This is a genomic window from Burkholderia sp. USMB20, from assembly GCF_000949135.2.
Lineage (GTDB): Bacteria > Pseudomonadota > Gammaproteobacteria > Burkholderiales > Burkholderiaceae > Burkholderia.
The window spans coordinates 115054-172017 of sequence record NZ_JTAN02000013.1 but is presented as its reverse complement, the minus strand read 5'-3'; the positions used below and the strand labels follow the sequence as shown (position 1 = coordinate 172017).

53 protein-coding genes and 2 pseudogenes (2 of these 55 cut by a window edge) are annotated in these 56964 nt (G+C 67.2%); 18 read left to right on the top strand and 37 right to left on the bottom strand.

Annotated elements, in window-relative coordinates:
* The 6 genes from PL79_RS18115 to PL79_RS18090 form a co-directional block, all read left to right on the top strand.
* A protein-coding gene (locus PL79_RS18115; RefSeq protein ID WP_044847982.1) for a helix-turn-helix transcriptional regulator crosses the window boundary here: on the top strand, positions 1-18 show its 3' end. 888 nt of this gene lie to the left of the window's left edge; 18 of the gene's 906 nt are visible here — the last part of the coding sequence; the start codon falls outside the window, past its left edge; it ends in the stop codon at positions 16-18.
* Between the two features lie 346 nt (positions 19-364).
* A complete protein-coding gene (locus PL79_RS18110; protein ID WP_193759855.1) occupies positions 365-751 on the top strand; it encodes a DUF2946 domain-containing protein in 387 nt (128 codons plus the stop codon).
* Between the two features lie 111 nt (positions 752-862).
* Positions 863-1795: a hypothetical protein gene (locus PL79_RS18105; protein ID WP_044847983.1), complete on the top strand. Its 933-nt coding sequence runs from the start codon at positions 863-865 to the stop codon at positions 1793-1795.
* Positions 1795-2172, top strand: a complete 378-nt coding sequence (locus tag PL79_RS18100) for a copper resistance CopC family protein (protein WP_044847984.1) — start codon at positions 1795-1797, stop codon at positions 2170-2172. Before PL79_RS18105 ends, PL79_RS18100 begins: the two co-directional genes overlap by 1 nt.
* 169 nt (positions 2173-2341) lie before the next feature.
* On the top strand, positions 2342-4999 hold the full coding sequence (gene mutS / locus PL79_RS18095) for a DNA mismatch repair protein MutS (RefSeq protein WP_044847985.1): 2658 nt from the start codon (positions 2342-2344) through the stop codon (positions 4997-4999).
* Positions 4980-6254, top strand: a complete 1275-nt coding sequence (locus PL79_RS18090) for a hypothetical protein (protein ID WP_044847986.1) — start codon at positions 4980-4982, stop codon at positions 6252-6254. Before mutS ends, PL79_RS18090 begins: the two co-directional genes overlap by 20 nt.
* On the opposite strand, the gene PL79_RS18085 is transcribed toward PL79_RS18090, so the two are convergent.
* On the bottom strand, positions 6234-6776 hold the full coding sequence (locus PL79_RS18085) for an FKBP-type peptidyl-prolyl cis-trans isomerase (RefSeq protein WP_044847987.1): 543 nt from the start codon (positions 6774-6776) through the stop codon (positions 6234-6236). The genes PL79_RS18090 and PL79_RS18085 overlap by 21 nt on opposite strands.
* A 32-nt stretch (positions 6777-6808) precedes the next feature.
* On the opposite strand from PL79_RS18085, the gene PL79_RS18080 reads away from it, so the two are divergent.
* Both PL79_RS18080 and PL79_RS37195 read left to right on the top strand, forming a co-directional pair.
* The gene (locus tag PL79_RS18080) at positions 6809-8029 is read left to right on the top strand and encodes a cupin domain-containing protein (protein WP_044847988.1); all 1221 of its coding nucleotides are present in this window, start codon (positions 6809-6811) and stop codon (positions 8027-8029) included.
* Positions 8030-8083: 54 nt separating this feature from the next.
* On the top strand, positions 8084-8329 hold the full coding sequence (locus tag PL79_RS37195) for a hypothetical protein (RefSeq protein WP_011657350.1): 246 nt from the start codon (positions 8084-8086) through the stop codon (positions 8327-8329).
* Between the two features lie 20 nt (positions 8330-8349).
* Here the strand turns inward: PL79_RS37195 and PL79_RS36165 are convergent, their stop codons facing one another.
* The 11 genes and pseudogenes from PL79_RS36165 to PL79_RS18020 form a co-directional block, all read right to left on the bottom strand.
* Positions 8350-8532: a hypothetical protein gene (locus tag PL79_RS36165; RefSeq protein ID WP_185500420.1), complete on the bottom strand. Its 183-nt coding sequence runs from the start codon at positions 8530-8532 to the stop codon at positions 8350-8352.
* 122 nt (positions 8533-8654) lie between these two features.
* On the bottom strand, positions 8655-9431 hold the full coding sequence (locus PL79_RS18065; RefSeq protein WP_044847989.1) for an MBL fold metallo-hydrolase: 777 nt from the start codon (positions 9429-9431) through the stop codon (positions 8655-8657).
* A gap of 4 nt (positions 9432-9435) precedes the next feature.
* Positions 9436-10581, bottom strand: coding sequence for an outer membrane protein assembly factor BamC (gene bamC / locus PL79_RS18060; protein ID WP_044847990.1), 1146 nt, complete (start codon positions 10579-10581; stop codon positions 9436-9438).
* A gap of 111 nt (positions 10582-10692) precedes the next feature.
* A complete protein-coding gene (dapA, locus tag PL79_RS18055; RefSeq protein ID WP_044847991.1) occupies positions 10693-11598 on the bottom strand; it encodes a 4-hydroxy-tetrahydrodipicolinate synthase in 906 nt (301 codons plus the stop codon).
* Between the two features lie 47 nt (positions 11599-11645).
* The gene (locus tag PL79_RS18050) at positions 11646-12248 is read right to left on the bottom strand and encodes a class I SAM-dependent methyltransferase (protein WP_044847992.1); all 603 of its coding nucleotides are present in this window, start codon (positions 12246-12248) and stop codon (positions 11646-11648) included.
* A gap of 9 nt (positions 12249-12257) precedes the next feature.
* Positions 12258-13460 carry a tryptophan--tRNA ligase gene (locus tag PL79_RS18045; protein WP_044847993.1) on the bottom strand — a complete coding sequence of 401 codons (1203 nt, stop codon included), beginning with the start codon at positions 13458-13460 and terminating at the stop codon, positions 12258-12260.
* Between the two features lie 8 nt (positions 13461-13468).
* Positions 13469-14131, bottom strand: a complete 663-nt coding sequence (locus tag PL79_RS18040; RefSeq protein WP_044847994.1) for a site-2 protease family protein — start codon at positions 14129-14131, stop codon at positions 13469-13471.
* A 45-nt stretch (positions 14132-14176) separates the two neighbouring features.
* Positions 14177-14809, bottom strand: coding sequence for an L-threonylcarbamoyladenylate synthase (locus PL79_RS18035; protein WP_044847995.1), 633 nt, complete (start codon positions 14807-14809; stop codon positions 14177-14179).
* Between the two features lie 79 nt (positions 14810-14888).
* The gene (locus PL79_RS18030) at positions 14889-15719 is read right to left on the bottom strand and encodes a 3',5'-nucleoside bisphosphate phosphatase (protein WP_044847996.1); all 831 of its coding nucleotides are present in this window, start codon (positions 15717-15719) and stop codon (positions 14889-14891) included.
* An 82-nt stretch (positions 15720-15801) separates the two neighbouring features.
* The gene (locus PL79_RS18025; RefSeq protein ID WP_044847997.1) at positions 15802-16692 is read right to left on the bottom strand and encodes an alpha/beta fold hydrolase; all 891 of its coding nucleotides are present in this window, start codon (positions 16690-16692) and stop codon (positions 15802-15804) included.
* Between the two features lie 208 nt (positions 16693-16900).
* Positions 16901-17751, bottom strand: a pseudogene (locus PL79_RS18020) (ferritin-like domain-containing protein).
* A gap of 152 nt (positions 17752-17903) precedes the next feature.
* Between PL79_RS18020 and PL79_RS18015 the strand changes: the two are divergent.
* The 3 genes from PL79_RS18015 (at position 17904) to PL79_RS18005 (ending at position 19901) form a co-directional block, all read left to right on the top strand.
* Complete coding sequence (locus PL79_RS18015; RefSeq protein ID WP_044848174.1) at positions 17904-18428, top strand: gamma carbonic anhydrase family protein; 525 nt, start codon at positions 17904-17906, stop codon at positions 18426-18428.
* A gap of 25 nt (positions 18429-18453) precedes the next feature.
* Positions 18454-19404: an Hsp33 family molecular chaperone HslO gene (gene hslO, locus PL79_RS18010; RefSeq protein ID WP_044848175.1), complete on the top strand. Its 951-nt coding sequence runs from the start codon at positions 18454-18456 to the stop codon at positions 19402-19404.
* A gap of 137 nt (positions 19405-19541) precedes the next feature.
* Positions 19542-19901 carry a hypothetical protein gene (locus tag PL79_RS18005; protein ID WP_044848200.1) on the top strand — a complete coding sequence of 120 codons (360 nt, stop codon included), beginning with the start codon at positions 19542-19544 and terminating at the stop codon, positions 19899-19901.
* 94 nt (positions 19902-19995) lie between these two features.
* Here the strand turns inward: PL79_RS18005 and ftsB are convergent, their stop codons facing one another.
* The 9 genes from ftsB to PL79_RS17960 form a co-directional block, all read right to left on the bottom strand.
* Positions 19996-20421, bottom strand: coding sequence for a cell division protein FtsB (gene ftsB / locus PL79_RS18000; RefSeq protein WP_044848176.1), 426 nt, complete (start codon positions 20419-20421; stop codon positions 19996-19998).
* Positions 20422-20503: 82 nt separating this feature from the next.
* Positions 20504-21787 carry a phosphopyruvate hydratase gene (gene eno, locus PL79_RS17995; protein WP_011885396.1) on the bottom strand — a complete coding sequence of 428 codons (1284 nt, stop codon included), beginning with the start codon at positions 21785-21787 and terminating at the stop codon, positions 20504-20506.
* A gap of 106 nt (positions 21788-21893) precedes the next feature.
* A complete protein-coding gene (kdsA, locus tag PL79_RS17990; protein WP_044848177.1) occupies positions 21894-22748 on the bottom strand; it encodes a 3-deoxy-8-phosphooctulonate synthase in 855 nt (284 codons plus the stop codon).
* 3 nt (positions 22749-22751) lie between these two features.
* Entirely contained in the window at positions 22752-24404 is a 1653-nt protein-coding gene (locus tag PL79_RS17985; protein WP_044848178.1) for a CTP synthase, read from the bottom strand.
* A gap of 175 nt (positions 24405-24579) precedes the next feature.
* Positions 24580-25425 (bottom strand): alpha/beta fold hydrolase, encoded by an 846-nt coding sequence (locus tag PL79_RS17980; protein WP_044848179.1) that lies wholly within the window; start codon positions 25423-25425, stop codon positions 24580-24582.
* 183 nt (positions 25426-25608) lie between these two features.
* On the bottom strand, positions 25609-28116 hold the full coding sequence (locus tag PL79_RS17975; protein WP_044848180.1) for a DNA internalization-related competence protein ComEC/Rec2: 2508 nt from the start codon (positions 28114-28116) through the stop codon (positions 25609-25611).
* Positions 28117-28173: 57 nt separating this feature from the next.
* The gene (locus tag PL79_RS17970; protein ID WP_044848181.1) at positions 28174-28962 is read right to left on the bottom strand and encodes a TatD family hydrolase; all 789 of its coding nucleotides are present in this window, start codon (positions 28960-28962) and stop codon (positions 28174-28176) included.
* 64 nt (positions 28963-29026) lie between these two features.
* Positions 29027-29785, bottom strand: coding sequence for a lipoprotein-releasing ABC transporter ATP-binding protein LolD (gene lolD, locus PL79_RS17965; RefSeq protein WP_082088722.1), 759 nt, complete (start codon positions 29783-29785; stop codon positions 29027-29029).
* Positions 29778-31031: a lipoprotein-releasing ABC transporter permease subunit gene (locus PL79_RS17960; protein ID WP_044848183.1), complete on the bottom strand. Its 1254-nt coding sequence runs from the start codon at positions 31029-31031 to the stop codon at positions 29778-29780. Before PL79_RS17960 ends, lolD begins: the two co-directional genes overlap by 8 nt.
* Before the next feature lie 146 nt (positions 31032-31177).
* Here PL79_RS17960 and PL79_RS17955 point away from each other — a divergent pair, with 146 nt between their 5' ends.
* The 5 genes from PL79_RS17955 (at position 31178) to PL79_RS17935 (ending at position 37952) form a co-directional block, all read left to right on the top strand.
* Positions 31178-32254: a hypothetical protein gene (locus PL79_RS17955; RefSeq protein ID WP_044848184.1), complete on the top strand. Its 1077-nt coding sequence runs from the start codon at positions 31178-31180 to the stop codon at positions 32252-32254.
* Between the two features lie 10 nt (positions 32255-32264).
* Positions 32265-33962, top strand: coding sequence for a single-stranded-DNA-specific exonuclease RecJ (recJ, locus tag PL79_RS17950; protein ID WP_044848185.1), 1698 nt, complete (start codon positions 32265-32267; stop codon positions 33960-33962).
* 181 nt (positions 33963-34143) lie between these two features.
* Positions 34144-35248, top strand: a protein-coding gene (gene prfB / locus PL79_RS17945) for a peptide chain release factor 2 (protein ID WP_124488306.1) whose coding sequence is annotated in 2 segments (ribosomal slippage) — positions 34144-34224 and positions 34226-35248 — 1104 coding nt in all. Because the reading frame shifts where the segments join, the coding sequence is not laid out codon by codon here.
* A 75-nt stretch (positions 35249-35323) separates the two neighbouring features.
* Positions 35324-36850 (top strand): lysine--tRNA ligase, encoded by a 1527-nt coding sequence (gene lysS, locus PL79_RS17940; RefSeq protein WP_044848186.1) that lies wholly within the window; start codon positions 35324-35326, stop codon positions 36848-36850.
* Between the two features lie 346 nt (positions 36851-37196).
* Positions 37197-37952, top strand: coding sequence for a glycine zipper 2TM domain-containing protein (locus PL79_RS17935; RefSeq protein ID WP_044848187.1), 756 nt, complete (start codon positions 37197-37199; stop codon positions 37950-37952).
* A 136-nt stretch (positions 37953-38088) separates the two neighbouring features.
* Here the strand turns inward: PL79_RS17935 and iscX are convergent, their stop codons facing one another.
* From iscX to PL79_RS17875, 12 genes are all read right to left on the bottom strand, one after another.
* Complete coding sequence (iscX, locus tag PL79_RS17930; RefSeq protein WP_044848188.1) at positions 38089-38298, bottom strand: Fe-S cluster assembly protein IscX; 210 nt, start codon at positions 38296-38298, stop codon at positions 38089-38091.
* Positions 38299-38342: 44 nt separating this feature from the next.
* Complete coding sequence (gene fdx / locus PL79_RS17925) at positions 38343-38684, bottom strand: ISC system 2Fe-2S type ferredoxin (RefSeq protein ID WP_044848189.1); 342 nt, start codon at positions 38682-38684, stop codon at positions 38343-38345.
* An 88-nt stretch (positions 38685-38772) separates the two neighbouring features.
* Positions 38773-40641: a Fe-S protein assembly chaperone HscA gene (gene hscA, locus PL79_RS17920; protein WP_044848190.1), complete on the bottom strand. Its 1869-nt coding sequence runs from the start codon at positions 40639-40641 to the stop codon at positions 38773-38775.
* A gap of 54 nt (positions 40642-40695) precedes the next feature.
* On the bottom strand, positions 40696-41223 hold the full coding sequence (hscB, locus tag PL79_RS17915) for a Fe-S protein assembly co-chaperone HscB (protein ID WP_044848201.1): 528 nt from the start codon (positions 41221-41223) through the stop codon (positions 40696-40698).
* A gap of 94 nt (positions 41224-41317) precedes the next feature.
* Entirely contained in the window at positions 41318-41641 is a 324-nt protein-coding gene (iscA, locus tag PL79_RS17910; protein ID WP_011885413.1) for an iron-sulfur cluster assembly protein IscA, read from the bottom strand.
* Positions 41642-41705: 64 nt separating this feature from the next.
* Positions 41706-42113 carry a Fe-S cluster assembly scaffold IscU gene (gene iscU, locus PL79_RS17905; protein ID WP_009691729.1) on the bottom strand — a complete coding sequence of 136 codons (408 nt, stop codon included), beginning with the start codon at positions 42111-42113 and terminating at the stop codon, positions 41706-41708.
* 68 nt (positions 42114-42181) lie between these two features.
* On the bottom strand, positions 42182-43405 hold the full coding sequence (locus tag PL79_RS17900) for an IscS subfamily cysteine desulfurase (RefSeq protein ID WP_044848191.1): 1224 nt from the start codon (positions 43403-43405) through the stop codon (positions 42182-42184).
* Between the two features lie 63 nt (positions 43406-43468).
* Entirely contained in the window at positions 43469-44008 is a 540-nt protein-coding gene (iscR, locus tag PL79_RS17895) for a Fe-S cluster assembly transcriptional regulator IscR (protein WP_006760276.1), read from the bottom strand.
* 117 nt (positions 44009-44125) lie between these two features.
* Entirely contained in the window at positions 44126-44608 is a 483-nt protein-coding gene (locus PL79_RS17890; RefSeq protein WP_044848192.1) for a low molecular weight protein-tyrosine-phosphatase, read from the bottom strand.
* Positions 44609-44709: 101 nt separating this feature from the next.
* Positions 44710-44937, bottom strand: coding sequence for a hypothetical protein (locus PL79_RS17885; RefSeq protein WP_044848193.1), 228 nt, complete (start codon positions 44935-44937; stop codon positions 44710-44712).
* Positions 44938-45064: 127 nt separating this feature from the next.
* Positions 45065-46477 (bottom strand): lactate utilization protein B, encoded by a 1413-nt coding sequence (locus tag PL79_RS17880; RefSeq protein ID WP_044848194.1) that lies wholly within the window; start codon positions 46475-46477, stop codon positions 45065-45067.
* Between the two features lie 35 nt (positions 46478-46512).
* Positions 46513-47235 (bottom strand): (Fe-S)-binding protein, encoded by a 723-nt coding sequence (locus tag PL79_RS17875; protein ID WP_044848195.1) that lies wholly within the window; start codon positions 47233-47235, stop codon positions 46513-46515.
* Positions 47236-47417: 182 nt separating this feature from the next.
* Here PL79_RS17875 and PL79_RS17870 point away from each other — a divergent pair, with 182 nt between their 5' ends.
* Positions 47418-48227 (top strand): IclR family transcriptional regulator, encoded by an 810-nt coding sequence (locus tag PL79_RS17870; RefSeq protein ID WP_014896621.1) that lies wholly within the window; start codon positions 47418-47420, stop codon positions 48225-48227.
* A gap of 100 nt (positions 48228-48327) precedes the next feature.
* Here the strand turns inward: PL79_RS17870 and pbpG are convergent, their stop codons facing one another.
* Positions 48328-49479 carry a D-alanyl-D-alanine endopeptidase gene (gene pbpG / locus PL79_RS17865; RefSeq protein ID WP_044848196.1) on the bottom strand — a complete coding sequence of 384 codons (1152 nt, stop codon included), beginning with the start codon at positions 49477-49479 and terminating at the stop codon, positions 48328-48330.
* Positions 49480-50134: 655 nt separating this feature from the next.
* Here pbpG and PL79_RS17860 point away from each other — a divergent pair.
* Entirely contained in the window at positions 50135-50701 is a 567-nt protein-coding gene (locus tag PL79_RS17860; protein WP_044848197.1) for a phasin family protein, read from the top strand.
* Between the two features lie 216 nt (positions 50702-50917).
* On the opposite strand, the gene lpdA is transcribed toward PL79_RS17860, so the two are convergent.
* The 3 genes and pseudogenes from lpdA to aceE all read right to left on the bottom strand — a co-directional run.
* Entirely contained in the window at positions 50918-52675 is a 1758-nt protein-coding gene (gene lpdA / locus PL79_RS17855) for a dihydrolipoyl dehydrogenase (protein WP_044848198.1), read from the bottom strand.
* A 274-nt stretch (positions 52676-52949) separates the two neighbouring features.
* Positions 52950-54603, bottom strand: a pseudogene (gene aceF, locus PL79_RS17845) (dihydrolipoyllysine-residue acetyltransferase).
* A 70-nt stretch (positions 54604-54673) separates the two neighbouring features.
* Positions 54674-56964 carry the 3' portion of a pyruvate dehydrogenase (acetyl-transferring), homodimeric type gene (gene aceE / locus PL79_RS17840; RefSeq protein WP_044849249.1) on the bottom strand. It continues 406 nt past the right edge of the window, so 2291 of the gene's 2697 nt are visible here — the last part of the coding sequence; its start codon lies beyond the right edge, outside the window; it ends in the stop codon at positions 54674-54676.

The window sequence follows — 56964 nt, the reverse complement described above, 5'->3', positions numbered from 1 at the left end:
CGCATGGACAACGTTTGAGGAGCGTGGCCGACGCGAGCTTTGCGCGTCGCATGAACGCCCGACCCGCCACCGCACCTGCCGACGTCACGCCGATGAAGCCAGCGGTACCTGCGCGTCATCCGACCAAGCATCGACCAGGCGATGTGGCCCGAGCCTACGCCATGAAACGCCTGCACCGGCCGCTCCCGCCGCCCGAAGCGGCCGGTCGCGTCTGGCGCAAACGAACGCCCGACATGCGTCAGAACAGGCACGAAATTCCTCCCGTTGCGTATGCACGAGGCGGGAGATTACCCATCGGGGGCGGTCCGGCACGCATGCCATAATTTCGGCAACGCGCCTGCTGGTGCATGATTCCGCCAAGGTCATGTCAGCTCTGCTTCGCAGGAAGATCGGCAGCATTCTGGGATTGCTTGCGATCCTGCTGACGACGCTTGCGCCGACGGTGTCGCAGAGCCTGTCGTCCGAGCGAGCATTCGAGGCGGTATCCGGGTCGTTCTGTACAGTACGGAGCGAGGACGGTCCGGATGTCACCGCCCCCGACCATTCATCGTTGCCCGGGAAGGCAGTTCACTGGCAGGCGTGCGCATATTGCGGGCTGCTTGCCGACATGCCGGTGCTACTGGGCGGAACCTCGGGATTCGTGCCGACGGACCGGGCCGCTCATCCGGCGTTGGCGCCCCTGTTGCAGGCACCCCGCAGCGCTTTCCGATTTACCGCGGCACAGCCGCGCGCCCCTCCGCTTTCATCCTGAACGAGTCAGCCAGCGGCGATGCTTGTGACATTGCATCGCCGGTGCTCGCGCGTCCTTTGTCTTTTGACGGACCCGCGAGCGCATCGACGCGATCTTCAGAACGGGGGGACCATGTACACCCAACCTGCACGCAATACCATGCCGGCGCTTGTAGCGTCCGTCATTCCAGCCGCATTTGCCGTCCTGCTGCTTTTACCGTCCGTTGCAACGGCTCACGCGATTGCCGGCAACCGCGTGTTTCCGGCGACCATGGCGGTCGACGATCCCGGCGTCGGGGACGAACTCAACCTCGAGTTCGGCCACCTCCAGTCCGACACGGATGACGGCGACAAGCAGAACAGCAACACGACGACACTCGAATGGGACAAGCTGATCACGTCCCGTTTCCAGCTATCCGTGACCGGCACGTACGTCAATCTCAATGCGCCCAATGACGGCTCGGCGCGCGGTTTCGACAACTGGCAGGTCGGTGCCAAATACCGCTTCTACGTCAATGAAAGGCATGAGCTCATGGCCTCCGTCGGCGCGACCGCGGAGCTGGGCGGAACGGGGGCGAGGTCGATCGCCGATCCGCACTCGGCGATCACGCCGACGCTGTACTTCGGCAAGGGCTTCGGCGACCTGCCAGACAGCCTGAAGTACCTGAAGCCGCTGGCGATCACGGGCACCGTCGGCCCCCGCTTGGCATTGAACCGTGCCGATCCGAATTCGTTGAACTGGGGCGTCACCGTGCAATACAGCCTGCCCTATCTGCAGCACTTCGTGCGCGACGTGGGCCTCAAGGCGCCGTTCGACAGCCTGATCCCGGTCGTCGAGTTGCCGATGAGCACGTGCACCGCCAGTCCGTGTTCGGGCCATACGACCGGAACGATCAACCCCGGCGCGTTGTGGCTGAATCGCTGGGGCCAGCTCGGCATCGAGGCGCAGATTCCGGTCAATCACGCGAGCGGAACGGGCGTGGGCATCCTGTTGCAAGTACACCTTTATCTCGATGACATCCTGCCCCGCTCGATCGGCAAGCCGCTGTTCGGCAACGGAGAATAATGATGCGCAGATTCGACCGATTTCATTCCGGGGCATGCGCAGCGGCCTTCGCGACGGGCATCCTGACCGCGTCGACGGCATTCGCCCATGTGTTTCCGCAGAAACAATCGCCGTCCGCGGGCGCGGAAGTAGCGGCGCCGGCAGGCGTGACGATCATCTTCGACGGACCGCTCGAACCCGCATTCAGCTCGCTCAGCATCAGCAATTCGGCGGGCAAACAGGTGAACACGGAAAAGGCGGAAGTCGACCCGAATGACACGAAGTCGATCCACGTGGCACTGCCGCCATCGCCGCCCGGCACGTACACGGTGCACTGGGTGGCGGTCGCGTCGGACGGGCATCGCACGCACGGCGATTATTCGTTCAAGATCAGGTAGCGGATCCGGCGACGTCCAGCCGATTTCGGGTGCTTCGGACCTCCGACCGTCCAAGCCGGCAGCGGCTTGTCGCGGCCGCCGGCAACTGGCCGAACGGCGAACTTCGCGCGTGCACATGGAAGCGACTGGTAAACTCGGGCAACCAAAGCAACAACTTCCTGCCTGACCTATGACCACGCTGTCGCCCGAAGCCTTCGCCGGCCACACTCCGATGATGCAGCAGTACCTGCGCATCAAGGCCGATCACCCCGACACGCTCGTCTTCTACCGGATGGGCGACTTCTACGAGCTGTTCTTCGAGGATGCGGAGAAAGCCGCACGCCTGCTCGACCTGACCCTCACGCAACGCGGCGCCTCGGCCGGCACGCCGATCAAGATGGCCGGCGTCCCGCATCATGCGGTCGAACAGTATCTGGCGAAGCTCGTGAAGATGGGCGAATCGGTCGCGATCTGCGAGCAGATCGGCGACCCCGCCACGTCGAAGGGGCCGGTCGAGCGCAAGGTCGTGCGCGTCGTCACGCCCGGCACGCTGACCGACGCGGCACTGCTGTCCGACAAGAACGACGTCTACCTGCTCGCGATGTGCACGGGCCACAACAAGCGCGGCGTCGCGGTCAACATCGGCCTCGCGTGGCTGAACCTCGCGAGCGGCGCGCTGCGGCTCGCCGAGATCGAACCCGACCAGCTCGGCGCCGCGCTCGAACGCATCCGGCCGGCCGAAATCCTGACGGCGGACGGCGCGACCGACGCCGTGCCCGCGGGCGCCGGCGCGATCAAACGCGTGCCGGCATGGCACTTCGATATCGCATCGGGCACGCAGCGCCTGTGCGACCAGCTCGACGTCGCGGGCCTCGACGGCTTCGGCGCGCATTCGCTGACGAGCGCATGCGGAGCCGCCGGCGCACTGCTGCTGTACGCGGCCGCCACACAGGGTCAGCAATTGCGTCACGTGCGCAGCCTGAAGGTCGAGAACGAAACCGAATACATCGGACTCGATCCGGCGACGCGCCGCAACCTCGAGCTGACCGAAACGCTGCGCGGCACCGAATCGCCGACGCTGTACTCGCTGCTCGACACCTGCTGCACGACGATGGGCAGCCGCCTGCTGCGTCACTGGCTGCATCATCCGCCGCGCGCGTCGGTCGCCGCGCAGTCGCGCCAGCAAGCGATCGGCGCACTGCTCGACGCGCCCGCGAACGCGAGCCTCGACGCACTGCGCAGCGCGCTGCGCCAGATCGCCGACGTCGAACGGATCACCGGGCGGCTCGCGCTGCTGTCCGCGCGGCCGCGCGACCTGTCAAGCCTGCGCGACACGTTCGCCGCGCTGCCCGCGCTGCGCGAGCGCATCAGCGCGATCGTCGCGAACGCGGATGCGCTCGCCCGCGTCGACACGGCGCTCGCGCCGCCCGCCGAATGCCTCGACCTGCTGACGAGCGCGATCGCCCCCGAGCCGGCCGCGATGGTGCGCGACGGCGGCGTGATCGCGCGCGGCTACGACGCGGAGCTCGACGAACTGCGCGACATCTCCGAGAACTGCGGGCAGTTCCTGATCGATCTCGAGGCGCGCGAGCGCACCCGCACGGGCATCGCGAACCTTCGCGTCGAATACAACAAGGTGCACGGCTTCTACATCGAGGTCACGCGCGGCCAGACCGACAAGGTGCCCGACGACTATCGCCGCCGCCAGACGCTGAAGAACGCCGAGCGCTACATCACCCCCGAACTGAAGACCTTCGAGGACAAGGCGCTGTCCGCGCAGGAACGCGCGCTGGCCCGCGAGCGCGCGCTGTACGACGGCGTGCTGCAAGCGCTGCTGCCGTTCATTCCGGAGTGCCAGCGCGTCGCGTCGGCGCTCGCGGAGCTCGACGTGCTCGCCGCGTTCGCCGAGCGCGCCCGCACGCTCGACTGGGTCGCGCCCGCCTTCACCGACGAAATCGGCATCGAGATCGAACAGGGTCGCCACCCGGTCGTGGAAGCGCAGGTCGAGCAGTTCATCGCGAACGACTGCCGGTTCGGCGCCGAGCGCAAGCTGCTGCTGATCACCGGCCCGAACATGGGCGGTAAGTCGACCTTCATGCGGCAGACGGCGCTGATCGCGCTGATGGCGTACGTCGGCAGCTACGTGCCCGCGAAATCGGCCTGCTTCGGCCCGATCGACCGGATCTTCACGCGGATCGGCGCGGCCGACGATCTCGCCGGCGGGCGCTCCACCTTCATGGTCGAGATGACCGAAGCCGCGGCGATCCTGAACGACGCGACGCCGCAGAGCCTCGTGCTGATGGACGAAATCGGCCGCGGCACGTCGACGTTCGACGGCCTCGCGCTCGCATGGGCCATCGCACGTCACCTGCTCGCGCAAAACGGCTGCTACACGCTGTTCGCGACGCACTACTTCGAGCTGACGCAGCTGCCGGCCGAATTCCCGCAGGCGGCCAACGTTCATCTGTCGGCCGTCGAGCACGGCCACGGCATCGTGTTCCTGCACGCGGTCAACGAAGGCCCGGCGAACCAGAGCTACGGGCTGCAGGTCGCGCAACTCGCGGGCGTGCCGGCGCCGGTGATCCGCGCCGCGCGCAAGCATCTCGCGTATCTCGAACAGCAGTCGGCCGCCCAGCACACGCCGCAGCTCGACCTGTTCAGCGCGCCACCCGCCGCGGCCGACGAACTCGCGTGCGCGGATGCGCCGGCGCCGGCCGACGTCCCGCATCCGGCACTCGAAAAGCTGCGCGACATCGATCCCGACGACCTCAAGCCGCGCGAGGCGCTCGACCTGCTGTACGAACTGCGCACGCTCGTCCGCTCGCACGATGTCGACGGGCACGCGTAAAAGCCTCCTGTCGGGCCGGCCGGCCCGCGCCGCCGCAACCGCACTGGTCGCGGCGACGCTCGCGCTCGTGCAGGCGAGCGCGCTCGCGGCGCCGCCCAAGCGTGCCGCCGCTCCCTACTCGTTCGCGATCGTGTCGGGCGTCATCAACGCGCCGGCCGACGAGCCGGCCGCGCAGCGGCTGTTCGAATCGATCGCGCGCGAGCGCAATCTGGCCTTCGTCGTCTATGCGGGCGACCTCAAGGGTGCGAAGGAAGCGTGCCGCGACCCGCTGTACACGCAGCGCGGCGCGATCCTGGGCGCATCGCGCGTGCCGCTCGTGTTCATTCCCGGCCACGACGACTGGGTCACGTGCAACACGGCGGCCGGCGGCAGCTACGATCCGGTCGAACGCCTGGACTTCCTGCGCCAGACGCTGCTGGCGGACGCCGCGCTGCCCGACGCCGGCACGCTGCAGATCACCCGCGAAAGTGAAGTCGCGCGGTTCCGGCCGTATCGCGAAAATGCGCGCTGGATGCATGACGACGTCGTCTACGTCGCGCTGAACGCACCGGCGCCGAACAACCACTATCTGACGGCCGGCGGCCGCAACGGCGAATTCGAGGACCGCATCGTCGCGAACGGCTTCTGGATCGACCACGCGGCCGAATACGCGAAGCGGCGCGAAGCGCGCGCCATGGTGGTGATGTTCGAAGGCGATCCGCAGTTCGATCGCTACGAGCGGACCGAACGCTTTGCGTGGTTGCGTTTCAACCGGCCGCGCGTGCGCGACGGCTTCCGTGAACTGAAACGAACGCTGGTGAAGGCGGCGGCGACATTCCGCGGCCCGATTCTGGTGATGCACGCGAGCAGCGAGCCGCTTGCGAATGGTTTCCTGATCGATCGCCCGCTGCATGCGGACGACGGTGTGCTGGTGGGAAATGTGACGCGTGTCGCGATCGGACCGCGTCAGCCGGCGAATCAGTGGGTGAAGGTCAACGTGTCGCCAGCCCGGCAGACGATCTTCAACGTGAGCCTGCAGGACGTGCCGAAGAATCTGCCGACCCCGCCCGCGCTGCCGGTCGTGCCGCGCGACGAGGTCCCGCTGCCGCAGATGCCGGAGATCCCGGCCTTGCCGGCCCTGCCCGACTCGTCGTCGGTCGCGCCGCCGCTGCAGGGCGACGGCACGACGCCGGGCGGCGCCTCGTGGCCCGCGCCGCCCCCTGCGTCGGGGCCGGCGCCCGGCCTGCCCGCCAGTTCAGTGCAGGGTGCGCCCTGACGGTGCGTCGCCGTCCTCGTCTTCGTCCTCGTCGACGATTTCGAGGCCTTCCGCGCCGTGCGCGTGCTCATGCTCGATCTCGTCCTCGGTCGCTTCGCGAACGTCCTTGACCGTGAGCGCGAAACGCAGCGCCATGCCCGCGAGCGGGTGGTTGCCGTCGAGCACGACCTTGTCTTCGGCGATGTCGGTGACCGTGTAGATCAGCGAATCCACTTCCTCGTCGCCGTCTTCCGGCGTGCCTTCGAACTGCATGCCCACTTCGATCGGCTCGGGAAAACGATCGCGCGGCTCGATCTTCACGAGTTCGGGATCGTAGTCGCCGAACGCATCCTGCGGCTCGAGCTGAACCTGCGCCTGGTAACCGGGCTCCTGGCCGTCGAGCTGTTCCTCGATCTTGGGGAACGTGCCATCATAGCCGCCGTGCAGATAAACCATCGGCTCGTCGCTTTCCTCGATCAGATTGCCTTGCGCATCCGACAGCTTGTAAGCGACCGACACGACGGTGTTTTTTGCGATTTTCATCCAATTCTCCCAAATACAAGTCTCATTATACGATGCGCAACCGGTCTCAAGCCGAACCGCGGGATGCCGCTGACGCCCCGCTCGGCGCGCCGCCTTCCGATCTTCCCACGCCGCTGCTCGGCGGCCTCACGCCGGCGCAATTCATGCGCCGCTACTGGCAGAAAAAGCCGCTGCTGATCCGCCAGGCGATCCCCGGCGTGAAGCCGCCTGTCACGCGCGACGCATTGTTCGAGCTGGCAGCCGACTATGACGCCGAATCGCGACTGATCACCCATTTTCGTAACAAGTGGCAACTTGCGCACGGCCCGTTCGAGCCGGGCGCGCTGCCGGCCATCTCGCGCAAATCCTGGTCCCTGCTCGTGCAGGGGCTCGACCTGCACGTCGACGCGGCGCGCGCGCTGCTCGACCGCTTTCGCTTCATCCCGGACGCGCGTCTCGACGACCTGATGATTTCGTACGCGACGGACGGCGGCGGCGTCGGCCCGCACTTCGACTCGTACGACGTATTCCTGCTGCAGGTCGAAGGCCGGCGCCGCTGGCGCATCGGTGCGCAGAAGGACCTGTCGCTGCAGCCGGACGTGCCGCTGAAGATCCTCGAGCATTTCGAGCCGAGCGACGAATGGGTGCTGGAGCCGGGCGACATGCTGTACCTGCCGCCGCACATCGCGCACGACGGCGTGGCCGAAGGCGAATGCATGACCTGCTCGATCGGCTTCCGAGCGCCCTCCGCCGGGGAGCTGGGCGCGCAATTCCTGTACTACCTCGCGGAACGCGGCGGCCTGCGCGACGAGCGCGGCGACGCACTCTACCGCGACCCCAAGCAGCCGGCGGTCGACACCCCCGCGCAACTGCCGCCGGCGATGGTCGAGCGCGTCGCCGAGATCGTCGAGGCGATCCGCTGGCGCAAGCGCGACGTCGCCGAATTCCTCGGCTGCTACCTGAGCGAGCCCAAATCGAACGTCGTATTCGAGCCGCCGGCGCGGCCGCTGTCCGAGGCCGCGTTCGTCGCGCAGGCATCGCGCCGGGGCGTGCATCTCGACAGACGCGCCGCATTGATGTATAACGCGCGATCGTACTTCATTAATGGCGAGGAACAACCGCTCGAGCAAGCCGGCGAATGGCTGCCCGAACTGGCCAATCTCCGCCACATGGAGGCGAAACGGTTTGTAACACTATCCCGGGCTCCCTCGATGACAGCCTTGCTGCACGAATGGTATTGTGCGGGCTGGCTGCGGGTCGGATACCGGATTTAGTGGGCCGCCCCGTATGCCCGTGCAGATCAAATTCTGTATGGGAAAGACAACGTATTGACCCCGCATTTGTCGACGGTCGATAGGAAAGTGCATATAATTTCCGCCCAAGCCGTAGGGAAGATTCACGCTCTAGAAGTGCGTCTCCACCAGCGGCCCAGGTCGGTGTTGGAGCACATTACCGGTATTGTTTCGCGCTGTTGCTTACCTTTAACCATAAAAGGACGTGATCATGAAGAAATCCCTCCTCGTAGCTTCCCTGTTGGCTGCTGTTGCACTGGCTGCTTGCAACAAGAGCGCTGATCAAGCTGCTTCGTCGGCTGCTAGCGACGCATCGGCTGCTGCTTCGTCGGCTGCTTCGGCAGTTGCTGGTGCTGCGAGCGACGCTTCGGCTGCTGCTTCGTCGGCAACGGCTGCTGCGAGCGACGCAGCTGCTGCTGTGGCGTCGGCTGCTTCGGCAGCGACGGCTGCTCCGGCTTCGGGCGCAAGCCAGTAAGCCTCAGCATCAGCTGAAAAAAAACCGGCCCTTCGGGCCGGTTTTTTTACGTCTGTCGGTTCCGCGCATCGCACCCGGCAGGCAAGCAGGCCAAGCCGCCGCCCACCCCTTCCCGCGCCGCTCTGCGCCCGCTCAACCGAGCGTCAGCCAGTCGAAGCCCGCGTCCTGCGTGGCCACGACCACCTCCTCCCCGTCCGTTCCCAGCACACCGGCAAACGCCTGGCGGGCCAGCTCGGGCCGGTTGTTCTGCTGGCTCAGGTGCGCCGCGACCAGATGCTGGAGGCGACTGCGTTCGAGCGATGCGAGGATGCCGGCGGCGGCATCGTTGCTCAGGTGGCCATGATTGCCGCCGATCCGCGCCTTCAGCGACTGCGGATAGCGGCTCCCGGCGAGCATCGCGGTATCGTGGTTGGATTCGAGCACCAGCGCGTCACAGCCGCTCAGGACGGTCGTGATGTGCGGCGTGGCCATGCCGACGTCGGTCAGCACGCCGAGCCGGCGACAGCCGTCCATGAAGACGAACTGGAGCGGTTCCCGCGCGTCGTGGGGCACCGTATAGGGCATCACGGCCAGATCGCGTATCGCGGCCGTCTCGTCGCCCCACAACACGTGGAGATCGACATCGGCCTCGTCCGCGCCCACTGCGCGCGCCGTGCCCCAGCTCATGTAGAGCGGCAGCGACCCGCGCCGCGCGAGCGTCAGCGCGCTGCCGACGTGGTCGCTGTGTTCGTGGGTGATGAGGATCGCATCGAGATCGTCGATGCCGAGATTCAGGCGGCCGAGGCGGCGCTCGATCTCCTTCGCAGAAAAACCGCAGTCGAGCAGCACGCGGGTGGTCGTCGTGCCGCTCGACACCTCGACGACCAGCGCGTTGCCTTCGCTGCCGCTACCAAGGCTGGCGAAGCGCACGCGGTCAGTTCAGCTGGGCCTGCAGCAGCGAAATGAGCCGCTGCGCGTCCGACGAGTTGTCGACCTGGCCGTTCGCGTCGACCACCGCGACCTGCGTACCGCCATTGCCCTGCGCGCGCACGTTGACCAGGTATTCCTTGCCCGGCTTGGCCGCCGACGGGCCGCCGTAGAACAGCTTGCCGAACAGCCCGTCGCGCTTCAGCTCTTCCATCGTGTTCGCGTAGCGGACGGTGTACAGGCCCTTCTCGCGGTCGCGATTGTCGACCGCGAAGTTGGTACGGTCGAGCGCGAGACCGACGCGCAGCCACGCACGGTCGAACGATTCCGCCAGCTGCAGCGTCGCGGCGCCGCCGCTCGTGTCTGCGACCTTCGCCGGCGCCGTCGCGGGACGCGCATCGGTCAGCAGCTGCTTCGCCTGCGCATCGCTCAGGCCGAACTTCTGCATCAGCTTCGACAGGAACACGGCTTCGAGCACCGGGTTGCGCGGACGCTCTTCCCAGCGCGACGACGTGCCGCCCTGCGGACCGACCATCATTTCCTCCATCGCGCTGTGCGTGATCGAGATGTCGGTGTTGCCGTCCGGCGTGCGGTTCACGAGCGTGCGGAAACGGTCGCGCGTGCCCGACGAGTATGCGAAGTCGATGACCTTGCCGATCGTGCGGCGGAACCAGTCGTCAGGAATGTTCGCGCGGTTCTCGGCCCAGTCGGTGGCCATGATGCCGGTCGACGGTGCGTCGGTCTTCAGCGAGAAGCCGTTTTCCTGCCAGAACTCCTTCAGGATCGGCCACAGCTGCTCGGGCGTGCGCCCGTCCACGACGAGCCAGCGGCGATCGCCGTCGCGCTCGATATGCATGCCGAGCGGATCCTGCGCGCTCGGGACGCCGTCGGTCGCGTTGCCGGAGGCCGTGGTCGCCCGCGGCGGCAGCGTGCCGAGACCGGCGTTGCTCGGCGGCGCGACGAACTGCTGGGTCGTCGGCACCGGCTTCAGGTCGCTCGGCACCGCGAGCGGCGGCGCCGAACCCGTGTTCTTGTAGTTGACCCGGTCAGGAGCCAGATAGTCGTTCAGCGTATCGCAGCCGGCGAGCGCGCCCAGCGCCAGCGCCACCACCGAAACCTGGATGGCGCGAGAGGAAAAGGCGAAACGTTTCATGAAATCCTTCGTCTTGCTAGAACGCTCGTCAGGAGCGGCGCCGGACGGAGCCGGCCGGTGCGGGTTGATGAGGGGTCGAGCCGGCGGCCGCAGGACGCGGCCGCCTGAGCCTCAGGCGAGGACGCCGGCCTCGACGAGGGCCGAACGTACGACATCGTGGCAGCGCTCGTCGAGCGGCGTAAGCGGCAGGCGGATGCCGCCCTGCATCTTGCCCATCGCCTGCAGCGCCCACTTCACCGGAATCGGGTTTGCCTCGATGAACAGGTTCTTGTGCAGCGACAGCAGCTTCATGTGCAGCTCGCGCGCCGTTGCGACGTCGCCGGCCAGCGCTGCACGGCACAGGTCGCTCATCGCGCGCGGCGCGACGTTCGCCGTCACCGAGATGTTGCCGTGGCCGCCGAGCAGCATCAGCGCGATCGCGGTCGGATCGTCGCCGCTGTAGATCGCGAAATGCTTCGGCGCGGCCTTGATCAGGTGCGCGGCGCGATCGATGTTGCCGGTCGCTTCCTTCACGCCGATGATGCCCGGCACCTGCGCGAGGCGCAGCGTCGTCTCGTGCGCCATGTCCGCGACGGTGCGGCCCGGCACGTTGTACAGGATCACCGGCAGGTCGACCGCTTCGGCGATCGCCTTGAAGTGCCGGTACATCCCTTCCTGCGTGGGCTTGTTGTAGTACGGCACGACCTGCAGCGTCGCGTCGGCGCCGACGGCCTTCGCGTGCTTCGTCAGTTCGATCGCCTCGGCGGTCGAATTGCCGCCTGCGCCCGCGATGATCGGGATGCGCTTCGCCGCATGCTCGACCGCCGTGCGGATCATCAGGATGTGCTCTTCGACGTTGAGCGTTGCCGACTCGCCGCTCGTGCCGACCACGACGAGTGCGTCGGTGCCTTCCGCGATGTGCCAGTCGATCAGTTTGCGAAACGCCGGCAGGTCGAGACTGCCGTCTTCGAGCATCGGGGTGACGATCGCGGGGATGCTGCCGCGGATTTGAATGCCGTCTTGGGTGCCGTTAGCCATGAAACGCGATTGATTGATGTACCGGTAAACGTTGAGATTGTAGCGGATTAGCCGGGCAGTTCGTAACGTGGAATTCCCGCCCCCGCCGTCGGGGTCGCGCCCTCGCGTACCGCGCAGATGCGCTGCACGAACGCCTCGCGCGGCGCGGCGACGAATCCGTCCTCGTACGCGACCACCCGCAGGCGGCCGCGCACCGCGTCCAGCAGCTCGCCCGGGGCGAGCAGGAACGCGGGGTTGGACGGTTTGCCGACCGTTTCGTTTCCTTGCGCGAAGGTTTCGTAGATCAGCACGCCGCCCGGCGCCACCGCATCGAGCAGATGGGGCCAGAGCGGACGGTGCAAATAATGGGTGACGATCACCGCCGCGAACGACGCGCCGGCCGGCAGCGGCCAGGGCGCGCCCTCGAGATCGGCGTCGTGCGCGTCGACGCCGGGAATCGCGCGCAATGCGGCCAGCGCGGCCGGATCGCGGTCGAGCGCGACGACCGGATGCCCGTGCGACGCAAACCAGCGCGCATGGCGGCCGCCGCCCGCGGCGACGTCGAGCACCGCGCCGCCCGCCGGGACGAGCCGCGACCACCGGCTGACCCAGCGCGACGGCTCGGTCTGGGCGACGTGGCCGCCCGCGGCGGCAATGACGGGTTCGCGCATGCCGTCAGGTCAGGTGTACGACAGGCCCATCGCCTCGCGCACGTCGCGCATCGTCTCGACCGCGTGCTTGCGCGCCTTGTCGCAGCCGTCCGCGACGATCGCGCGCAGCAGCGACGGATCGTCCATGTACTTCTGTGCGCGCTCGAGCATCGGCTGCTGTTCGCGCAGGATCCCTTCGACGACCGGCTGCTTGCAGTCGAGGCAGCCGATGCCCGCCGAGCGGCAGCCGCTCTGCACCCACTGGTGCGTCGCTTCGTCCGTATAGACCTGATGCAGCTGCCACACCGGGCACTTGTCGGGATCGCCCGGATCGGTGCGGCGCACGCGCGCCGGATCGGTCGGCATCGTGCGGACCTTCTTCGTGATCGTCTCCGCGTCCTCGCGCAGGCCGATCGTGTTGCCGTACGACTTCGACATCTTCTGGCCGTCGAGGCCCGGCATCCGCGACGCTTCGGTCAAAAGCGCCTGCGGCTCGACCAGGATGATCTTGCGCGCGCCTTCGAGATAGCCGAACAGGCGCTCGCGGTCGCTCATCGACAGGCTTTGCGATTCCTGCAGCATCGCGCGCGCCTGTTCGAGCGCCTCGTCGTCGCCCTCCTGCTGGTACGCATTGCGCAGTTCGTGATAGAGCTTCGCGCGCTTGCCGCCGAGCTTCTTCGCGGCCTCGAGCGCCTTCTCCTCGAAGCCCGGCTCGCGGCCGTACAGGTAGTTGAAGCGGCGCGCGATCTCGCGCGTCATCTCGACGTGCGGCACCTGGTCTTCACCGACCGGCACGAGCGAGCCGCGATACAGCAGGATGTCGGCCGCCATCAGCACCGGGTAGCCGAGGAAGCCGTAGGTCGACAGGTCCTTGTCCTTCAGCTTCTCCATCTGCTCCTTGTAGGTCGGCACGCGTTCGAGCCAGCCGAGCGGCGTGCTCATGCCGAGCAGCAGCGCGAGCTCCGCATGCTCGGGCACCTTGCTCTGGATGAACAGCGTCGCCTGCGCCGGATCGATGCCGGACGCGAGCCAGTCGATCAGCACGTCCCACACGTTCTTCTCGATGACCTCGGGCGTTTCGTAGTGCGTCGTCAGCGCATGCCAGTCGACCACGCAGAAGAAGCACGGGTACTCGGACTGCAGCTTCACCCAGTTTTTCAGCACGCCGTGGTAGTGGCCGAGGTGCAGCGACCCGGTGGGTCGCATGCCGGAGAAAATACGATCTGGGAACATGATTGTCGTTAGAAAAGCGAGGCGAAGGGAGACAGGATGGCGCTCAGCACGCCGGCCGCGGCGTTCACGAGCGGGCGCAGCCAGAAATTCGTCAGCACGCCCGTCGTGACCAGCACGAGGACGATGATGAAACCGTACGGCTCGATGCGTGACAGCGCGATCGATTGCTTCGGCGGCAGCAGTGCCGCGAGGATGCGGCCGCCGTCGAGCGGCGGCAGCGGAAACAGGTTCAGCACGCCGAGCACCAGGTTCGCGCTGACGCCCGCATAGGCCATCCGCGTGAAGAACGGCTCGTCGATGCCGGCCGCGGGCAGCACGATGGTCAGCACGCCCCAGACCAGCGCCTGCACGAAGTTGCAGGCCGGACCCGCGAGCGCCACCCACAGGCTGCCCCAGCGCGGATCGCGCAGGTTGCCGAACGATACCGGCACCGGCTTCGCATAGCCGAACAGGAAAGCGCCGCCGGTCAGGAAATACATCACGAGCGGAATCGCGATCGTGCCGAGCGGATCGATGTGGCGCATCGGGTTGAACGACACGCGCCCCATCATGTAGGCGGTGTTGTCGCCGAGCAGGCGCGCGGCATAGCCGTGCGCAGCCTCGTGCAGCGTGATCGCGAAGATCACGGGCAGCGCGTAGACGGCGATGGTCTGAATCAGGGAAGCGTCCATATCGCGTTATTGTAACAAGCGCACTCGCGCAAAAATGAATGGCGCTTACGCGGCCGCCAGCCCGAACGGTTCGAGCGCGCCGCGCCCCGCGCGCACGAGCTGCGGCGCGTCGCCCGTCAGGTCGATCACCGTCGACGGCTCGCGCGGACACGCGCCGCCGTCGATCACGAGATCGACCTGCTTCTCGAGCCGCGCGCGGATGTCGTCGGGATCGTTCAGCGGCTCGTCGTCCGGCGGCAGGATCAGCGTCGTGCCGAGCAGCGGCTGGCCCAGCGACTCGAGCAGCGCGAGCGTGATCGCGTGATCGGGCACGCGCAGCCCGATCGTCTTGCGCGACGGATGCGACAGCCGGCGCGGCACTTCCTTGGTTGCCTGCAGGATGAACACGTACGGGCCCGGCGTCACCGACTTGATCTGCCGGTACTGACGGTTGTCCACCATCGCGAAGTTGGCCAGTTCCGACAGGTCGCGCACGAGCAGCGACAGGTGCTGCTTCTCGTCGAGACCGCGGATGCGGCGCACGCGCTCGACCGCGTCCTTGTCGTCGAGGTGGCACGCGAGCGCGTAGCTCGAATCGGTCGGCATTGCGATCACGCCGCCCTTGCTGACGATGTCCGCGGCCTGCTTGATCAGGCGCGGCTGCGGATTATCCGGATGAATCCTGAAGAACTGGGACATGGGGACACGTAAAGAGGGAGAAGTCGGATGCGCGCCTCGACGGCAGCGCGAACGGCGAACGGCAAGCGGCCGCGACGCGTCAGAGCCAGCGCTCCCAGACCGGTTTCAGGTCGGGCGGCAACGGCGGCAGGCTGCCGAGTTCGACGCGGCCCTCGCCCGGCGCATGGAAATCCGAACCGCGCGACACCTCGAAGCCGAAGCGGCGCGCGACGTCCGCGTATTCGCGGTACTGGTCGGGCGTGTGGCTGCCCGTGATGACCTCGATCGCCCGGCCGCCGAGATCGATGAATTCGCCGAAGAATGCGTCGAATTCGACCGGCGTATAGCGGTAGCGGCCCGGGTGTGCGACCACGGCCTCGCCGCCCGCCGCGCGAATCCATGCGACGGCGTCGGACAGCGTCGCCCAGCGGTGCGGAACGAACCCCGGCTTGCCGTCGCCGAGCAGGCGGTCGAACACGTCGGACGTCGATGCGGCATGGCCGTTCTCGACCAGGAAACGCGCGAAGTGGGTGCGCGAGATCAGGTCGGGATTCGACACGTACTTCAGCGCGCCTTCGTACGCGCCGGGGATGCCGAGCGTCTCGAGCTGCGCGGCGATCGCCTTCGCGCGGGCCGCACGGCCGTGGCGCGTACGGTACAGGCCGTCGACGAGCGTCGGGTTCGACGGATCGATGTGCAGCCCGACGATGTGCACGGTGCGCGACGCCCACGTGACCGAAATCTCGACGCCGCTCAGATAGCGCATGCCGAGCGCTTCCGCCTCGCTGCGCGCCGCCGCCTGGCCGCCGATCTCGTCGTGGTCGGTCAGCGCCCACAGGGTCACGCCGCCGGCATGGGCGCGGCGCGCGACGTCGGCAGGCGACAGCAACCCGTCGGAAACATTCGAATGGCAGTGGAGATCAGCGTTCATTGGCGGTATGGCAGGTGAAGCTTCATTCTACTGCAATGCGGCAAATGCGCCGCCCGCCTGCCCCGCCGCTGCCGCCGCCGGCCTATGCGCAGAACGCCTCGATCAGCGCCGCGACCTGCTCCGGCTGGTCGTGATGGACCATGTGGCCGGCATCCTCGACGAGCTTTTCGCGCCAGTCGGGGAACGCGCCGAAGCGCGCCTTGAACTCGGCCAGCGGGATGTCGCCCGCGATGTAGGCGAGCGTCGGCGAATTGACGGCCTCGACGTGCAGCACCTTCGCGCGCACCTGCTTCCAGACGGCCATCACCTCGTCGAGCCGGTACAGCTGCGGGCCCGCCATCTTGTGCGCGGGATCCGCCAGCAGGTGATACAGGCCGTCGTCGCCGCGCTTCGACCAGTGCGCGGCGAGGAACGCCGCGCGGCGCGGATCGAGCCGCGGATTGGTCTTGGTCAGCCGGGCCGCCACGTCGTCGTGCGACGCGTACGGGCGCAGCACCGGCGGCGCGCGCAGCTCGTCGAGCCAGCCGCGCAGCCGGCGCGGCGCCTGCTCGGCCCGCGCGGGGGCGAGCCCGAACCCTTCGAGGTCGACCACGCGCCGCACGCGCTCCGGCCGCGCGCCCGCGTACAGGCACACGACGTTCGCCCCCATGCTGTGCCCGACCAGGTTGACTTCGCCGGTCGGCGCATAGTGATCAACCAGCGCGTCGAGATCGCCCAGGTACTCGTGGAACCAGTAATGACCGCCGCCCTGCCGCGCGACCGGCCAGTCGGACAGGCCGAAGCCGCGCGCATCCGGCGCGATCACCTGCCAGTCGCCCGCGAGCGCGTCGACGACGAACTGGAACGATGCCGCGACGTCCATCCAGCCGTGCAGCATGAACAGCGTCGGCGCATCGGGCCGGCCCCAGCGCCGCACATGCAGCTTGACACCGCGGACGGTGACGAAATCCGAAACAGAACTCGAGGCATTCATTGCAGCCGCCAAAAAAAGAATGGTCGTTCGATTATAGCGATGACACTTCCGTTCCGGCGCCCGGCAGTCGAGGCTGCGCTCTAGCGACGGTGAGCCGACGGTACGTGTCCGGCGCATCGGCTGCCACGGAAATGCCGCCGAGCGGCCCGTGTGGCCAGCCGGCGGCAGCGTTCGCCCGCCCGTCCGGAGCCGGCGGCGCCCGCTCGCCCTAACCCGCCGCCGGGCCGTCCGGCATGTCCTGCGCGGCGAGTTCGTCCAGCTCCGCCTGCTCGAATCCCGCGGTGCGGCGCGCGTCGAAATTGAACGGGCCGCGCAGCCGCGGCGCATGGTACCGCTCGGCAAGCTCGCGGTAGGTGGGAACCGGATCGCGGCCGGCGGCGTCGCACAAGTGCCGGAACCAGCGGTTCCCGATCGCGACATGGCCGATCTCGTCGCGCAGGATCACGTCGAGGATCGCCGCGGACGCGTCGTCGCCCGCCTGCATGAGCCGCGCACGGATCGGCGGCGACGCGTCGAGCCCGCGCGCCTCGAGGGTGCGCGGCACGAGCGCCATCCGCGCGAGCACATCGGCCTTGGTCCGCTCGCACATCTCCCACAGCCCGTTGTGCGCGGGGAAATCGCCGTACGCATGCCCGAACCCGGCCAGCCGGTCGGACAGCAGCGTGAAGTGATAGGCCTCCTCGGCCGCGACCTTCAGCCAGTCCGCGTAGAACGCGTCGGGCATGCCGGCGAAGCGCCACACGGCGTCGAGCGCGAGGTTGATCGCGTTGAATTCGATATGCGCGAGCGCGTGCAGCAACACCGCGCGCCCCGCGGGCGAGCGCATGCTGCGGCGCTCGAGCTGGCGCGGCTCGACGAGCGGCGGGCGCGCCGGACGGCCGGGCAGGTCGCCGGCTCGTCAGGCCGAGCGCCGGCGCGATCGCGGCCTGTCCGGCGAGCAGCGCGTCATACAGCGCACGGACCTGCGCGCCTTCGCGGCCGGCTCGGCGATCCGCAGCGCGTCGAGTGGCGGCGCGGCGCACGCAACGGCGGCGCCGCGGTAAGGGAAAAAGGCTGCATGCGTCATCAAAACGGGGGCACCATTCGCGCGCATCGCGGGAGCGCACGCACGCGACGGTTTACAATAAGCGTTTGTGCCGTCACGCAACGCGCCCGGCACGCCAGACGCGCCATTCTACCGGCGCCCATCATCGAAGAGACCAGGAGACTCCGTGACGATCTACAAACTGGGCGAGACGGCCCCGACGATCCACGAAAGCGTATTCGTCGCCGATACGGCGGCCATCATCGGCAAGGTCGTGCTGGAGGAAAACGCGAGCGTCTGGTTCGGCGCGACGATTCGCGGCGACAACGAGACGATCACGGTCGGCACCGGCAGCAATGTCCAGGAAGGCGCGGTCCTGCATACGGACCCGGGCTTTCCGCTGACGATTGCCGAAAACGTGACGATCGGGCACCAGGCGATGCTGCACGGGTGCACGATCGGCGAGGGTTCGCTGGTCGGGATTCAGGCGGTGGTCTTGAATGGAGCGGTGATCGGCCGCAACTGTCTGGTCGGTGCCGGCGCGGTCGTGACGGAAGGCAAGACGTTCCCGGACAATTCGCTGATTCTCGGCGCCCCGGCGAAAGTCGTGCGCGAGCTGTCGGCAGACGACATCGCGCGGCTGCGCGCCAATGCGAAGACGTACGTCGAGCGGCGTGCGCATTTCAAGGAGCAACTCGTGCGGATCGGCTGATTCGCGCGGATTTCAAGGAAGAAGAGTGAGCGACCAGTTACAGAAATTCATGTTCAATTCGGCACCCGTGCGCGGCGAGATCGTGTCGCTGCGCAACACGTGGCAAGAGGTGCTTTCCCGCCGTGACTACCCTGCCCCGGTGCGCACGGTGCTCGGCGAGATGATGGCCGCGTGTGCGCTGCTGTCGGCGAACCTGAAATTTCACGGCACCCTGATCATGCAGATCTTCGGCGACGGACCGGTCCAGATGCTGGTCGTCCAGTGCGGCTCGGACCTGTCGATGCGCGCCACGGCCAAGTTCGCCGGCGACGCGGCGCAGACGATCGGCGACGACATGCAGTTCGCGTCGCTCGTCAACGCGAGCGGTCACGGCCGCTGCGTGATCACGCTCGACCCGGCCGAGAAGCTGCCGGGCCAGCAGCCGTACCAGGGCATCGTGCCGCTGAACGGCGTCGACGGCCCGCTCGAATCGGTGTCGCAGGTGCTCGAGCACTACATGCACCACTCGGAGCAGCTCGACACGCGGCTGTGGCTCGCGGCCGATCGCGACCGCGCGGTCGGCATGCTGCTGCAGAAGCTGCCGGGCGACGGCGGCATCGTGCCGCGCAACGCCGAGACCGACGCCGACACGTGGGAGCGCGTCTGCACGCTCGGCGGCACGCTGTCCGCCAAGGAGTTGCTCGAGGTCGAACCGGAAGTCGTGTTCCGCCGGCTGTTCTGGCAGGAAAACGTGCAGCACTTCGACCCGGCCGGGACGCGTTTCCAGTGCTCGTGCTCCCGCGAGAAGGTCGGCGCGATGCTGCGCATGCTCGGCCGCGACGAAGTCGACAGCGTGATCGTCGAGCGCGGTCACGTCGAGATCCACTGCGAGTTCTGCAACCAGCGCTACGAATTCGATCCCGTCGACGTCGCGCAGTTGTTCGCCGCGCCGGAACTCGCGACCGGCATCACGCCCGCGACCGAGCAGCGTCACTGAACGCGCCGCGCGTCCGTGCCCGCGATGCGGGCGCGGGCGCATAATGACGCACGAGCGTCGCCCGTACGGCTCACGCGCCGCAGGTCCCGCCTTCGGCGCAAGCCGCTTTGCACTGCGGCGCGCTGCTGGAGAAACTCATGAATCGCCCGTTCCGCACCCTCGTCCTGACCAGCGTCGCAGCCGGCACGCTGGCCCTCGCCGGCTGCGCGGTGCAGCCGCCTTCGTCGACGATCCTGAGCCGCCTGCCCGAGCCGGGCGCGTCGGGCGGCCGGCCGCCCGCCCTGTCGAGCGCGGAGCGCAAACGCTACGACGAGATCGACCGGCAGGTGCTGCGCGAGCAGAACGACGCGATGGCAGCCGAGGCCGCCGCGCGCGCGTGGTCGTATTACTCGCCGCCGCCCGTGACCGTCTACGGCGGCTATTACGGCGGCGGCTGGGGCAACCGGTGGGGCACCGGCATCGGCTATGGCTACGGTTACCCGGGCTGGTGGTGGTGACGCGACATCGCGTCGACCGACCCGATTGACGACTGGCAGGAAATAAAAAAGCGCGGCATTTCCCGCGCTTTTTCAATGGTTCGGACTCCCGCGCTCAGTGATGCGCGGCCTTGCCCTTCTCGCCGCCGTGATGCCGCGACGGTTTCGCGATCGACTGCGGGTTCGGCACGACACGCACGGGTGCCGCGGACACGGTACCGCGCGTCGACGTGCTCGACGGCGTGTTGTTCAGCGGGCTGGCCGGCGCGTTCGGCGATACGAACTGCACGAACACTTCGCCGTCCTTCACCATGCCCATCTCGTAGCGCGCGCGCTCCTCGATGGCCGCGGTACCGCCCTGCAGATCCTGCACTTCGCCCGCGATCCGTTCATTGCGCAGCTTCTCGTCCGCATTCTTCTGCAACTGATCGCCGAGCTGCTGGCGCAATTCGTGCACCCGCAACCAGCCGCCGTGTCCCCACCATAGGGGGTACTGAATGAGCGCCAGCAAGGCAATCAGGACGACAGTGACAAGCCGCATGTAAGAGACGCAGATATAAGAAGCGCCGCTCCGCGCGACATGCACAGAGCGGCGTCGAGATGACGAACCCGATAGTAGCGCGTTAGCGCAGGTTATAGAAAGCCGATTTGCCCGGGTAGCTCGCGATGTCGCCGAGATCTTCCTCGATGCGCAGCAGCTGGTTGTACTTCGAGATGCGGTCGCTGCGCGACAGCGAACCCGTCTTGATCTGACCGGCGTTCAGGCCGACCGCGATGTCCGCGATCGTCGAATCTTCCGTTTCGCCCGAGCGGTGCGAGATCACGGCCGTGTAGCCCGCGCGCTTCGCCATTTCGATTGCCGCGAACGTTTCGGTCAGCGTACCGATCTGGTTGATCTTGATGAGGATCGAGTTCGCGATGCCCTTCTCGATGCCTTCCTTCAGGATGCGCGTGTTCGTGACGAACAGGTCGTCGCCGACGAGCTGCACCTTCTTGCCGAGGCGCTCGGTCAGCAGCTTCCAGCCGTCCCAGTCGCCTTCGTGCATGCCGTCCTCGATCGACACGATCGGGAACTTGTCGGCGAGCGTCGCGAGGTAGTCGGTGAATTCGGCCGACGACAGTTGCAGGCCTTCGCCCGCGAGCTGGTACTTGCCGTCGTGGTAGAACTCGGATGCCGCGCAGTCGAGCGCGAGCAGCACGTCTTCGCCCGCACGGTAGCCTGCCTTCTCGATCGCCTGCAGGATCGTCGACAGGCACTCGTCGTTGCTGCCGAAGTTCGGCGCGAAGCCGCCTTCGTCGCCGACTGCCGTGCTCATGCCGCGGTCGCTCAGGATCTTCTTCAGTGCGTGGAACACTTCCGCGCCGCAACGCAGGGCTTCACGGAACGTCGGCTGGCTCACCGGGACGATCATGAATTCCTGGATGTCGAGGCTGTTGTTCGCGTGCGCGCCGCCGTTGACGATGTTCATCATCGGGACCGGCAGCTGCATCGCGCCCGAGCCGCCGAAGTAGCGGTACAGCGGCAGGCCGGCTTCTTCAGCCGCTGCCTTCGCGACGGCCATCGACACGGCCAGCATCGCGTTCGCGCCGAGGCGCGACTTGTTGTCGGTGCCGTCCAGCTCGAGCAGCGTCTTGTCGAGGAACGCCTGTTCCGACGCGTCGAGGCCCATGATGGCTTCGGAGATTTCGGTGTTGATGTGCTCGACCGCTTTCAGCACGCCCTTGCCGTTGTAGCGGCCGGCTTCGCCGTCGCGCAGTTCGATCGCTTCACGCGAGCCGGTGGACGCGCCCGACGGCACCGCCGCGCGGCCCATCGTGCCCGATTCGAGCAGCACGTCGCATTCGACGGTGGGGTTGCCGCGCGAATCCAGAATCTCGCGGCCGATGATATCTACGATTGCACTCATGGGTTTCCTCTGAGAATGACGATGGATTCTTCAAACTGCGACGGCATGCGCGCCGACATTGCTTACGCTACTGACGCGCGAGGCCGTCGCATGGTTCATTCGATCTTTAGTTGAAATCGTTTTCCAGGAACGGATTGCGCTTCACCGCCTGGTCGAGCGTGACGAGGGTCTCCAGCAGCGCGCCCATCCGGTTCAGCGGCACCGCGTTCGGGCCGTCCGACTTCGCTTCGGCCGGATTCGGGTGCGTTTCCATGAACAGGCCCGCAACACCCGTCGCGACGGCAGCACGCGCGAGCACCGGCACGAATTCGCGCTGGCCGCCCGAGCTCGTGCCCTGCCCGCCCGGCAGCTGCACCGAGTGGGTCGCATCGAACACGACCGGCGCGTTCGTCTCGCGCATGATCGCGAGCGAGCGCATGTCCGACACAAGGTTGTTGTAGCCGAACGAGACGCCGCGCTCGCACGCCATGAAGCGGTCTTCCGACAGCCCGGCTTCACGCGCCGCGTCGCGCGCCTTGTCGATCACGTTCTTCATGTCGTGCGGCGCGAGGAACTGGCCCTTCTTGATATTGACGGGCTTGCCCGAGCGTGCGCACGCGTGGATGAAGTCGGTCTGGCGGCACAGGAACGCGGGCGTCTGCAGCACGTCGACGACCGACGCGACCTGCTCGATCTCCTCGATCGAATGCACGTCGGTCAGCACCGGCAGGCCGAGCTGGCGCTTCACCTCGCCGAGGATCCGCAGGCCCTCGTCCATTCCGAGGCCGCGAAACGACTTGCCCGAGCTGCGATTCGCCTTGTCGTAGGACGACTTGTAGATGAACGGGACGTTCAGCTTCTCGCAGATCTCCTTCAGGCGGCCCGCCGTGTCGATCGTCATCTGCTCCGATTCGACGACGCAGGTACCCGCGATCAGGAAGAAAGGCTGGTCGAGACCGACCTCGAAATCGCACAGCTTCATGCTTTACACTCCGCGCGCTTGCTTGTTGGCGAGCGCGGCTTCGACGAACGACTTGAAGAGGGGATGACCGTCACGCGGCGTGGACGTGAATTCCGGGTGGAACTGGACGCCGACGAACCACGGGTGCATCGAGCGCGGCAGCTCCATCATTTCCGGCAGATCCTCGCTCGGGGTACGGGCGCTGATGATAAGGCCGCCGGCTTCGAGCTGGGGCACGAAGCGGTTATTGACTTCATAACGGTGGCGATGGCGCTCGTTCACGTCCTTGCCATAGATCTCTTCGGCCATCGTGCCGGGCTTGATCGGGCAGCGTTGCGAGCCGAGGCGCATCGTGCCGCCGAGATCGGATTCCTCGGTGCGCGTCTCGACCTTGCCTTCGCGGTCGTGCCACTCGGTGATCAGCGCGACCACGCGTTCCGGCGTTTCCGGATCGAATTCCGTGCTGTTCGCCTGCTTCAGGCCGACGACGTCGCGCGCGAATTCGATCACCGCGAGCTGCATGCCGAGACAGATGCCGAGGTACGGCACCTTTGCCTCGCGCGCATAGCGGATCGCCGCGATCTTGCCTTCCGTGCCGCGACGGCCGAAACCGCCCGGCACCAGCACGGCGTCGAGATGCTTCAGGCTGTCGACACCGTTCGTCTCGACCTCTTCCGAGTCGATGTACTCGATGTTGACCTTGGTCGACGTGTGCAGCGATGCGTGGCGCAGCGCCTCGATCAGCGACTTGTACGACTCGGTCAGGTCGACGTACTTGCCGACCATGCCGATCGTCACTTCGTGCTTCGGGTTTTCCAGCTTCTCGACGAGCTCCGACCACATGCTCAGGTCGGCGTCCTTCGGCGACAGCTTCAGCTCTTCGCAGATGATCCGGTCGAGGCCCTGGTCGTGCAGCATCTGCGGAATCTTGTAGATGCTGTCGGCGTCCCACACCGAGATCACGGCGTCTTCCGGCACGTTCGAGAACATCGAGATCTTCTTCGATTCGTCGTCCGGGATGCGGCGGTCCGCACGGCACAGCAGCACGTGCGGCAGGATGCCGATCTCGCGCAGCTTCTGCACGCTGTGCTGGGTCGGCTTCGTCTTCAGCTCGCCGGCCGTCGCGACGTACGGCACGAGCGTCAGGTGCACGAAGCACGCGCTGTTGCGGCCGAGGCGCAGGCTCATCTGGCGCGCGGCCTCGAGGAACGGCAGCGACTCGATGTCGCCGACCGTGCCGCCGATCTCGACGATCGCGACGTCCGGTTCGCCGCAGGTGGCCGATGCCGCCCCGCGCTCGATGAACGCCTGGATTTCGTTCGTGATGTGCGGAATCACCTGCACGGTCTTGCCGAGATAGTCGCCGCGGCGTTCCTTGCGGATCACCGATTCGTAGATCTGGCCGGTCGTGAAGTTGTTGGCCTTGCGCATCTTCGTGCTGATGAAGCGCTCATAGTGGCCGAGGTCGAGGTCGGTCTCCGCTCCGTCTTCCGTCACGAACACTTCGCCGTGCTGGAACGGGCTCATCGTGCCGGGGTCGACGTTGATGTAGGGATCGAGTTTGAGGAGGGTGACTTTCAGACCGCGCGATTCGAGGATCGCGGCGAGAGAGGCGGCGGCAATACCCTTGCCGAGGGAAGAAACTACGCCGCCGGTGACGAAAACATATTTGGTCATCGCTGGATGCTCGCGGGAAAAACGGATTATACCGTAAAGCCCGCCCTTCTCTCAGCAATTGACGCGATGATCCCGCCCTTTCGCGCTGTGCCGCGCCAGCCGTGCGCGCCGGGGCGAACCGGCCGGCCGGCCGGTGCAACCGCGCACGCCGGACGCGGAGCACCGGACCAAGGCGTCAGGCGCTGTTCGCGAGCGCCGCGCTGTCTCGCGGCACGCCGCCCTCCGCCGTTTTCAGCGAATTCAGCATCCGCTGCAATGCGCGGGCCGTCTCGATCGGCCGCTCCATCGGGAACAGGTGGCTGCCCTCGATCCATTCGATGCGCCCGCGCGCGGCGCGGCGCGTCGCCTCGAGCCCGACCTGCCGCACCTCGCGCGAGCGCGTGCCGGCGAGAAAGCCGAGCGGCACCGGCGCGCCGTGCGCGAGGCGCGGGCCGAGCGTGTGCGGCAGCGTCCGGTAGATCAGGTATTCGACCTGCCGGTCGAATGCGAGCGCGCGTTCGCCGTCGGCGCCCGCCTGCGGGATGCCGTGGTCGATGTAGTCCGACAGCATCCGCTCGTCCCAGCGCGCGAACGCGGGTTTCTCGTGAAAGTGCCGCCAGGCTTCGTCGCGGCTCGCCCAGCGCGTGCGCCGGTTGCGCGTCGCGGCCGCCGGCGACAGCCGCTCGTCGAGCCCGGCCCACTGGCTCGCGCGCAGCGCGCCGGCGCGCCATCCCGCGATGATCGGTGAATCGATCATCACCACGCCGCGCACCCAGTGCGGTTTTTTCAGCGCGGCCATCAGCGACAGGTAGCCGCCGAGCGAATGGCCGACGAGCCAGACCGGGCGCTCGTAGCGGCTGCCGATGTCGTCGAGCAGCTGCTCGACGAGATGCGGCCAGTCGCGCGTCACCGGGTAGCGGCGGTCGTGACCGATGCGCTCGATGTAACGCAGGTCATAGTCGTCTGCCAGCTCGGCGAAGATCGTCCGGTACGTCGAGGCCGGAAAACCGTTCGCATGCGAGAAGTGGAGGATGTCCTTCAAACGCCAATGTCTCCTTTGTCGATCGGAGTTAGCGCTTTAGCGCTTACTCCGGTCCCATGCTTCGCGGTCGATCGGAGTTAGCGCTTCAGCACCTACCCCCGTCCCATGCTTCGCGGTCGGCGGGCTCCGCTGCTCCAGCACGTGTCCGGCCTCTTCGTTCCCGCCGCGCGCCATCACACCAACTCACCGATCCATCCAGTACCGTCGCTGCGCATCGCGATAACGCTCGAATGCAAAACCGCCGCCCGCCGGCGCGACGTCGAACCGCACGGCCCCGTCGCGATCGGTGCGCGGCAACGGAATCCCGCGCGCCTCGTAGCGCGCGAGGACCGTCCGGTGCGGATGCCCGAAGCGATTGCGATAGCCTACAGGAAATACCGCGACGCGCGGCCCGACCGAATCGAGGAAAGGCTCGACCGACGACGTGCGGCTGCCATGGTGCGGCACGACGAGGATCTGCGCGGCCAGCGCGTCGCGCGCGTCGGCCACCAGGTGGCGCTCGGCGCCTGCCTCGATGTCGCCCGTCAACAATGCCGACGTGTCGCCCGCGTCGATGCGCAGCACGCACGATTGTTCGTTCGACGAGCCGGCAGCCGCCACGCGCGGCGGCCACAGCATCGTGAAGACGACGCCGTCCCAGGTCCACCGCTGCCCGGCCGCGCAAGGCAGTCGATCGGTCACGCCGGCCGCCTGCGCGTCGCGCCACAGCCGGTGCCGCGGCGCGATGCCGGCGACCAGCTGGCGAACCTCGGCGGCCGCATAGACGGCCGCCGCGCCGCCCGCATGATCGGCGTCCGCATGACTGAGCACGAGCGTATCGACGGTCCGGATTCCGCGCGAGCGCAACGACGGCGCAACGATCCGCTGGCCGGCATGGGTCGACTCCGGCCCCGGCCCCGCATCGAACAGCAAGGTCCGGCGCGCGGTCTCGACCAGCACCGACGCGCCCTGCCCGACGTCGAGCACGGTCAGGCGAAAACCGCCCGGCGGCGGCGCATCGGATGCGGGGACGACGAGCGGCAGCCACGTGATCGGCGCGGCCCAGCGCAGCGGCCAGCCGCGCGGCATCAACACCCATGCGACGCCGATGCACGCCAGCATCAACACCGGCCAGTCGGGCATGCGCAGCCAGAATACGCCGGCCGGCCAGTCGGCGAGATGCCCCAGCAGCGCCATCATCGGTTCGAGCGCCGCATGCGCGAGCCGGAACGCATAGCCGTCCAACGGCGCGGGCAATCCGATACCGGCGAGCACGATCGGCGTCACGACGGCGCTGACCCACGGGATCGCAAATGCATTGCCGAACGGCCCCGATACCGAGATCTGCGCGAACCACGCGGCCGTCAGCGGCGCGAGCCCGATCGTCACCGCGTACTGCACGCGCGTGGCCTCCGCGATTCGGCGCCCGGCACGCGCGCACCCTGCTCGCAGCCACCTCCAGCGGTCGACCGCGGCGGTGCCATCCCCCGCACCGTCGCCGCTGTCGCGCCGGTCGCCCCCGTCGAATTCGCGCACCGCGCGCCAGCCCGCGACCGCCATCAGGATTACCGCGACCGCGCCGAACGACAGCCAGAAACCGGCGGACAGCACGGCCCACGGATCGGCGAGCAGCACGCCGCCGAGCGCCGCGCACAGCATCGCGGACGTCGGCACGCTGCGTCCGGCCAGATAGGCGGCCGCACCGGCCGCGATCATCCACCATGCGCGCTGCGCCGGCACGTTGAAGCCGGCGAGCGCCGCGTAGCCGGCGGCGGCCGTCAGCGCGGCAACGGCAGCCACGTAAGGCGCGGGAATCATCAGCGCCGCCGCACGTCCCCGCCAGCGCAGACGCCGCCAGACGATCGATGCGATCCCGCCGGCGATCGCGCCGACGAGCCCGACGTGCAGCCCGGAGATCGCGACCAGATGACTCGTGCCCGTATTGCGCAGCACGCGCCACGCGTCGTCGCCGATGCCGGATTGATCGCCGACCGCGAGCGCGGTCACGATGCCGCGATGGCGCGCGCCGCTGCCGAGCGCATCGCCGATACCGGCACGCAGCGCGTCGCGCCGCCGATCGATCGACGCGCGCCATCCCGATGCACGCGCGTCGAGCAGTTCCGCCCGCTCGGGCGCGACCACATAGCCGATCGCGCGAATGCCCGCGGCAAGCCAGGCCGCCTCGCTGTCGCGCACGCCGGGATTCGCCTCGGCATGCGGACGCTTCAGGCGCACGACGAGGCGCCAGCGCTGCGCGGCGCGCAGATCGGGGATCGCGTCGCGTGCGGCGCGCGCGCCGTACACGCGCCAGGACAACCGGATCAGAGGGGGAAAACGGGCGAGCCCCGCATCGTTCGACTCGACCGCGAACACGAGTCGCGCACCGGTGTCGTCGATCGCCGGCAACCCGCGGATCACGCCCGTGACGACGATGTCGCGCCCTTCCCGCTCGACGGGCAGGCTGTCACGCAGCCGCCATTCGGCGCGCGCGGCCGCATAGCCGAATCCGATCGCGCCGGCCGCGCATGCGCACAGCACCCACCGGAGCGCGACGATCGCGCGGGTTCGACGGCGCCGCGCACACCATGCGAGCAGCGCGCCGCAACCGGCCAGCACGACCGCCCCGCCTACCCAGCCGCCCGCGCCCGGCAACGCCGCCTGCCGCTGCAGCACGACGACGCCGAGCGCGAACGCGATCCACCACACGCGCATCGCGCCTCCTCGTCGACCTGGCGCCGCCGCTGTCGACACGGCGCCTTCCGGCAACGATTATGCGGACGAAAGGGCGAGTCGCGGCAGCGCGGCGAGCGCGTTAGCCGTTGTGGATAGGGACAGCGCGTGCGCGTCGATCCCGCGCAGCTCGGCGAGCACGGCACCGATGCGCGGCACCTGGTCGGGCGCGTTGCGGGACTTGTACGCCCATTCGGGCGCGATGTCGGGCGCGTCGGTCTCGACGACGATCGCGTCGAGCGGCAACTGCGCGGCGAGCCGGCGGATCTGCAACGCGCGTCCGAACGTCACGTTGCCGCCGAACCCGAGATGCAGCCCCTGTGCGAGATACGCGTCGGCCTGCTGGAAACTGCCGTTGAACGCATGCGCGATGCCGCGCCGCACGCCGAAGCGGCGCAGCCCGGCGAGCACGCGGTCCTGCGACTTGCGCACGTGGCACAGCACCGGCAGGTCGAATTCGCGCGCGAGCTTGAGCTGCCCCTGATAGAAGAATTGCTGCCGCGCTTCGTCGAGCCCGGGCACGAAGTAGTCGAGACCGATCTCGCCGATCGCGACGAAGCGCGGATCGTCGAGGCTCGCCTCGATCTCCATGCGCAGCCGGTCGAGATCCTCGTCGCGTGCGTGCGGCGTATACATCGGGTGGATGCCGAGCGCATAGACCGCGCCCGGCGTGCGCTGCGCCAGTTCGCGCACGGTCGTGAAATTGTCGCGCCCGATGCTCGGGATCACGATGCGCGACACGCCGGCCGCACGCGCCGCCTGCGTGACCGCGTCGCGGTCGGCGTCGAATTCGGCGGCATCGAGATGGCAATGCGTATCGATCCACATGGCGGCTTTCCTGCGCCCCGCCGCAACGCCGGGACTCGCCCGGCGGCACGGCGGAGGCGTTCGTTCACACCGGCAGCGCCGGCTCCTCGTGCAGCACGCCGTCGCGCAGGCGCATGATGCGGTCGCAGCGCCCGGCGAGCTCGGGATCGTGCGTGACGATCACGAAGCTCGTTTCGAGCGTCTCGGACAATTCGAGCATCAGGTTGAACACGGTATCGGCCGTCGTGCCGTCGAGGTTGCCGGTCGGCTCGTCGGCGAGCACGCAAGCGGGCTTCGTCACCAGCGCGCGCGCGATCGCGACGCGCTGCCGCTCGCCGCCCGACAGCTCGCCCGGCCGGTGCTTCGCACGCGGGCCGAGACCGACACGTTCGAGCATCGCCTGTGCCTGCGCGCGCGCGTCCTCGGTCGTCATCCGGCGGATGCGCAGCGGCATCGCGACGTTGTCGAGCGCGGTGAATTCCGGCAGCAGGTGATGGAACTGGTAGACGAAGCCGAGCGCGCGGTTGCGCAGCTCGTTGCGCTCGCGCTCGGCGAGCTGCGTAAACGGCTTGCCGAGCAGCGACACTTCGCCCGCGCTCGGTTCGTCGAGGCCGCCCAGCACGTGCAGCAGCGTGCTCTTGCCGGAGCCCGACGCGCCGACGACCGCCAGCTTCTCGCCGCGCCGCACCGTCAGCTCGGTGTTGTTGAGCACCTGCACGTTGAAGCCGCCCTGCACGAACGCCTTCGTGATCCCGCGCGCCTGAAGCACGTATTCCTGCATACCTGCCGAATCCTGTCTGATGGGTTGTCGTGAATCCGCGAATGCGGTCGCGCGATCATTCATAGCGCAGCGCCTCCGCCGGCTTCACCTTCGCGCCGCGCCAGCTCGGATAGAGCGTCGCGACGGCCGACAGCACGAACGCGATCAGGCCGATCTTGATGACGTCGCCCGCGACGAGCTCGGACGGCAGCTCGCTGATGAAGTACACCGACGGCGGCAGGAACTGCACGCCGAACAGATGCTCGATCATCGGGATCAGCCACGGAATGCTCCACGCGATCAGGCAGCCGAGCGCGACGCCCGACGCGGTGCCGACGAAGCCGATCGTCACGCCCTGCACGACGAAGATCTTCATGATCGAGCCCGGCTGCGCGCCGAGCGTGCGCAGGATCGCGATGTCGGCCTGCTTGTTGGTCACCGTCATCACGAGCGACGACACGAGGTTGAACGCGGCCACCGCGATGATCAGCGTGAGGATGATGAACATCATCCGCTTCTCGATTTGCACGGCCGAGAACCAGGTCTTGTTCTGCTGCGTCCAGTCGCGGATGTACAGGCTGCCCGACAGCGTATGCGACAGCTCGACCGCGACCTGCGGCGCCTTCTGCATGTCGGTGAGCCGCAGCCGCACGCCGGTCGGCGCGGCCATCCGGAACAGCGCCTCCGCGTCGCGGATGTTGATCATCGCGAGCGTGCTGTCGTATTCGTAGTGGCCCGACTCGAACACGCCGACGACCGTGAACTGCTTGAGCCGCGGCATCATCCCGGCCGGCGTGATCGTGCCTTCGGGAGCGACGAGCGTGACCTTGTCGCCGACCGTCACGCCGAGGTTGCCGGCGAGCGCGTCGCCGAGCACGATGCCGAACTGGCCGGGCACGAGCGCGGCGAGCTGGCCTGCCTTCATGTCCTTGCCGATGTCCGACACCTGCGGTTCGAGCGACGGCTCGACGCCGCGCAGCATCACGCCGCTCACCGCGTCCTGGCGCGTGAGCAGCGCCTGCGCGTCGACGTACGGCGCCGCGCCCGTCACCGACGGATTGCGGCGCGCTTCCTGCGCGGTCAGTTGCCAGTCGGGCATCGAGCCGGTCGGCGAAAACACCTCGACGTGCGCGAGCACCGACAGCATGCGGTCGCGCACTTCCTTCTGGAAGCCGTTCATCACGGACAGCACGACGATCAGCGCCGCGACGCCGAGCGCGATCCCGAGCATCGACACGAGTGCGATGAAGGAAATGAAGCCGTTGCCGGTCGTGCGTTTGCCGGCGCGCGTGTAGCGCCAGCCGATCTGCCATTCGTACGGAAGTTTCAAGCGAATCCTTTCTGCTGGTTACGGCGGGGATGGCGGCCCGAGGCCGGAGCGCCGCCCGGGGCGCGGTCGAAAAAAGCGGTCGCCGGACGCAATCGGGCCCAATCGGACCGTCAGCCGGCCCGATCACGCGCGCAGTTTGCCATACAATGCGCACCATCATGCACGACCGACGCCTCCATTTTCTCGTTCCGTTCGCGCTGCCGTCGGCGGCCGATGCGGCCTCGTCCCTGCACACGCTGGACAGCCCGGCGCTCGAAAAGTTGCTCGCCCGCGCGAGCCTCGTCGAGCGCGTGGCCGGCGAGGACTTCCAGCGCACGCTGCCGCACGAGCGCTGGCTGGCCCGCCGGTTCGGCGCGACTCAGGGCAACGCCGCCGACGAGGCGCCGCTCGCGCCCTACATGCTGCTGGCGGACGGCGGCGACCCGGGCACCCAGGCCTGGGCGTGCGTCGAGCCGGTCCATGTCGAAATCGCGCACGATCACCTCGTGCTCGTCGACCCGGCGAGCCTCGCGCTCGATGACGGCGACGCCGCCGCGTTGCTGGCGGTCGCGCGCCCGCTGATCGAGGAGCTCGGCGTGCGACTGGAAGCGCCGCATCCGGCGCGCTGGTACCTGTCCAGCGAGCAGCTCGCCCGCCTCGCCGGCGCCGCGCCGCTGCGCGCCAGCGGCCGCAACATCGAGATCTGGTTGCCGCACGAGGCGCACACCGGCGAACGCTCGCGGATGTGGATGAAGCTGCAGAACGAAGTGCAGATGGCGTGGTTCCAGCATCCGGTCAACGAAGCGCGCGAGGCGCGCGGGTTGCCCGCCGTCAATTCGATCTGGTTCCACGCGCAGGGCACGCTGAAGCCGGTCGGCAAGCCGTTCGCGCGCGTGCTGTCCGTGTCGCCCGCCGCGCTCGGCCTCGCGCGCGCGGCGCAGGCCGAGGCCGGCGCCGTGCCGGCCGCATTCGGCGCACTATCCGCCGCCGCCGGCGCGACGCTCGTCGAGCTGCCCACGCTGTCCGCCCCGTTCATCGAACAGGACTGGGCACGCTGGCACGACGCGCTCGCCGCGCTCGAGCGCGACTGGTTCGCGCCCGCCCTCGCCGCGCTGCAGAACGGCGAGCTGGCCGGCGTCGACTTCACGCTGTGCGGCGACACCAGCTCCGTGACGCTGCACGCGACGCGCGGCGACCTGCGCAAGTTCTGGCGCCGCCGCGCGCTGGCATCCCTGTTCGAATAACCCGACCTGTATGACCCGGATCGTTACCCGCCCCGTCGCGCCCGCCGACGCCGAAGCGCTCGCGCGCCACGGCCTGCATCCCGTCCTCGCGCGCCTGTACGCGTCGCGCGGCGTGCAGTCCCCGACCGACATCGAAACCGCGCTCGCGCGGCTCGTGCCGCCCACCGAACTGAAAGGCTGCGCGGACGCCGCGGCGCTGCTCGCCGACGCGATCGCCGACCGGCGGCGCCTGCTGGTCGTCGCCGACTACGACTGCGACGGCGCGACCGCGTGCGCGGTCGCGGTGCGCGGCCTGCGGATGTTCGGCGCGCAAATCGACTACCTGGTGCCGAACCGCTTCGAATACGGCTACGGGCTCACGCCCGAGATCGTCGAACTCGCGGCCGCGCGCAAGCCCGACCTGCTGATCACCGTCGACAACGGGATCGCGAGCGTCGCGGGCGTCGAGGCCGCGAACGCACGCGGCATCGACGTGCTCGTGACCGACCACCACCTGCCCGGCGACGCGCTGCCCGCCGCGCGCGCGATCGTCAACCCGAACCAGCCCGGCTGCGCGTTCCCGAGCAAGCATATCGCCGGCGTCGGCGTGATGTTCTACGTGCTGCTCGCGCTGCGTGCCGAGCTGCGCCGCCGCGGCGCATTCGCGAGCAAGGAAGCCGAACCGCGCCTCGACGGGCTGCTCGACCTCGTCGCGCTCGGCACCGTCGCCGACGTCGTGCGGCTCGACGGCAACAATCGCGTGCTCGTCGCACAGGGGCTGCAGCGCATCCGCAACGGCCGCATGCAGCCGGGCATCGCCGCGCTGTTCCGCGCCGCCGGCCGCGAGGCGCGCACCGCATCGGGCTTCGACCTCGGCTTCGGCCTCGGCCCGCGCCTGAACGCCGCCGGGCGGCTCTCGGACATGTCGCTCGGCATCGAGTGCCTGATCACCGACGACATCGGCCGCGCGTGGGACCTTGCGCAGCAGCTCGACGTGATGAACCGCGAGCGCCGCGAGATCGAGGCCGGCATGCAGCAGCAGGCGCTCGCCGATCTCGCCGACGTCGATCCGGCCGACGCGTGCACGATCACGCTGTTCAATCCCGAATGGCACCAGGGCGTGATCGGCATCGTCGCCGGACGGCTCAAGGAGAAATTCCACCGCCCGTCGTTCACGTTCGCGCATGCGGACGAGGCCGGCACGCGGGTCAAGGGTTCCGGCCGGTCGATTCCCGGCTTCCACCTGCGCGATGCGCTCGACCTCGTGTCGAAGCGCGAGCCCGACCTGATCGTCGCGTTCGGCGGCCACGCGATGGCGGCCGGCCTCACGCTCGACACCGACAACGTGCCGCGCTTCGCGGCCGCGTTCGAGGCCGTCGCGCGCGAGTGGCTGTCCGACGACGCGCTGGCGCGCGTGATCGAGACCGACGGCGAACTCGAGGAAGCGTATTTCACGCCGCAGTTCGTCGGGCTGCTCGACGAAGCCGTCTGGGGCCAGGGCTTTCCGGCCCCGCTTTTCTCCGGCGAATTCGACGTCGTGTCGCAGTCGCTCGTGAAGGAAAAGCACCTGAAGCTGCAACTGGCGCGCGGCCGCCAACGCTTCAACGCGATCTGGTTCAACCACACCGAGCCGCTGCCGGCGAGCGCGCTGATCGCGTACCGCCTCGTGGCCGACATGTGGAACGGCGTGACGCGCGTCCAGCTGATCGTCGAACACGCGGCCGGCTGAGCGCCGACCGGCCGGCCACCCGGCCCGCGGCGCCCGCGGGCCATGTGCGAACCATGCGGACCACATGCGCGCCGCGCCGGACGGGGCCGCGGCGCGCGCGCAAGCACACTCCGCGTCACCGGGAAACCCTGCCGATCGGCTATAATTCCGCTTTTTTACGAAGCAAGAACAGCGAACGATCATGGAAGCGGAACGTCTCAACGCGATCGAAAGCTCCCTGCTCGACCTGCGCAACCGCGCGGGCGAGCTTCGGGGGTATCTTTGACTACGACGCCAAAGCTGCGCGTCTGACCGAAGTCAACAAGGAACTCGAGGACCCGAACGTCTGGAACGATTCGAAGAACGCCCAGGCACTCGGCCGCGAGAAAAAGCTGCTCGAAGGCGTCGTCACGACGCTGACGGCGCTCGATAGCGACCTGCGCGACGCGCTCGACCTGTTCGAGCTCGCACGCGAGGAAGGCGACGAAGACACCCTCGTCGCATCGGAAGACGACGCGAAGAAGCTCGAAGCACGCGTCGGCGACATCGAGTTCCGCCGGATGTTCTCGAACCCGGCCGACCCGAACAACTGCTTCATCGACATCCAGGCCGGCGCCGGCGGCACCGAGGCGTGCGACTGGGCATCGATGCTGCTGCGCCAGTACCTGCGCTACTGCGAACGCAAGGGCTTCAAGGCCGAGGTGCTCGAAGAGTCCGACGGCGACGTCGCCGGCATCAAGAATGCGACGGTCAAGGTCACGGGCGAATACGCATACGGCTTCCTGCGCACCGAAACGGGCATCCACCGCCTCGTGCGCAAGTCGCCGTTCGACTCGTCGGGCGGCCGTCACACGTCGTTCTCGTCGGTGTTCGTCTATCCGGAAATCGACGATTCGATCGAAGTCGAGATCAACCCGGCCGACCTGCGCATCGACACGTACCGCGCATCGGGCGCGGGCGGCCAGCACATCAACAAGACCGACTCCGCGGTGCGGATCACGCACATGCCGACCGGTATCGTCGTGCAGTGCCAGAACGACCGCTCGCAGCACCGCAACCGCGCCGAAGCAATGGCGATGCTGAAATCGCGCCTGTACGAAGTCGAAATGCGCAAGCGCCAGGCCGAACAGGACAAGCTCGAATCGAGCAAGACCGATGTGGGCTGGGGCCACCAGATCCGTTCGTACGTGCTCGACCAGAGCCGCGTGAAGGACCTGCGCACGAACGTCGAAATGAGCAACACGAGAGCCGTCCTCGACGGCGATCTCGACGACTTCATCAGCGCGAGCCTCAAACAGGGCGTGTAAGCGCCGCGGCGCGGCCCCTCCGGTCGCGCCGCCCTTCCCGTTGCGTTGCCGCACCCACTCCGAATTCCGACCATCATGACCGAACCGACCCAAACGCAGCCCGCCGTCGCGGCGGACGAAAACCAGATCATCGCCGAGCGCCGCGAGAAGCTGCGCGCACTGCGCGAGCAAGGCGTCGCCTATCCGAACGATTTCCGGCCGACGCATCACGCCGCCGATCTCCAGGTGAAATTCGCCGACTCGGACAAGGCCGCGCTCGAAGCGAACCCGGTCGAGGTGTCGGTCGCCGGCCGCATGATGCTCAAGCGCGTGATGGGCAAGGCGAGCTTCGCGACGGTGCAGGACGGTTCAGGCCAGATCCAGTTCTTCGTGACGCCGAACGACGTCGGCGCGGAAACCTACGACGCATTCAAGAAGTGGGACCTGGGCGACATCGTCGCCGCACGCGGCGTGCTGTTCCGCACCAACAAGGGCGAGCTGTCGGTCCAGTGCAAGGAATTGCGTCTGCTGTCGAAGGCGCTGCGTCCGCTGCCGGACAAGTTCCACGGCCTCGCCGACCAGGAAATGCGCTATCGCCAGCGCTATGTCGACCTGATCGTCACGCCGGAAACGCGCGACACGTTCCGCGCGCGCACCAAGACCATCGCGTCGATCCGCAAGTTCATGGACAACGCCGAGTTCATGGAAGTCGAGACGCCGATGCTGCACCCGATCCCGGGCGGCGCCGCGGCCAAGCCGTTCGTCACGCACCACAACGCGCTCGACATGCAGATGTTCCTGCGCATCGCGCCGGAGCTGTACCTGAAGCGCCTGATCGTCGGCGGTTTCGAACGCGTGTTCGAGATCAACCGCAACTTCCGGAATGAAGGCGTGTCGCCGCGCCACAACCCGGAATTCACGATGATGGAGTTCTACGCCGCGTACACCGACTACCGCTGGCTGATGGACTTCACCGAGCAGCTGATCCGCCAGGCGGCGATCGATGCGCTCGGCACCGCGACGATCCAGTACCAGGGCCGCGAGCTCGATCTCGCGAAGCCGTTCCACCGCCTGACAATCACGCAGGCGATCCAGAAGTACGCGCCGCAGTACACCGACGGCCAGCTGTCGGACGACGCGTTCCTGCGTTCCGAACTGAAGCGCCTCGGCGTCGACGTGTCGCAGCCGGCCTTCCTGAACGCCGGCATCGGCGCGCTGCAGCTCGCGCTGTTCGAGGAAACCGCCGAATCGCAGCTGTGGGAGCCGACCTACATCATCGACTACCCGGTCGAAGTGTCGCCGCTCGCACGCGCGTCGGACACGGTGCCGGGCATCACCGAGCGTTTCGAGCTGTTCATGACCGGCCGCGAGATCGCGAACGGCTTCTCGGAGCTGAACGATCCGGAAGACCAGGCCGCGCGCTTCAAGAAGCAGGTCGAGCAGAAGGATGCCGGCGACGAGGAAGCGATGTTCTTCGACGCCGACTACATCCGCGCGCTCGAACACGGGATGCCGCCGACGGGCGGTTGCGGGATCGGCATCGACCGTCTCGTGATGCTGCTGACCGACAGCCCGACGATCCGCGACGTGCTGCTGTTCCCGCACCTGCGCCGCGAAGACTGACGGCCGTGCCCGCGTGTGCGCCGCGCCCTGCGGCGCGCACGCGTCAGCTTTGTAACCACGCGTAAATCCCGCCTGCCGGCGTTCGCCGGCTTCCGATCTTCCCCCGTTTTATTCCCTCGTCGCGACGGCCTTCTCCGGGTTTTCCCTGTAGCAAACGCCGATCCCGCGCTGCAATTCGTTACACCTTGATACGGTGCGCCGCTCGCTCGTGGACGACACTCCTGTTGCGTCACCACGCACGACCACGGGACCAGAACGAGGCGCCGGAACGCCAAGTCTGCTCGCTCCCGAGCGTGGGATCCGGCCAGCGCCAACGTGCGAAACCGGGTCGACACCGGAGAAGAAAATGGACAACCAGAATCAAACCACGCCGCAAAAGCAACGCCTGCACCCGCTCATCGCGACCGCCGCAGGCGCCGTCATCGTCGCCAGCCTCGCCGCCACTGCCGCGATCACGGGCATCTTCCCGAAGGCCAGCAGCAACAACGCGCAGAACGGCCAGACCCAGGCCGCGCTGATCGCGTCGCAGCCGGCCGTCGATACGGCCGCGGCAGCCAGCGCCGCGCTCGCCGCGCAAGCGCAGCAGCAGGCAGCCGAACAGGCCGCGCAGAAGGCTGCGGCCGAGAAAGCCGCTGCTGAGAAGGCAGCTGCGGCACAAGCCGAGCCGCGGCCCGCGCCGCGCCCGGCAGCCACGCACCACCGCCATACGCCGGCACCGCAACCGCCGCAATACGCACAACAGCCGTCCGCACCCGCGCAGCCGGCCTATTGCCAGACCTGCGGCACGGTCGTCGCGATCACGCAGACGCGCACGCCGGGCCAGAGCTCGGGGATCGGCGCGGTCGGCGGCGCAGCGGCCGGCGGCCTGCTCGGCAACCAGTTCGGTCACGGCAACGGCCGCACCGCGATGACGATCATCGGCGCGCTCGGCGGCGGTCTCGCCGGCAACCAGGTCGAGAAGCAGGTACGCGCGGAAACCGACTACCAAGTGCAGGTCCAGATGGAAAGCGGCGCGACGCGCACGTTCACGTACCACAACCCGCCGCCGTTCGGCCAGGGCCAGCGTGTGCGGATCGAGAACGGCACGCTGGTCGGCGCATAACGCACGACGAGCACGACGAATCGCCGCGCGGCTCTTGCGCCGCGCGGAAATGAAAAAGGCTCGTGACGCGTCACGAGCCTTTTCCTTTTTGCGGGAGCGTTGCCGGCGCCACGCGGTGCGGGCGTCGGCGCGAACCTCAGTCTTCGTCGTCGAAGTCCGATTCGTCGATCCAGTGAGCCTGGATCGCTTCGAGGATCTTCTCGCCCGAGTGCGCCGGGTCGTCGGTGAAGCCGTCCAGCTCGATGACCCATTGGCGCAGGTCGACGAAATTGACCCGCTGCGGATCGACGTCCGGATGCTTGTCTGCCAGCGCGATGGCGATTTCGCGCGAATCGGTCCATTTCATGGCCTGCTCTCCCGTATACGTGGCGAGTCCGCCCCGCCGATCCGTCAGTGATTTTCCTTCGCGTGGTTGATCGAGTACTTCGGGATCTCGACCACCAGGTCCGAATCTTCCTTCACGATCGCCTGGCACGACAGGCGCGATGTCGGCTCGAGGCCCCATGCCTTGTCGAGCAGGTCGTCTTCGTCCTCCTCGGACGGCTCGAGATCGTTGAAGCCCTCGCGGATCACCACGTGGCAGGTCGTGCACGCGCACGACTTCTCGCACGCATGCTCGATCTCGATGCCGTGGTCGAGCAGGTTGTCGCAAATACTCTTGCCGGGCGTCGCGTCGATCACTGCGCCGTCCGGGCACAGTTCGACGTGAGGCAGCACCACCAGTTGAGGCATGTCCGTTCCGTCAGTCAGGGTGCGGCGGCTGGCGCCGCACGGTTCAATATCGCGCGGGCCGTCGCCGGCCCGCGTGCAGTTCGTTCGTTCAGATCTCGTCGAGGCGGCGGCCCGACAGTGCGCGCTTGATGCTCTTGTCCATCCGGCGCGCCGCGAATTCGTCGGTGCCGTCGGCCAGCGTCTTGGTCGCGGTCTCGATCGCGTCCGTGTCGTCGCCCTGCGCGATCGTGCGCAGCGCCGCGACGAGCGCGTCGACCTGCGTGCGTTCGGCATCGTCGAGCAATTCGCCGTCGGCCGCCAGCGCCGCCTGCGTCGCCTCGATCATCCGCTCGGCCTCGACCTGCGCTTCGCGCAGCGCGCGCGCCCGCATGTCGATCTCGGCGGTCTTGAAGCTGTCCTCGAGCATCTTCGCGATGTCGTCGTCGGCGAGGCCGTACGACGGCTTCACGACGACCGACGCCTCGACGCCCGAATGCTGCTCGCGCGCGAACACCGACAGCAGCCCGTCCGCATCGACCTGGTAGGTCACGCGGATGCGCGCCGCACCGGCCGTCATCGGCGGGATGCCCCGCAGCTCGAAGCGCGCGAGCGAGCGGCAGTCGGCGACGAGCTCGCGCTCGCCCTGCACGACGTGGATCGCCATCGCGGTCTGGCCGTCCTTGAAGGTCGTGAATTCCTGCGCACGCGCGATCGGAATCGTCGAATTGCGCGGAATGATCTTCTCGACGAGACCGCCCATCGTCTCGACGCCGAGCGACAGCGGGATCACGTCGAGCAGCAGCCAGTCGTCGCCGCTGCCGCGATTGCCGGCGAGCAGGTCGGCCTGGATCGCCGCGCCGAGCGCGACGACCTGATCCGGATCGAGGTTGACGAGCGGCGGCTGGCCGAAATACTTCGCGACCGCCTCGCGGATCACCGGCATGCGCGTCGCGCCGCCGACCAGCACGACGCCCTTGATGTCGGCCGGGCTCACCTGCGCATCGCGCAGGGCCTTGCGGGTCGGCGTCAGCGTACGCTGCACGAGCGGCTCGACGAGCGCGGCGAACGTGTCGTGCGAGATCGTCTGCACGAGGTGTGCACCGGTCGACAGCGTCACGTCGAGCGACGCCTGCGGCGCGGACGACAGCGCTTCCTTCAGCACGCGCACGCGATCGAGCAGCAGGCGCACGTCCTCGGGCGCGAGCGCCTTCGCGTCGATGCCGGCCTGCGCAAGTACGTGACCGAACAGCGCGTGGTCGAAATCGTCGCCGCCGAGTGCGGAATCGCCGCCCGCGGCCAGCACTTCGAATACGCCCTTCGTCAGCTTCAGGATCGACAGGTCGAACGTGCCGCCGCCGAGGTCGTACACCGCGTAGAGGCCTTCGGCCGCGTTGTCGAGACCGTAGGCGATCGCGGCCGCGGTCGGTTCGTTCAGCAGGCGCAGCACGTTGAGGCCCGCGAGGCGCGCGGCGTCCTTCGTCGCCTGGCGCTGCGCGTCGTCGAAGTACGCGGGCACCGTGATCACCGCGCCGACCAGGTCGTCGCCGAGCGTGTCTTCCGCACGGTAACGCAGCGTCGCGAGAATCTCGGCCGACACTTCGACCGGGCTCTTCACGCCGTCGATCGTGCGGATCTGCACCATGCCGGGTGCATCGACGAATTCGTACGGCGCGTTCGCCGCGCCTTCGACCTCGGCCTTGCCGCGGCCCATGAAGCGCTTGACCGACACGATCGTGTTGCGCGGATCGGTCGCGGCCTGCTCCTTCGCTTCGTGACCGATGCGGCGGCCGCCCTTCTCCAGATAACGGACCACCGACGGCAGCAGCGCGCGGCCCGCTTCGTCCGGCAGCACTTCGGGCACGCTGTTGCGCACGGCCGCGACGAGCGAGTTCGTCGTGCCGAGATCGATCCCGACAGCGAGTCGCCGCTGGTGCGGCGCCGGCGCCATGCCCGGTTCGGAAATTTGCAGTAAAGCCATCTTGGTTCGTTCGGGCGCTCGGCCCGTTTGCTGCGCGTGCCGCGAGGCACGCGGTTAAGTTTCGAGGCGCTCGATCTGCGCGCCCACTTCCGACGCGACCCGTTCGATGAACATCAGCTGGCGCACGGCCTCGGCGGCGGCCTGGTCGGCCGCGCTGTCGAGCAGCGTGCCGAGGCGCTCGAGGCGCACGCGCTTTTCGTCGCGCAGCTCGGCGAGCAGCGCATCGAGCGCGTCGACGTTGCGGGCAGCCGCGGCATCCTCGATGCCTTCGCGCCACTCCATCTGCTGCATCAGGAACGCGGGCTCCATCGCGGTGTTGTTTTCGGCACCGATGTCGACGCCGCGCAGCGACAGCAGATAGGTCGCGCGCTTCAGCGGATCGCGCAGCGTGCGGTAGGCTTCGTTCGCACGGGTCGCCCATTGCATCGCGATGCGCTTTTGCGCGTCGCCGGCCGCCGCGAAGCGGTCCGGGTGCACCTGCGTCTGCACCGTGCGATAGGCGCTGTCGAGCGCCGTCTCGTCGAGCGCGAATTGCGCCGGCAGGTGAAACAGATCGAAGTGGCTGTCTTTCAGCGAAACCATCGTCGCGTTCAATTCCGGTTCGTCGCGCGGCAAATGCCGCACATTAAAAAGGCGGCCCGTGCCGCCTCTTGCCCGCATCGCGCGGAAACCCGCGTCACACGCGGAACGATTCGCCGCAGCCGCACTCGTCCTTCACGTTCGGGTTGTTGAACTTGAACCCCTCGTTCAGGCCTTCGCGTGCGAAGTCGAGCTCGGTGCCGTCGATGTACGCGAGGCTCTTCGGGTCGACGACGACCTTCACGCCATGGCTCTCGAACACCTGATCCTCGGGAGCCAGCTCGTCGACATACTCGAGCTTGTACGCGAGCCCCGAGCACCCGGTCGTGCGAACGCCAAGCCGCAGGCCCACACCCTTGCCGCGACGGACGAGGTATTTCTGGACGTGCTGTGCTGCTTTTTCGGTCAGTGTAATTGCCATGATGTCCTTGCCGCGGCGCGCCACCCGGGCCCGCCGCGATCCTTCACAAGCCGCTCGATGCCGCTCAGGCTGCTGCCTGATCGCCTTCCTTGGTGTCGTGGCGCTTCTTGTAGTCGGCTACGGCTGCCTTGATCGCGTCTTCCGCGAGAATCGAGCAGTGAATCTTCACCGGCGGCAGGGCCAGCTCTTCGGCGATCTGCGTGTTCTTGATCGACAGTGCCTCGTCGAGGGTCTTGCCCTTCACCCACTCGGTCACGAGCGAGCTCGACGCGATGGCCGAGCCGCAGCCGTACGTCTTGAACTTCGCGTCTTCGATCACGCCGTCCGCGCCGACGCGGATCTGCAGCTTCATCACGTCGCCGCAGGCCGGCGCGCCGACCATGCCCGTGCCGACCGCGTCGTCGTCTTTCGCGAACGAACCGACGTTACGCGGGTTTTCGTAGTGATCCAGAACCTTGTTGCTGTATGACATGACTCAAACTCCTTGACTCGTTACGTCTGCGTGCGCAAATCCGCCCGCGAATGTATTCAATGCGGTGTTCAGTGTGCGGCCCATTCGATCGTCGACAGATCGATGCCTTCCTGGTGCATTTCCCAGAGCGGCGACAGTTCGCGCAGCTTCGCGATCTTGCTGTTCAGCAGGTTGATCACGAAGTCGACGTCCTGCTCCGTCGTGAAGCGGCCGACCGTGAAGCGGATCGAGCTGTGCGCGAGTTCGTCGTTGCGGCCGAGTGCACGCAGCACGTACGACGGCTCCAGCGACGCCGACGTGCAAGCCGAGCCCGACGACACCGCGACGTCCTTGATCGCCATGATCAGCGACTCGCCTTCGACGAAGTTGAAGCTGATGTTCAGGTTGTGCGGGACACGGTGCTCCATGTCGCCGTTCACGTACGTTTCCTCGATCTGCGACAGGCCGCGCAGCAGCTTGTCGCGCAGCATGCGGATGCGCTCGTTCTCGGTCGCCATTTCTTCACGCGCGATGCGGAACGCTTCGCCCATGCCGACGATCTGGTGCGTCGCCAGCGTGCCCGAACGCATCCCGCGCTCGTGGCCGCCGCCGTGCATCTGCGCTTCGATGCGCACGCGCGGCTTGCGACGCACGTACAGCGCGCCGATGCCCTTCGGGCCGTAGGTCTTGTGCGCCGAGAACGACATCAGGTCGACCTTCAGCTTCGCGAGGTCGATCTCGACCTTGCCGGTCGACTGTGCGGCGTCCACGTGGAACACGATGCCCTTCTCGCGGCAGATCTCGCCGATCGTCTCGATGTCCTGGATCACGCCGATCTCGTTGTTCACGTGCATCACGGATACGAGGATCGTGTCCGGGCGCAGCGCGGCCTTGAACACGTCGAGGTCGATCAGGCCGTCTTCCTTCACGTCGAGATAGGTGACTTCGAAGCCGTCGCGCTCGAGCTCGCGGCAGGTGTCGAGCACGGCCTTGTGCTCGGTCTTCACCGTGACGATGTGCTTGCCCTTGCCCTTGTAGAAATTCGCGGCACCCTTGATCGCGAGGTTGTCCGATTCCGTTGCGCCGGACGTCCAGATGATCTCGCGCGGATCCGCGTTCACGAGCGCAGCCACCTGTTCGCGCGCTTCCTCGACCGCGCGTTCCGCATCCCAGCCGTACGCGTGGCTGCGCGATGCCGGGTTGCCGAACTGCTCGCGCAGGTACGGCACCATCTTGTCGACCACGCGCGGGTCGACCGGCGTCGTCGCGCTGTAATCCATGTAGATGGGCAGGTGGAGAGTCTCTTGGGTCATCTGTCGCTCCGGGTATTCTGTGCAGGGACTATGTGCGTTATGGGGTGTGCGGCGCGTTCGCGCTCACGAACTCGCGATGTTGAACACCGAATTGGGACCGAGCGGCATCGTGCGCACCGGTTCGGCCGGCGCCGCGGCGGGCTCCGGCGCGCGCCGGTCGCGCAGCACCGCGGGCGCGCCCTCGCGTGCGCGCTGCTGATCGACGAGATCCTGCAGCGATACCGAATCGAGGTATTCGACCATTTTCTGGTTCAGGGTCGACCACAGCTCGTGCGTCATGCAATGGCCGTCGGGCTGCTTCGAGCCGTCGCACGTGCCTTTGCCGCCGCACTGCGTGGCGTCGAGCGGTTCATCGACCGCGATGATGATGTCGGCGACGGTGACGTCCTGCGCGCGACGCGCGAGGTTGTAGCCGCCGCCCGGGCCGCGCACGGATTCGACGATTTCATGCCTGCGCAGCTTGCCGAACAGCTGTTCGAGATACGAGAGCGAAATCCGCTGGCGCTGGCTGATGCCTGCAAGCGTCACCGGGCCCTGCTCCTGGCGCAGTGCCAAGTCAATCATCGCCGTGACGGCGAAACGGCCTTTGGTGGTGAGTCTCATGGTGTCTAGGGGACTGCAATCTTGACGATTTTGGTCAAGTATAAATATTTGACGTTTTTAGTCAAGTATCCATGTCTTCGACAGGGTATTCGCAGACCGCTGAATACCCCGCCACGATCAGCGTGCGGCGCCGCTCCGGAGGGTGTCCAGCAGGCCCGCGCACGCGCGCTCGACCTGGTCGAGCACCTGTTCGAAGCCCTGCGCGCCGCCGAAATAAGGATCGGCCACTTCGGTCTCGGCCGCGCCCGGCGCGAATTCCATCAGGAGGCGCACCTTGTCGCGCTGCCCGGGCGGGCAGCGCCGCCGCAATTCCGCGAGATTGGCTTCGTCCATCGCCAGCAGCAGGTCGAACCGCTCGAAATCCGCCGCGCTCACCTGCCGCGCGCGCAGCGCCGACAGGTCGTAGCCGCGGATGCGGGCCGCCGCCTGCGCGCGCGTGTCGGGCGGCTCGCCGACGTGCCAGTCGCCGGTACCGGCCGAATCGACCTCGATCCGGTCGGCCAGCCCGGCCGCGTCCACCTGGTGGCGCATCACGCCTTCTGCGGTGGGCGAACGGCAGATATTGCCGAGACAGACGAAACAGATCGCAACGCGGGTCATCGCACTATCGGAAAGCCGCGGCGAGCCGCGCGGGAGAAGAACGCGCCATTATACAAAGGCGCCCGGAATCGCGCCGCCGCGCGAAGCGACGGCGGCGTGCCTCACAGCGCCTTGGGCGCGGCGAGCACGACGTCGCCGGATGCGGCCGGCAGCGGTTTCGCCGCGTCGTCGACCAGACCGAACGACACCGCGCGCGCGAGTTCCGCCGATGCCTGGTGAACGGCGATCGGTCCACGCGCCGGCGCGTCGGCCATCGCGTGCAGATAAGCGGCCGCCGCGAGCGGGACGACGATTGCCAGCGGCCAGTACATCGATATTGTCTTTTTCATGATGCGGCTCCTTGACCTCATGCCCCGAAACCCGATTCCGGGGACTACAGGCAGGATTCTATAGACCGCACCTATCAAGATAAATACATGAATAGCGAACGCACTGTTGCCACCCGATGAACAGTCGTCAGCCCAGGTGGCTCTGCGAGGCCGCGTACAGTTCGCGGAACGTCCGGCCGGTCGGCGTCGGCATGTCGCGCGTGTCCATCCAGCCACCCATCATCGGCAGGCGCCGCAGCGTGCCGCCGTTGCCGCCCAGCCGCTCGAGGATCCGTACCGCGAGCTTGGTCGTCAGCGCGTAAAGGAGCGGCCGGCGCGCGACGAAGCCCCACGCGGCGAGCGCGGCGCGCTCGCGCCACGGCCGCAGGTGCCGCTCGACCTGTTTCTCGCGCAGCGTGCGCAGCAGGTGCGACAGCGGGATTCCGGCCGGGCACACGCTGTCGCATTCGCCGCACAGCGTCGCGGCCTGCGGCAGGTCGAGCGCACGGTCGATCCCGACGTAGCTCGGCGTCAATACCGACCCCATCGGGCCCGGATAGACCCATCCGTACGCGTGCCCGCCGACCTTCTGGTAAACCGGGCAATGGTTCATGCACGCGCCGCAGCGGATGCAGCGCAGCATCTCCTGGAATTCGCCGCCGATCAGGCCCGTGCGGCCGCCGTCGACGAGCACCACGTAGTTGTGTTCCGGGCCGTCCTCGTCGCCGGGGCCGCGCGGCCCGGTCAGCACCGAGAAGTAGTTCGAGGTCTTCTGGCCGGTCGCCGAGCGCGGCAGCAGACGCATCGCGGTCGCGAGATCCTCGAGCGTCGGCAGCACCTTCTCGATGCCCGTCACCGCGACATGCACGCGCGGCATCACCGTGCACATCCCTTCGTTGCCTTCGTTCGTGACGAGCGCAACCGACCCCGTCTCGGCGATCACGAAGTTGCCGCCCGTCACGCCCATGTCGGCCGACAGGAAATGCGGGCGCAGCACCTCGCGCGCCTCGCGCGTCATGTCCGGAATCTCGGTCAGCCGCTCGCGGTGGTGCGTGCGCGCGAACAGATCGGCGATCTCGTCCTTGTCCTTGTGCACGACGGGCGCGATGATGTGGCTCGGCGGCTCGTTGTCGTTGATCTGCAGGATGTATTCACCGAGGTCCGTCTCGATCGACTGCACGCCCATCTCGGCAAGCACCGCGTTCAGGCGCATTTCCTCGGACACCATCGACTTCGTCTTGATGACCTTCTTCACGTCGTGGCGCCGCGCGATGTCGGCGACGAGCCGCGCGGCGTCCGCGGTCGTTTCCGCGAACAGCACCGTCGTGCCGCGCCGCGTCGCCTCGCGCTCGAACGCCTCGAGCCACACGTCGAGGTTCTCCAGCGCACGGTTGCGGCGCGCCTTCAGCGCGGCGCGCGTCGCCTGGAAGTCGATCGCGGTCATCGCATCGGCGCGCGCGGACACGAACTTCGTCGACAGCTTCTTCAGGTTCTGCTGCAGGCGCTGGTCGGCCAGCTTCTGGCCGGCGCGCGCCTTGAAATGCATCGATTGAACTTGCATCGCGGTATCGAGGAAAAGTAAGCGGGAACCGGGCGTCAGACGTCGCCCGCCAGCACCTGCGCGACGTGCAGCACGCGGGTGTCGCGGTCGCCCGTGCGGCGCAACCGCCCTTCGATGTTCAGCATGCAGCCGAGATCGCCGAGCACGACGGCGCCCGCACCGGACGCGCGCACGTTCGCGCACTTTTCGTCCGCGATGGCCGCCGAAATGTCGCCGTACTTGACCGCGAACGTGCCGCCGAAGCCGCAGCAGTGCTCGCAGTCCTTCATCTCGGTGACGGCCACGCCGCGCTGCGCGAGCAGCGCGCGCGGCTGCGCCTTCACGCCGAGCTCGCGCAGGCCCGAGCATGAGTCGTGATAGGTGACGGGACCCGTGAATTCGCCGGGGGCGAGCGTCACCTTCGCGACGTTCGCGAGGAAATCGGTCAGTTCGTAGACTTTCTGCTGGAATCGCGCATAGCGCCCCATCAGTTCGGGGTCGTCGCGGAACAGGTCGCCGTAGTGCGCGCGGATCATGCCGCCACACGAGCCCGACGGCGCGACGACGTAATCGAACTGCTCGAACTCGCGCAGCGTCTTTTCGGCGAGATCCCGTGCGAGCGCGCGGTCGCCCGAGTTGTAGGCCGGCTGGCCGCAGCAGGTTTGCGCGGGCGGCACGAACACTTCGTAGCCGGCTTCGCGAATCAGTTTCAGCGCGGAAAAGCCGATTTCCGGACGCATCAGGTCGACCAGGCAGGTCACGAACAAACCGACTCGCATACGCGCTCCTTCGAGAAAACGGCTCTCATTATCCGCCGTTTGGCCGGCAAGACCAACGCCGGCACGCGCGCAAGTGCGCGATGCCGGAAACGAGGACTTCCTCGAACGGCGTTCGCTTTTTTCACGATACGAGATACAATCGACGCAACACCGCTTGACGCGTCAACCGATTCTCCCCCGACATGAGCCAACCCACCCCGGATTCCAAAACGTCGATCCAGGTGATCGAACGCATGATGCGGCTGCTGGACGCGCTCGCCGCGCACAGCGATCCCGTCAGCCTGAAAGAGCTTGCGCAGCGCACGGAGCTGCATCCGTCGACCGCACACCGCATCCTCAACGACATGGTGACCTGCCGCCTCGTCGACCGCTCCGATCCCGGCACCTACCGGCTCGGCATGCGGCTGCTCGAACTCGGCAACCTCGTGAAGGCGCGCCTGTCGGTACGCGACGCTGCGCTGATGCCGATGCGCGAATTGCATCGCCTGACCGGCCAGACCGTGAACCTGTCGGTGCGTCAGGGCGACGAAATCGTCTATATCGAGCGCGCGTATTCCGAGCGCTCGGGGATGCAGGTCGTCCGCGCGATCGGCGGCCGCGCGCCGCTGCACCTGACGTCGGTCGGCAAGCTGTTTCTCGCGGTCGACGAAACGTCGCGCGTGCGCGCCTATGCGACGCGCACCGGGCTGTCCGGCCATACGCAGAACAGCATCACCGACATCGCGAAGCTCGAGCGCGAGCTGACACTCGTGCGCCAGCAATCGTGCGCGCGGGACAACGAGGAACTGGAACTGGGCGTGCGCTGCATCGCGGCTGGCATCTACGACGACTCGGGCAAGCTCGTCGCGGGCCTGTCGCTGTCGGCCCCGGCCGACCGCCTGCAGGACGCGTGGCTCGGCCAGTTGAGCCGCACCGCGCTGACCATCTCGGAATCGCTCGGCTACCGGCCCGCGCCCGCGAAGGATGCCGAAGGGCTGCAACGGCACGCGTGAGCCGCGCCGCCCGCCGCATGGCGCCGGATGAAAAAAAGCCCCGCATCGCGGGGCTTTTTCTTTGCGGCGATCGGCACGGCGGCGAACCGCCGTGGCGCGCTCAGGTGCCGCCGTTCGCCGTGTTGGCGGCCGTCAGGCGCTCGCCGCCGCCGGCGTCGAGCCAGTTGCGCAGGCGTGCCGCGTCGGCGAAGCGCGAATACTTGCCGAACGAATCCAGCAGCACCATCACCATCGGCCGGCCATGGATCGTCGCCTGCATCACGAGGCATTCGCCCGCCTCGTTGATGAAGCCCGTCTTCTGCAGACCGATGTCCCACGAGCCGTTGCCGCGGATCAGCGCGTTCGTGCTGTTGTAGACCAGGTTGCGCTTGCCCGTATTGACGTCGTACGTGCGGTCGGTCGAGAACTGCCGGATCATCGGGTACTGGTACGCCGCGTTGACCATCTTCACGAGGTCGCGTGCGCTCGACACATTCGAGCTCGACAGGCCCGTCGAATTCTCGAAGTGGGTGTCGTTCATGCCCAGCGACTTCGCCTTCGCGTTCATCGCGGCGATGAACGCCGGACGGCCGCCCGGGTAGTAGCGCGACAGCGCGGCGGCCGCGCGGTTTTCCGACGCCATCAGCGCGATGTGCAGCATGTCCTCGCGCGACAGCACCGAGCCGACCGACAGGCGCGAACCCGTGCCCTTCTCGTAGTCGCGGTCTTCGTCGGTGACTTCGATCTGGTCGGTCATCGGCGACTTCGAGTCGAGCACGACCATCGCCGTCATCAGCTTCGAGATCGATGCGATCGGCACGACGGCGAGCGAATTCTTGTCGAACAGCGGCTCGCCGGTGTTCTGGTCGACGACGTACGCGACGCTCGAGCGCAGCGCGAGCGCGTCCGGCGTGTCGTGCAGGCCGAATGCCTGGCCGACCGTCGGGCGACGCGGCTGGAACGCGACCTTGCGCACCGCGCCGCGATGGCCGTGCACGTTCGACGCGAGCGTCGCGCGCTTGCGCGATGCCTTCGGCGCATCGGCCGACGCGACGTTGGCGGATTTCGCGGAGGCGGCCTTCACCGTCCGCTTCTTTTCCGAAGAAGTGGAAGCGGCTTTCTTGGCGGCCTGGTGGGTCTTCGCAGTGGCGGCAAAGGCGTCAGCGGGCGCGACGGACGCGGCGGTCGCCAGCAAGGCGACGGCGACCGACACAGCCGTGCCGAGCGTCATGCTCTGCAACAATCTGCGCGGTGAAAACGATTCGGCTTTCATTGGGGTCTGGACAAAGCGGGCGGGGTTTCCGCAAGTGTAGTTAAAGCTGAAAAAAAGAGCAATATTAGGCACTTACCGATCGTCGTTAAACCGGAATGTAAGGGTCGACCAATGATGACTCGATCAACCCTCGCGCTCCCATCGAAAAAATTCATGGGATGCGCCGCCCGACAGTACCCGTCTCCCGAATTACCACGCGGTTAATTGAGATAACGTCACTTTGGCAACGAATTAAAGCGGGGAAAGTACGTATCCGGCGTTCGGTGTACCAGGCACCGGTCTTGACCGCGGCGGCGGCACGTCGCCACGGCATGCGCATCGCGAAACGGCGCGCTTTTCGACAGGAACAGAAGCATAACGTTCCACATGCCTGTCAGGTTTACCTGTGCATGATCAGGGTGCGGCGCGCCTGCCCCGGCCAAGTGCGCACCATGTGGGAACACGTCTGAAACCGATTCCGAACCGGCCGCGATAACCCGTTGTTTTATCGATAATTTGTTGTGATTGTGCAATGCACAAAAAGTGCTTGACAAGACTTTTCTCTGCCCTAAAATATGACTCATTGCTGCGTTGCACAAAGCACGCGGCGCCGAGGTTCCCCATCGTAGTGCCCTTTATCCCTGCGATCGACGTGATCGCTTTTCAGGAGCTTGACATGTCCTTGCTGACCCCCGAGCAAATCGCCGCCGCACAGAAAGCCAACCTCGAAAGCCTGTTCGGTCTGACGACCAAGGCGTTCGAAGGCGTCGAAAAGCTGATCGAACTCAACCTGCAGGTCGTGAAGTCGACGCTGACCGAAAGCCAGGAAAACGCGCAGCGCCTGCTGTCGGTGAAGGACGCACAGGAACTGATCGCGCTGCAAGCGAGCCTGTCGCAGCCGGTCGCGGAAAAGGTGCTGTCGTACAGCCGTCACCTGTATGAAATCGCGTCGTCGACGCAAGCCGAGTTCGCGAAGGTTGCCGAAGCGCAATTCGAAGAGCAGAACAAGAAGGTCCAGGCACTCGTCGACAACGTCGCGAAGAACGCTCCGGCCGGTTCGGAAACGGCTGTCGCCGCACTGAAGTCGGCACTGAACGCTGCGAACACGACGTACGAAACGGTTCAGAAGGCAGCCAAGCAAGCCGTCGAGATCGCCGAAACGAACTTCAACGCGGCTGCCGCTGTCGCGACGAAGGCTGCGAGCGCTGCTGCATCGCGCCGTTCGAGCAAGCCGGCCGCGTAAGCGTCCCCTGCTCCTGACAAAGCCGCGCACTGCGCGGCTTTTTTGTTTCCGGCGACGGAACATCCGGGCATCCCGGCATCCCGGTGGCGCCGGCGCGATGGCGCGGCACGGACCAGGCACTGCCGTCGGCCGCGGGCAAAAGAAAACGCCGCCGTCCGGGTATCCCGGGCGGCGGCGTTTTTCGTGGCCGGCGCGAGGCCGGCCGTGCCGATCGCGTTACTTCTTGCGTTGCGGCGGCAGGTCCGTACAGACGCCTTCGTACAGTTCCGCGGCCATGCCGATCGATTCGCCGAGCGTCGGGTGCGGATGGATCGTCTTGCCGATATCTTCCGCGTCCGCGCCCATCTCGACGGCCAGACACACTTCGCTGATCAGGTCGCCCGCGTTCAGGCCGACGATCCCGCCGCCGATCACGCGATGGGTTTCCTCGTCGAAGATCAGCTTCGTGAAGCCTTCGTCGCGGCCGTTCGCGATCGCGCGGCCCGATGCGGCCCACGGGAACACGGCCTTGCCGTACTTGATGCCTTCGGCCTTGCACTGGTCTTCGGTCTTGCCGGCCCACGCCACTTCCGGATCGGTGTACGCCACCGACGGGATCTGCAGCGCGTCGAAGTACGCCTTTTCGCCGTGCGCGGCTTCCGCTGCGACGTGGCCTTCATGCACGGCCTTGTGCGCGAGCATCGGCTGGCCGACGACGTCGCCGATCGCGAAGATGTGCGGGACGTTCGTGCGCATCTGCTTGTCGACGTCGATGAAGCCGCGGTCGGTGACGGCCACGCCTGCCTTGTCGGCACCGATCTTCTTGCCGTTCGGGCTGCGGCCCACCGCCACCAGCACGAGGTCGTAGCGCTGCGCTTCCGCCGGCGCCTTCTCGCCCTCGAACTTCACGTAGATGCCGTCTTCCTTCGCTTCCGCGCCGACCGTCTTGGTCTTCAGCATCACGTTGCCGAAGCGCTTCGCGTTGTACTTTTCCCAGACCTTCACGAGATCGCGGTCCGCGCCCATCATCAGGCCGTCCATCATTTCGACGACGTCGATCTCGGCGCCGAGCGTCGCGTACACCGTCGCCATTTCGAGGCCGATGATGCCGCCGCCGATCACGAGCATGCGCTTGGGCAGCTGGCGCAGTTCGAGCGCGCCCGTCGAATCGACGACGCGCGGGTCTTCCGGCATGAACGGCAGCTTCACGGCCTGCGAGCCGGCGGCGATGATTGCCTGCTTGAACTTGACGACCTTCTTGCCGTTTTCGCCCTGCACTTCCATGTGATACGGATCGACGAACGCGCCGACGCCGGTGACCACTTCGACCTTGCGCGCCTTCGCCATGCCGGCGAGGCCCGTCGTCAGCTTCTTGACGACGCCGCCCTTGAAGTCGCGCAGCTTGTCGAGATCGACTTCCGGCTTGCCGAACGAGATGCCGTGCGACGCGAGCGCCGCGGCTTCGTCGATGACGAGCGCCGTGTGCAGCAGCGCCTTCGACGGGATGCAGCCCACGTTCAGGCAGACGCCGCCGAGCGTCGAGTAGCGTTCGACGAGCACCGTCTTCATGCCGAGGTCGGCTGAGCGGAACGCGGCCGAGTAGCCGCCGGGGCCGGCGCCGAGCACGAGCATGTCGCATTCGATGTCGGCGGAGCCGCTGTAGCTGCCGGCTTGCGGAGCGGCGGCCGGCGCGGCGGCCGGAGCCGGTCCTGCGGCCTTTGCGGGTTCGGCTGCTTTCGCGGGCGCGGCTGCGCCTGCCGCTGCTTCGACGATGGCGATCACGGTGCCTTGCGAGACTTTCTCGCCGGCTTTGACCTTGACTTCCTTGACCGTGCCGGCGACGTCGCTGGGCACTTCCATGGAGGCTTTGTCCGATTCGAGCGTGATGAGCGTCTGCTCTTTTTCGATCACGTCGCCCGGCTTCACGTTGACTTCGATGACATCGACGCCGCTGAAATCGCCGATATCCGGAACCTTGACTTCGATGAGACTCATGTACGTCCCCTTCTTGTTTGGCTGCTGACAGAGGGAGAGGATTCGCGCGCTGCTGAACTACGGCCTGACTGGAGAACGCGGACCCGGGCAGAACCACCTTTGCCGTCCGCCCAAGGACGCGCCTTTCTTTTGGTTACTTTTCTTTGGAAGACAAAGAAAAGTGACCGCCGCCCCGCGCAGGGGCGACGCTGATTGACCGTCAAGCAAACAAGTTCAACGACGGGGCATGGATCACCGACATGGAACCCACGCCCCTGCGAAAACCCTCAGCTCATCAAAGAATGATGCGACGGAAATCGGCCAGCAACGCGCCGAGATACGCATTGAACCGCGCGGCTTCCGCGCCATCGATGACGCGATGGTCATACGACAGCGACAGCGGCAGCGTGAGCCGAGGCACGAACTGCTTGCCGTCCCACACCGGCTTCATCTGCCCGCGCGACAACCCGAGGATCGCGACTTCCGGCGCGTTGATGATCGGCGTGAAGTTGGTGCCGCCGATCCCGCCGAGCGACGAGATCGAGAAGCAGCCGCCCTGCATCTGGTCCGGCTTCAGCTTGCCGTCGCGCGCGGCCTTCGACAACTCGGCCATTTCCTTCGCGATGTCGACGAGGCCCTTCTTGTCCGCGTCGCGGATCACCGGCACGACGAGGCCGTTCGGCGTGTCCGCGGCAAAACCGACGTGGTAGTACTGCTTGAACACCAGGTTGTCGCCGTCGAGGCTCGCGTTGAAGGTCGGGAACTTCTTCAGCGCGGCGACGACCGCCTTGATCACGAACGCGAGCATCGTGAACTTCACGCCCGCCTTCTCGTGCTCTTTGTTCAGCTGCACGCGCAGCGCTTCGAGCTCGGTGATGTCCGCTTCGTCGTTGTTCGTGACGTGCGGGATCATCACCCAGTTGCGATGCAGGTTCGCGCCCGAGATCTTCTTGATGCGCGACAGCGGCTTCGCCTCGAACGGGCCGAACTTCGAGAAGTCGACCTTCGGCCACGGCAGCAGGTTCAGCTCGCCGCCGCCTGCCGGCGCGGCTGCCGCGGCCGGTGCCGCGCGCTGGCCCGTCATCACGCCCTTCACGAAGCCGGTGATGTCTTCCTTCGTGATGCGGCCCTTCGGACCGCTACCCTGCACGCGTGCGACCTCCACGCCGAGTTCGCGCGCGAACTTGCGCACGGACGGCGATGCGTGGCTCGCGCGGTACTCGCCCGACGCTGGCGGCGGCGCGCGGCAGCAGCAGCCGGAGCCGGCGCAGCCTTCGCGGGTGCCGGTGCGGCGGCGGGTGCCGGCGCGGCAGCGGCCGGAGCCGTGCGCTCGCCTGCGGCGCGGCGGCAGGCGCGCCGCCAGCGGCGTCGAGCAGCACGATCAGCGTGCCTTCGGACACCGAATCGCCCACCTTGACCTTGATTTCCTTCACGACGCCGGCGGCCGGGCTCGGCACGTCCATCGTCGCCTTGTCGGACTCGAGCGTGACGAGCGACTGCTCCTTCTCGACCGTGTCGCCGACCTTCACGCCGATCTCGATCACCGGGACGTCCTTGTAGTCGCCGATGTCGGGCACCTTCACCTCGAGCGTGCCGCCCGACGCTGCCGGCGCGGCAGCCGGCGCGGCTGCAGCCGGTGCCGGTGCGGGCGCTGCCGCCGGAGCCGGGGCTGCTGCCGGCGCGGCCGCACCGTTCACCTGCGCCGCGGCGCCGCCTTCGAGCAGGACGATCAGCGAGCCTTCCGACACGGAATCGCCCACCTTGATCTTCACTTCCTTGACCGTGCCGGCTGCCGGGCTCGGGACGTCCATCGTCGCCTTGTCCGACTCGAGCGTGACGAGCGACTGCTCGGGCTCGACCGTGTCACCCACCTTCACGAGCACCTCGATGACGGGCACGTCCTTGTAATCGCCGATATCCGGCACCTTCACTTCGATCGCTTGACTCATCTTTTTGTGTCTCCATGGCCGCGCGCGCCCCTCCCGGAAGCGGCGCGCGGCATCACACGGCGCGTGTGCGTTAAACGGTCATCGGGTTGGGCTTGGACGGATCGAGGTTGTACTTGGCAATCGCGTCCGCGACCACCTTGCGCTCGATCGTGCCTTCGTCGGCCAGCGCGTTCAGCGCGGCGACGGTGACCCAGTGACGGTCGACTTCGAAGAAGTGACGCAGCTTCTCGCGGGTGTCCGAACGACCGAAGCCGTCCGTGCCCAGCACGACGAAGCGGCGATCGATCTGGCCGCGGATCTGGTCGACCAGCGCGCGCACGTAGTCGGTCGATGCGATGACCGGACCCTGCGTGTCCTTCAGGCACTTCTGCACGTGCGACAGGCGACGCTCCTCGGTCGGATGGAGCAGGTTCCAGCGCTCGATCTCGTGGCCTTCACGCGCGAGTTCGGTGAAGCTCGGCACGCTCCACAGGTCGGCCGCGACGCCCCAGTCGTTCTTCAGCAGGTCGGCGGCAGCGATCACTTCGTTGAAGATCGTGCCCGCGCCGAGCAATTGCACGCGCGGCGCCTTCGCGTCCGCGTCGGCCTTCTTGAACGCGTACATGCCCTTGATGATGTCGGCCGCCACGTGCTCGCCCTGCGGAATCGCCGGGTGCTCGTAGTTCTCGTTCATCACCGTGATGTAGTAGTACACGTCTTCCTGCTCCTGCACCATGCGGCGCAGGCCGTCCTGGACGATCACCGCGAGTTCGTAGCCGAACGTCGGGTCGTAGCTGATGCAGTTCGGCACCGAGGCGGCCCACAGGAGCGAGTGACCGTCTTCGTGCTGCAGGCCTTCGCCGTTCAGCGTCGTGCGGCCCGCGGTGCCGCCGAGCAGGAAGCCGCGCGAGCGCATGTCGCCCGCCGCCCATGCCAGGTCGCCGATCCGCTGGAAGCCGAACATCGAATAGAAGATGTAGAACGGCACCATGATCTCGCCGTGCGTCGAATACGACGTCGCCGCCGCGATCCAGTCGCACATGCCGCCCGCTTCGTTGATGCCTTCCTGCAGGATCTGGCCGGTTTCCGATTCCTTGTAGAACATCAGCTGGTCGGAATCTTCCGGCACGTACTTCTGGCCTTCCTGGTTCCAGATACCGATCTGGCGGAACAGGCCTTCCATGCCGAACGTACGCGATTCGTCCGGGACGATCGGCACGACGCGCTTGCCGAGCGCCTTGTCCTTCAGCAGGATGTTCAGGATCCGCACGAACGCCATCGTCGTCGAGATCTCGCGGCCTTCGCCCGTGCCCTTCAGCAGCGGCTCGAATGCGTCGAGTGCCGGCACCGGCAGCGACGTCGCCTTCTCGCGGCGATGCGGCAGGTAGCCGCCGAGGTCCATGCGCTTCTGGCGCATGTATTCGAGTTCCTTCGAGCCTTCCTCGAACTTCAGGTACGGCACGTCGGCGATCTGCTCGTCGGTGATCGGCAGGCGGAACTGGTCACGGAACTTCTTCAGTTGCTCGACCGGCAGCTTCTTCTGCTGGTGCGTGATGTTCATCGCCTGGCCCGACTCGCCCATCCCGTAGCCCTTGATGGTCTTCGCGAGGATGACGGTCGGCGCGCCCTTCGTGTTGGTCGCTTCGTGGAACGCCGCGTAGATCTTGTGCGGATCGTGGCCGCCGCGGTTCAGCGCCCAGATGTCGTCGTCCGACCAGTCGGCGACGAGCGCCTTCAGTTCAGGCGTGTTGAAGAAGTGCTCGCGCACGAACGCGCCCGACTCCGACTTGTACGTCTGGTATTCGCCGTCGACGACTTCCATCATGCGGCGCATCAGCGCGCCCGTCTTGTCGCGTGCGAACAGCGCATCCCAGCGGCTGCCCCAGATGACCTTGATCACGTTCCAGCCGGCGCCGCGGAATTCCGATTCCAGTTCCTGGATGATCTTGCCGTTGCCGCGCACCGGGCCGTCGAGACGCTGCAGGTTGCAGTTGATCACGAACACGAGGTTGTCGAGCTTCTCGCGGCTCGCCATGCCGATCGCGCCGAGCGATTCCGGCTCGTCGGTCTCGCCGTCGCCGAGGAACGCCCAGACCTTGCGGCCGGCGGTCTTCGCGATGCCGCGCGATTCCAGGTACTTCATGAAGCGTGCCTGGTAGATCGCCATGATCGGGCCGAGACCCATCGACACCGTCGGGAACTGCCAGAAGTCCGGCATCAGCCACGGATGCGGGTACGACGAGATGCCCTTGCCGTCGACTTCCTGGCGGAAGTTGTCGAGCTGCTCTTCCGACAGGCGGCCGAGCAGGAACGCGCGCGAGTACACGCCCGGCGACGAGTGGCCCTGCACGAACACGAGATCGCCGCCATGCTGGTCGGACG

Coding starts and splice junctions, on each gene's coding strand:
- PL79_RS18110 (WP_193759855.1), top strand. CDS start 365: ATGTCAGCTCTGCTTCGCAGGAAGATCGGCAGCATTCTGGGATTGCTT.
- PL79_RS18105 (WP_044847983.1), top strand. CDS start 863: ATGTACACCCAACCTGCACGCAATACCATGCCGGCGCTTGTAGCGTCC.
- PL79_RS18100 (WP_044847984.1), top strand. CDS start 1,795: ATGATGCGCAGATTCGACCGATTTCATTCCGGGGCATGCGCAGCGGCC.
- mutS (WP_044847985.1), top strand. CDS start 2,342: ATGACCACGCTGTCGCCCGAAGCCTTCGCCGGCCACACTCCGATGATG.
- PL79_RS18090 (WP_044847986.1), top strand. CDS start 4,980: ATGTCGACGGGCACGCGTAAAAGCCTCCTGTCGGGCCGGCCGGCCCGC.
- PL79_RS18085 (WP_044847987.1), bottom strand. CDS start 6,776: ATGAAAATCGCAAAAAACACCGTCGTGTCGGTCGCTTACAAGCTGTCG.
- PL79_RS18080 (WP_044847988.1), top strand. CDS start 6,809: ATGCGCAACCGGTCTCAAGCCGAACCGCGGGATGCCGCTGACGCCCCG.
- PL79_RS36165 (WP_185500420.1), bottom strand. CDS start 8,532: ATGCTGAGGCTTACTGGCTTGCGCCCGAAGCCGGAGCAGCCGTCGCTG.
- bamC (WP_044847990.1), bottom strand. CDS start 10,581: ATGAAACGTTTCGCCTTTTCCTCTCGCGCCATCCAGGTTTCGGTGGTG.
- dapA (WP_044847991.1), bottom strand. CDS start 11,598: ATGGCTAACGGCACCCAAGACGGCATTCAAATCCGCGGCAGCATCCCC.
- PL79_RS18050 (WP_044847992.1), bottom strand. CDS start 12,248: ATGCGCGAACCCGTCATTGCCGCCGCGGGCGGCCACGTCGCCCAGACC.
- PL79_RS18045 (WP_044847993.1), bottom strand. CDS start 13,460: ATGTTCCCAGATCGTATTTTCTCCGGCATGCGACCCACCGGGTCGCTG.
- PL79_RS18040 (WP_044847994.1), bottom strand. CDS start 14,131: ATGGACGCTTCCCTGATTCAGACCATCGCCGTCTACGCGCTGCCCGTG.
- PL79_RS18035 (WP_044847995.1), bottom strand. CDS start 14,809: ATGTCCCAGTTCTTCAGGATTCATCCGGATAATCCGCAGCCGCGCCTG.
- PL79_RS18030 (WP_044847996.1), bottom strand. CDS start 15,719: ATGAACGCTGATCTCCACTGCCATTCGAATGTTTCCGACGGGTTGCTG.
- PL79_RS18025 (WP_044847997.1), bottom strand. CDS start 16,692: ATGAATGCCTCGAGTTCTGTTTCGGATTTCGTCACCGTCCGCGGTGTC.
- PL79_RS18005 (WP_044848200.1), top strand. CDS start 19,542: ATGAATCGCCCGTTCCGCACCCTCGTCCTGACCAGCGTCGCAGCCGGC.
- ftsB (WP_044848176.1), bottom strand. CDS start 20,421: ATGCGGCTTGTCACTGTCGTCCTGATTGCCTTGCTGGCGCTCATTCAG.
- eno (WP_011885396.1), bottom strand. CDS start 21,787: ATGAGTGCAATCGTAGATATCATCGGCCGCGAGATTCTGGATTCGCGC.
- kdsA (WP_044848177.1), bottom strand. CDS start 22,748: ATGAAGCTGTGCGATTTCGAGGTCGGTCTCGACCAGCCTTTCTTCCTG.
- PL79_RS17985 (WP_044848178.1), bottom strand. CDS start 24,404: ATGACCAAATATGTTTTCGTCACCGGCGGCGTAGTTTCTTCCCTCGGC.
- PL79_RS17975 (WP_044848180.1), bottom strand. CDS start 28,116: ATGCGCGTGTGGTGGATCGCGTTCGCGCTCGGCGTCGTCGTGCTGCAG.
- PL79_RS17970 (WP_044848181.1), bottom strand. CDS start 28,962: ATGTGGATCGATACGCATTGCCATCTCGATGCCGCCGAATTCGACGCC.
- lolD (WP_082088722.1), bottom strand. CDS start 29,785: ATGAATGATCGCGCGACCGCATTCGCGGATTCACGACAACCCATCAGA.
- PL79_RS17955 (WP_044848184.1), top strand. CDS start 31,178: ATGCGCACCATCATGCACGACCGACGCCTCCATTTTCTCGTTCCGTTC.
- recJ (WP_044848185.1), top strand. CDS start 32,265: ATGACCCGGATCGTTACCCGCCCCGTCGCGCCCGCCGACGCCGAAGCG.
- lysS (WP_044848186.1), top strand. CDS start 35,324: ATGACCGAACCGACCCAAACGCAGCCCGCCGTCGCGGCGGACGAAAAC.
- PL79_RS17935 (WP_044848187.1), top strand. CDS start 37,197: ATGGACAACCAGAATCAAACCACGCCGCAAAAGCAACGCCTGCACCCG.
- iscX (WP_044848188.1), bottom strand. CDS start 38,298: ATGAAATGGACCGATTCGCGCGAAATCGCCATCGCGCTGGCAGACAAG.
- fdx (WP_044848189.1), bottom strand. CDS start 38,684: ATGCCTCAACTGGTGGTGCTGCCTCACGTCGAACTGTGCCCGGACGGC.
- hscA (WP_044848190.1), bottom strand. CDS start 40,641: ATGGCTTTACTGCAAATTTCCGAACCGGGCATGGCGCCGGCGCCGCAC.
- hscB (WP_044848201.1), bottom strand. CDS start 41,223: ATGGTTTCGCTGAAAGACAGCCACTTCGATCTGTTTCACCTGCCGGCG.
- iscA (WP_011885413.1), bottom strand. CDS start 41,641: ATGGCAATTACACTGACCGAAAAAGCAGCACAGCACGTCCAGAAATAC.
- iscU (WP_009691729.1), bottom strand. CDS start 42,113: ATGTCATACAGCAACAAGGTTCTGGATCACTACGAAAACCCGCGTAAC.
- PL79_RS17900 (WP_044848191.1), bottom strand. CDS start 43,405: ATGACCCAAGAGACTCTCCACCTGCCCATCTACATGGATTACAGCGCG.
- iscR (WP_006760276.1), bottom strand. CDS start 44,008: ATGAGACTCACCACCAAAGGCCGTTTCGCCGTCACGGCGATGATTGAC.
- PL79_RS17890 (WP_044848192.1), bottom strand. CDS start 44,608: ATGACCCGCGTTGCGATCTGTTTCGTCTGTCTCGGCAATATCTGCCGT.
- PL79_RS17885 (WP_044848193.1), bottom strand. CDS start 44,937: ATGAAAAAGACAATATCGATGTACTGGCCGCTGGCAATCGTCGTCCCG.
- PL79_RS17880 (WP_044848194.1), bottom strand. CDS start 46,477: ATGCAAGTTCAATCGATGCATTTCAAGGCGCGCGCCGGCCAGAAGCTG.
- PL79_RS17875 (WP_044848195.1), bottom strand. CDS start 47,235: ATGCGAGTCGGTTTGTTCGTGACCTGCCTGGTCGACCTGATGCGTCCG.
- PL79_RS17870 (WP_014896621.1), top strand. CDS start 47,418: ATGAGCCAACCCACCCCGGATTCCAAAACGTCGATCCAGGTGATCGAA.
- pbpG (WP_044848196.1), bottom strand. CDS start 49,479: ATGAAAGCCGAATCGTTTTCACCGCGCAGATTGTTGCAGAGCATGACG.
- PL79_RS17860 (WP_044848197.1), top strand. CDS start 50,135: ATGTCCTTGCTGACCCCCGAGCAAATCGCCGCCGCACAGAAAGCCAAC.
- lpdA (WP_044848198.1), bottom strand. CDS start 52,675: ATGAGTCTCATCGAAGTCAAGGTTCCGGATATCGGCGATTTCAGCGGC.